Below are 42652 nucleotides of genomic sequence, written 5' to 3' on the forward strand. Positions count from 1 at the left end.
ACTTTCGGGACACCACGCGTCCCGAAAGTGGCTTTCGCGACATCCGACAGCGCCGGGATGCGGGTCGAGAGAAAGCCAGGCGATGACCACGCCTGGCTTCTCTCAAAGCGTGAAGTAGGCCTCTTCCTCCTGCGCGAAGTGAAGCGTGAGAATCGCGTCGAGGCCGTAGAGGGTCGCCCTGAGGTCGTCGACCTGGTCCGGCCGGATGCCGTCCGGCGCCTCGTCGAGGTGCCTGCGCAGCCGGCGGGCCAGCCGCTCGATCTCGGCGTGCTCGCGGCTCATCGTGGCCGTGCTGTCCGGGCCTCCCAGCACTTCGGCCACCGCCGGATACAGCTGTTCCTCCTCGGCGCGTTCGTGCGGCAGAAGCCGTTCCGTGAGCAACTCGCCGGCGTGCCGGACCGCCTCATCGGCGTCCGGCCCCGCGCCTTCGGCCAGTGCGTCCGCTGCCAGGCGCACCGCGGAGCGGACCGGCAGCAAGGTTTCGTGCTCGCCGGCGAATCGCCGGACCAATCCTTCCGGCGCACGACGGCGAGACGCTCGCGGAGCCAGAAGAGCACGGAGCGAATTCCCGATGACGGCGATGTCGATCCCCTCCTGCACCAAGGCCCCCAGCACGGGTGCCAACCACCCGCCCGCCGCCGCGAGCATGGCGAGCACGGACAAGCCGGTGCCGATCCCGGCGCTCTCGACAGCGAGCCGTCTCGCCCGTCGCGCGATGTCCACCGCGTCGGCGAGCCGGTCGATGCGGTCGTCCAGGATCACCGCGTCGGCGGCCTGGACCGCGGCCGTCGAACCGCGGGAGCCCAGAGCGACGCCGACACCCGCGGCCGCGAGGGCGGGAGCGTCGTTGACCCCGTCCCCGACCATGGCGGTGACCGCGCGTTCGTTCTCCTCGCGTACGAACGCGATCTTGTCCCCCGGAGAACATTCCGCGTGCAGGTCGTCGAGGCCGAGCAGCGCGGCCACCTCCTCCGCGTTCCCGACGCGATCGCCGGTGAGCAGGACGATCCGGGTCAGTCCCGCCGCCCGCAGGCGGCGCAACGTCCGGGCCGCGTCCGGCCGGAGCCGGTCCCGTACCAGCAGCGCGGCGACCGGCTTCTCGTCCTCCTCGACCCAGATCACCGAGGCCAGGTCGAGCCTTCCCCGTCGTTCCACGCCAAGCGCCCAGCCGGGAAGCAGACTCGCCGACCGCCTGCCCACGCGGACGCTTTTCCCGTCCACCGTCCCCTCAACCCCGCGTCCCGGTGTCTCGGACACGACCTCGGCGGGCGGTACCTCGAGTCCAGCGGTCTTCGCCGCCCGCAGGACACATCCGGCGAGCACATGCGGCGAGTACTGCTCGACCGCCGCGGCGATACCGAGAACGCGATCGGCCGAGTCGTCCGGAGCGCAGACCACGGCGGTGATCTCCGGGCGGCCCTCGGTCACGGTGCCGGTCTTGTCCATCGCGAGGGTGCGGACCCGGCCGAGCAGTTCCAATGCGGCGCCGTCCTTGACGACCACGCCCGACCGCGCCATCCGGGACATTCCGCCGGTCACCGCGACCGGTACGGCCAAGAGCAGCGGGCAGGGCGTGGCGGTGACGAGCACCGCGACCGCGCGTGCCGGATCCGCGGTGAACGCCCAGGCGAGTGCGGCGATGACGAGTGCCGTCGGCAGAAACCAGACCGCCACCCGATCCGCCAGCCGCGCGATCGGCGCGGTACCCGAAGCGGCCTGCTCCGCGAGCCGGACGACTCCGGCGTAGGTGCTGGCGTCAGCGGTCGCGGAGGCCACCACCTCGACGGCGGAGCCGGCGTTGACGACGCCGCTACGGACCTCTTCCCCCGAACGATCGGCGGGCTCCGCTTCTCCGGTCAGGGCGGACTCGTCGAAGATCCCTTCACCACGGACCAGGCCGTCGACCGGAACGACCTCGCCGGGCAGGACCACGACCACGTCGCCCGGTAGCAAGGAGGCGGCCGGAACCACCTCGACCAGGTCGCCCCGGCGAACATGGGCCGAGGTCGGCGCCCGCGCCAGCAGCGCCGAGAGGTCGCGTCCGGCACGACGGCGCGCGGCCGCTTCGAGTACCCGGCCGGTCGCGACCATCGCCGCGATGATCGCCCCGGCGAGGTACTCCCCGACCGCGACAGTGCCACCGAGCGCGAGCACCGCGAGCACGTCGGCTCCCCACCTGCCCGCCCGCAGGTCGGCGAGCACCCAGAGCGTCGCCGGTACGAACATCACCACGGTGGCGCCCGCCCACAGCACCGAAGCCGTCACCGGGCTCCCGATGCGGGCGATACCGCCCGCGGCGAGCAGCGCCAGTACTCCGGTCAAGAGAAGCGTTTCGAGAGACGGAGGCCATCGGGGCTTCGTCATCCGGTCGCCCTGTTCGCCTCGTCGTCCCAACGGAAACGGACCTCGTCGACTACCTCGACGACGCCGGCGATCCGGCGTACCAGTGCCGACAGCAGGACAGCCTGGCTCCGTCGTTCGACCTCACCTCGCAGCGTCACGACGCCGTTTTCCACCTCTACCCGCACCTCACCCCGCGCCGGACGCCGGACCTGTTCCGTGACGTCCCGCAGGACCTCGTCCCGGATCTCCGCGTCCGTCCGGACGAAGGCGCGCACGAGGTCGGCCCGGCTGACGATCCCGGTCAGCGTCCCGTCGCGGTCGACCACCGGCAGTCGCTTGACCCGATGGCCCACCATCAACCGGGCCGCCTCCGCGACCGGACGGTCGGCTTCGACGGTGACCGCGGGAGTGCTCATCACGTCCCCCGCCGTACGTCCGTCCGCTTTGGACCGGATGCCCGGCACCCTCGGCCGCGAGGCGGCGATCGACTCGACCTGTCTGAGCAACAGGTCGGCCTCCGAGACGACGCCGACGACCGCGCGGTCGTCATCCACGACAGGGACGGCGCTGATCCCCTGGCCCGCGAGGATTCCGGCGATCTCCGCGATCGGGGTGCCCTTCCGCACCGAGCGGACCTCCCGGGTCATGACGTCGCGGACGGCCGTTCCACTCATGACGGACGCTCTTCGTCCTCTTCGGACGGTTCCTCACGCTTCCGCGCGCGATAGGACTCCGCGGCGAAGTATCTCCGCATCGCCGCCTCCGCCAGCTCACCCGAAGAACGGGACGGACCGGATCCGGCGGCGATCGCGTCCCGTGCTTCCTTGGCCGCGCGCGCGTTCTCGACGTCGTTCATGTTCTGCTTCCTTTCTTGGTGTGCTGCGGAATTTCGATATCCGCGCGGACGACGGCGACCGGGCACCGGGCCCGGCCTGCCAGGCCTTGGCTCACCGAGCCGAGCAGCATCCCGGCGAATCCGCTCCGGCCACGGGTTCCGACCACGATCAGGCCCGCTCGTTCTCCGTAATCCCGGAGGGTCTTGCCCGCTCGTCCCCGGACCACCACACAGCCGAAAGGAACGTCCGGATACTCGTGTGCCACCGAAGACACCTCGGCGGCCAAGGCACGTCGCGCGGAGTCGTGGACGACTCTCGATCCGCCGAGGCGCCACACGCCTGGCTGGACGGCGCCCAGCTCGCTCCACGTCCTGAGTGCGGTCACCGAGGTTCTCAGCTCCGACGCCTCCTGGAAAGCGAATCGCACGGCGGCCGCCGAGGCGGGCCAGCCGTCGACACCGACCAGTACCGGACCAGGACACGTGTCGCCATCGTGGACGATCACGAGCGGACATCGTCCGTGGTTCGCCAGCGCGAGTCCTGAAGACCCGAGTAAGAACCTTCCGACACTTCCGAATCCGCGAGAACCGAGGACCACGAGAGTGGCCTGGCGAGATTCCTCGACGAGCACCTTCCCCGGGTCGCCCTCCACGACCTCCGTCGTGATGTCCAGGCCGGGCACGGCCGCGGCGGCGGTCTTCCCTGCGACACTCAAGCGCCGGACCGCGGTCTCCAGCATGGCTTCACGCACCTCCGCCGCGGTGACCTCCAGGGTGGGGTAGTCACGTCCGGCCGATTCGTACGCGGACACGAGCCGCAGGGGAAGCCCGCGACGCTGGGCTTCCCCTGCGGCCCATCTCGCCGCTTCCACCGCTGACCGCGAACCGTCGATCCCGGCCACCACCGGATTCGGCCGACCGTCGTCGGATCTTCCAGTCATCTTCCGACCGCCTTCCACGAAGCGCTACAGCCAAGCTTGCCTTCGCCGTGCCGGCACGGTCAGTGCCCGCCGCCCCGATGTGCCGGGCCGTTGGCCCGCCGACCGCGGGACGTTCGGCCCTGACGCCGGGTGTGGGTTCGGACGACCCTTTGTCTTTTCCGGAGAGGAGACCTCGCGATGCGCGGTGCGGGAATTCGGCTTCACGAAGACGGGTGGTCCGCGACGGCGGGCCACCCCACTCTGCTCGACGCCTTCGCACCATGTCCGGACTTCGTTCTCGCGGAGACCGCACGGGTCGAAGTTCCAGCCGACGCGCTGTACCGGGCGATCGGCGAGCTCCGGGCCGCGGACGTGCGTTCGCCGTTGGTGCGGACGCTCGTCCGCGCGCGAGGCCTCCCCCAGACGCTCCGCGGGCACGGGCACCCTCCCGATCTCGGCGAGACCATGCTCGGCGAACGATGCGCCTTTCTCGGCGAGCGGCCAGGAGAAGAGATGGTCCTGGGCGCGGCGGGCCGGTTCTGGACCGCCGTTCCCGAGTGGTACGAGGTCACGGCGGACTCATTCCGGGAGTTCGCCCATCCCCACAGCGGTACGATCGCCATGGGGTTCTCCGTGACGCCGAGCGAGGGCACGGGCTGCCGGTCGACCATCGAGACCAGGATCACCGTCACCGACCCGGCCGCCCGGCACGCCATAGCGCTCTACTGGCACGCGATCAGGCCCGCTGCCTGGCTCACCACCCGTGCGCTGCTCGACACCCTCGCCGCACGCGCCGTCGCACTCACCGGTTCGTGAGCGCGACGGCGTCGTTCACCGCGTGGTCCAGCGCGGTGACCAGCAGTCCGGGGTCGGGTACGAGCGACCGATCGGTCCCGAAACCGAACCGGACGAAACCCGCGTAGCTGAACACACAGACCGTGACGGCTTGCTTCCCGCTGCACGGTGCCCAGCCCACGATTCCTTCGACGAGAGCCCCGGCGAGTTCGCCCGGCCGGCGTGGTCCCGGGACATTGGTCAGCACACCTACCGCCTTGGCCGCGAAGAACCGCGTCAAGGGTTCCGAGACGACGTCCGGTGCCCTGCCCGCCAGCCACTGGACGCCGAACGTGAGGACCGGCTCCAGTGACTCGCGAATGCTCGAGACACGACGGTGGACGTCATCCAACCGCTCGCGGAAGTTTCTTCTGCACAGAGGGAAACCTGCCAGTATCAGCGCGAAATCGTTGCCGAGATCCCGAGGCAGCGCACCATCGAAGTCCGAACGGCTCACCGGGATGAGCCACTTCATCTCCTCCGCGCCTCTTCCCGCAGCCGATTCTCGGGCGTACCGATCGAAAGCGGCCATGATCAGGGCGACGCACACGTCGTTCACGCTCGTTCCGGTGGCATGCCCCACGGCGGCGAGGAGATCCAACGGCACGGCGTCTCCCCACGCGGCGGTCTTCTCCGGCCCAGGTTCTCCCGACCAGAGTGCGCCGGACGCGGCGGGAGCCAGAAGGCCGAGCGCACCGTCGACGGTGTTCCGCGCGGTGAACCCCTGCCCCATCAGCCACCTCACCGCGGCGGCCGGACGGGACGGCAGCGCAGACGTCACGACCTCCGCGACCGCGCCGGTCAAACCCGCGACGGCGCTCAGGCCGAACAACGGCCAGCCCAGAGTCACACGCGCGATCGGTCCCTCCAGTCGCTCACCGAACCCGTTGAGTGCTTTCACCACCTTCGCCGCGGCCCTCGAAGGCGCGCGGGAAAAGTCGATTCCACGCGGCCCCACCCCACCGACTCTCGACGGCCTTTCGTCCCCGTCCACCGCGTCGAACAGTCCGAAAAGGACCTGGACCAGCCGGATACCGTCCGCCATGGCATGGTGCGAGCACAGGACGACCGCCGACCCCGAGCCGTAACCCCGAAGGAGTTCCATCGTCCACAAAGGATGATCCGGATCGAGGAGCCGTCCTCTTCGCGCCGCGACCAGATCCTGCAGGACCTCCCTGGTCCCGGGCGCGGGCAGCTCGCTCACTGTCAGATGCCGGTCCAGGCTGAACTCCAGGTCGTCCTCCCAAAACCACGTACCACCGTCGAGGACCGGACGTCGGGTGAACACCGGATAGCGTCCGATCAGCCGGTCCGCGACCACGCGCTTGAGGCGCTCGGGGTCCACTTCGGTCGACGTCCACAGCACGGCCGTGATGAGCATCGGGTTGGCGGGCCCGTCCAGCTTCAGCCACAATCTGTCCTGCGCGCTGATCGGGCGGCGGTCACCGGTCACGACCAGTGCTGCACGGCGATGGCCTCCTGCACGGCCGCGAGCCGGGCGCGCTCCGCCTCGTCCGCGGCGTTCTGCTCCGCCTCCGTCACGACAACCGCGTCCGGGCCGGGAAAGACCGTGGACACATGGTCGTCCTGGGGCCAGCGCACGACATAGGGCGGCGATCCGTCCGGATTGCGGACCTCGATGATCAGGCCACGCTGGTCCGGCTTCCCGACAGCCGGCCCTTTGATGACCAGCCAATCTCCTCGCTGCGCACGCATGGGGTTTCCGCCTTCCGCTGTGGCCGGCACGATTCTTTCGGTTGCTCGTCCTTCACCGTCCTCCGAGCGGAGTCGATGGTGGAGGGCCGAAGGTCCTCACGTGTCAGAGCCTGTTGGCGAAGCGGCCGGATGCGTGATCCTGACCTGGCCAAGGGTGTCCCGAACCCCACTTGGGGTAACTCGGGTGCCCCGAATGTGGCTTTCGCGACATGACTGCCGGCCGGTCGCCGAGGAACGCTCACCCGGCCGGCGGACAAGCCGAAACGCCACTCACGTTTGCCGTACCCCCTCGATGGCGCCACGAGTCCGCCTTCTTTCGAAAAGCAGCAAGAACGGCAGAGTGAACAGCAGCGAGCCTGCCACCGCGATCGGCCGTTGCAGCCACCAGATCGGGTCGGGCAGCCGGTCATCGGAGACGCCGTTCCCGAAGACGAAGTAGACGCAGGCCTTCGCCAGCGCCATCCCGGTGGTGTGGAAGAGGAACAACGGCAACGCGTACTGGTCGAGCAGACCGATGAAGCGGCGCCAGCGCGGCCTCGCGAGCCGTCGTTCGAAGAACGGGCGGGTCACCTCGGCGAATCCGCTCTGGAACGTCAGCAGCGCGACGATCACGAACGTCGGTGGCCCCATGTTCGACAACCGGTCCCCCGGCACGCCTACCATCGAACCCGGGTACAGACCGGAGAACACCAAGCCCGCGAGAGCGAACAGGCCGGTCCAGAGCAACGCATGCCCCCACCGCCGCGGTGCGTCGACGAGCCGTCGATAAAAGAATCCGGCCTGATGGGCGAGCCCCCAGACCGCGATCATGTTCACCCAGCCCGCCTGTTCCACGCCGTACCGGAAGCGCACCACGTCGGCTCCCAGCGCGACACCACCCAGCCAGACCAAGACCACGACGTCGAACTTCCGGTGCAGCCACAGACTCAACGGCAGCAGCATCAGGAGAACGACGTACACCGCGAGGAACCACAACGGGCTGATGATCAACAGCGCCGCACCGCGAATCCAGCGTAGATTGAACACCGACGCAGCGGTCACGCCGAACGCGGTCCAGATCAGTACCAGGGCTCCGGCCGGCGCGACGAGACGCCTGATCTGGTGCAGAACGTAGCGCCCGAGCGGATCCCCGCGAGCCCGCGCCCGTTGCCAGGACACCAGATGCACGTATCCCCCGACATAGAAGAACATCGGCATCACCTGGAGAAGCCAGGTGAAGATCCACAGACCGGAGAAGAACCCGAGCGGGCTCGTCGGCATCGGCCCGTCCGGTGCCCATCGCAGAATGGTGAACGCCCAGTGCCAGACGACCACGACGATCAGGCTCACCGAACGCAACCAGTCGACATACGGCTCTCTCGCCGGGTTCTCGCCGTCATCGGCTCGGTCCTGCTGCTCGCGGCCGCCACGGTGCTCGCGAACCGGGTGCTGCCCGGATGGGCGTATCCCGTGTGCGGTGTCGTGACGGCGGCCGCGCTGATCGCCGTCGCCAGGTTCTCCGGGCTCAGGCTCACGTCGATCGGGCTCGGCAAGCACACCCTCGGCCGCGCCGCCGCCATCGGCCTCGTGGGGGCCGGGCTGGTCGGCCTCGTGTTCGCGGTGGCGCTGGCCGTTCCCGGGCTCCGGACCTTCTTCGAGGACGGCAGGGTCGGGACCCCGGGCATCGGTCAGCTGTTGTGGCTCGCCCTGCTCCGTATTCCCCTCGGCACTGTTCTTCTCGAGGAAGTGGCGTTCCGCGGCGTTCTCCCCGCACTGCTCGGTGCCGGTGAGCGCTGGCGCTGGACACCGATTCTCGGCGCCGCCACCCTGTTCGGCCTGTGGCATCTGCTGCCCTCGCTCGCCTTGATCCGGAACGCCGCGGTCAACGCCACCGTCGGCGGTCTCCCGCTTCCGTTGATCTCCGTGCTGGCGATGGTCGCGGCGGCCGGGGCCGGGGTCTTCCTGTATTGGTGGCGGCACTGGGGAAAGGGCGTCCTGGCGCCCGCGCTCCTGCACTGCGCGACCAATTCGGGTGGCCTGATCATCGCCTGGTGGGTGGTTTCGCACCCGTGAGGTCATCCGGCGGCGGTCTCCAGAAGTCGCGCCCCGAGCCGGATACCCCAGGCTTCGGCACGTTCCTGCTCACCGTCGGACAGGATCGTGGCGTTCTTGCCGACGTCCACGAAGAAGCTCTCCGGCGGCAGCAACGGAACGCCGCGACGCTTCAGCAGCAGCTTCCGCGCGCCGAGCGCCGCGGAACCGGTGAGCCACCGAGCCCGGCGGATCCTCGTGTCGAAGACCGCGACGGGGACTCGCCGCGACGCGGTCGGGAGAGCGCTCAACCACTCCCGCAAGCCGGTCGCCGAACGAACTCCACCCTCGACTTCCTGCCGCGCGCTCTTGCGTGTCCCGGGGCGGGTCATGCCGTGGGCATGGGTGGGGCCTCCGACGACGAGCAGGCCGAGGCCGTCCCACTGGGCCGGTGCGTCGTCGACGTTGACGACGTCGACCTCGCACGAGGAAGCCAGTCCCTTGCCGATCGCCCTGGCGACGATCTCGGTGTTGCCGAACATCGATTCGAACACCACGAGTACCTGCATCACGACTCTCCTTGACTGATCGGCGAAAGTTCGTTCGAGACACGGGTGACGGCGATCGCGGCCAGCGCCACCCCGGCGGCGAGCAGCAGCGCGCCGGCCACAAGCAGGGCCCAGGACAGCCAGCCGAGGATCGGAAGGCTCGCACCCGCCTCCGCGCGCACGTCCACCCCGGCCGAGCCGTCGGCGTTCATCACCACGACGGTCCAGTCACCGGCCTGGTCCGGCCACGTGATCGTCTGCGTACCGGGACCGACCGCCGAAACCGTCCAGATACCCGTCTCCCAAGGGAGCACCGGCGACTTCGCGGAACGATGGACGGTCAGCGCGCCGGAGGCCAGGTCGGTGACCGTCGCGTAGTCGGTTCCGTCCAGGTATCTTTCCGCCGCCGAGGCCGGTGCGACGCCCACGAAAACGTCCTTCGCACCGAGAGGGGTCACGCGTACGCGGATATCGCCGAGCGCCCGGGCGGCGGGTATGTCACCGGCGGTGGTGGCGACGAAGGTGAATCGCTCACTCGCCAAGGCGGAGGTATCGGTGCTGTAGGTTCCCGAGGCCGTCAGGTATCCGTCGGCGTCGCGTTCGGCCCGGTCCAGCCACAGGGAGGCGGCGCCTCCGCTGATCAGACCGGTCGAGACGACGGCGAGCAGCACACCGGCCACGATCGACACGACGCGCCCCGGGGTCCACCCCGCCGGACGCGGGCGAGGCCGTGCCGATTCCGAGGAGCCGGGGAACGGAGAGCCGGGTTCGGTACCGCCGGAGTCCAGCCGGAACGGCGGGTACTCGTCGGTCATGAGTGCGGCGTACGCGCCCACCCGGATGACCCATCGGTCCATGCCGATCACGAAATCGAAGATCGGCTTCGGATACTCGCCCCGCACCAGCAGGATGACGCCCGCGATGAGCACCAGGATGCCGATCAGTCCGCCCGCTCCCCACTGGAAGCCAGTGTCGGAGCTGTACCACAGCCAGAGCCCGCCGCCGGCGAAGAGGCCGACGACGAGGTAGTGCGGAAGGGCGAGCAGCCACCACTTCACCAGTACGAGACCGCGGGACAACCGTTCCGGGTAGTCGATCTCGAGCCGCGCGGGATAACCGGGATCGTCGGCCAGGGTGAACGGCGGATAGCGATCCGTGCCCAGCGCGGCGTAGGCGTAGTAATGCACCCGCCACGTCCAGCGGAGAACGCCGACAGTGAATTCGAAGATCGCCCGCGGATACCGCCCGGTGACCAGGATGGCGAAGAACGCGACCGCCGTCAGCGGGACGAACGCGAGCCACAGCACCGCCAGCACGAGATAGTGCGGGATCGCGAGCAACCATTTCACCAGCCACAGCCAGCGGGACAGGCCGGGATCGAGCGAAGCCTCGACGCGGACAGGGGAACTCATGGGACGCCTCCTTGCGGGGAGCGGACCTTTTCGACGATCCCGCGCGGCCGCACGGGCGAACAGGAACGAACGGCCCGGCGAACCGGGCCCTCCGGCCCTCCACGGCCCGCGGCGTCCGGAGAACCATGAGACGCAGCCCCTTAACCCCCTGAGCAGAGGCAGGTTTCCGATGGACCACGGCCTTCCCGACGACTACACCGTCGAAACCGCGGTGGCCCTGGCCTGCCGCGCCCCTTCGGTGCACAACTCCCAGCCCTGGCAATGGCGCGTCGGAGATCGCACCGTTCACCTCTACGCCGACCGGACCCGGCAGCTGCCCGGGACCGACCCCGACGGGCGGGACCTGTTGCTCAGCTGCGGCGCGGCGCTGCACCATCTCCGGGTCGGCTTCGCCGCCTTGGGCTGGCGGGCCGAGGTGCACCGGTTACCCAATCCGGCGGAGCCGGACCACCTGGCGTCCGTCGAACTGCATCGGCACGAGCCCACCCAAGAGGACATCACGCTCGCCGCCGCCATCCCCCGGCGCCGGACCGACCGGCGCAGGCACAGCTCCTGGACCGTGCCCGCCGGGCACCTCGAGACCCTCGCCCGGCACGCGGCCGACGAAGGAGCCATCCTGCGTCCCGCCGTCGACGCCGCCCGCTACCACCTCGCCCGCGCCGTCTCCGAAGCCGCCGAGGCCCACGCGGCCGACCCGGCGTACCGCACCGAACTCGCCGCCTGGAGTGGCAGGCTCACCGCTCCCGACGGCGTCCCGTCGGCGAACGCACCCGCACAGGACGACACCCCCGGCGCCCTGCCCGCGCGTGCGTTCGCCGACCCCCGGCTCGGCCAGCCCGAAGGCTCGGCCGGTGAAGCGGACGAGACCGTGCTCCTCGTGCTCAGCACGGCTTCGGACGACGCCATGTCGCGGCTCCGCGCGGGTGAAGCCACCAGCGCGGTCCTGCTCGCCGCGACCAGCCTGGGCCTGGCCACTTCTCCGCTCACCGAACCGCTGGAAGTCGCGGGAACCAGGGTGCAGGTGCGAGACCTGGTCACCGGCGGCACTTTCCCGCAGATGGTGCTGCGGACCGGCTGGGCGCCGGTCAACGCCGACCCGCTCACCGCGACCCCGCGCCGGAACCTCGACGAGGTGCTCGCGCCCCTCGGGACGCCGGTGACCGGCGGCGTGCGCTACCAGAGCCACTGAATCGAAAGGGAGCGATCATGCCTTACTGGCACTACTCCAACGGCGGCTGGGTCAGCATGCTGCTGATGCTGATCACCGTGCTCATCCTGGTCGGCGGCCTCATCACCGTCTCGGTGATCCTGTTGCGCCGCACCACCAAGACCTCGACCGGCCACGACGACGCGGTCAAGATCCTGAACGAACGCTTCGCACGCGGGGAGATCGACAAGGACGAGTTCGAGACACGGCGTGCCGTGCTTCGCGGGTGACCGGACCCGCGCACGAAAGGACCTGTGATGTCACGGACGGCCAAACCCGGTCCGCCCTCCGACCCGATCCCACCCGCGGCCCCTCCCGAACCCCCGGGCTGGCGCCGCTGGGTGGTCCCCGCGGTCTTCCTGGTGATGCTGCTCCTGTTCTTCCTGCCTCATCTGTTGACCGCCGAGACACCCTCCTTCGGCTACACGGATTTCCTGTCCAAAGTAGACACCGGGCAGGTGGAGAAGATCACCGTCGACGACGAAGGGGCGATCAAGGGAAACCTCCGTGACGGGACGGCCTTCACGACACAGCTTCCCGTCGCGCTCGCCGACGACCAGGTGCTGCCGAAGCTGAAGGAGAAAGGCGTCCAGGTCACCGGCGCGCAGGGTGGGACGTCGGCCGTGCTGTCCTTCGTCGGCAGCCTGGTGCCGTTGCTCCTTCTGGTGGGTTTCCTGGTCTGGATGGGCAAAGGAGCGCAGCGCTCCCTCGCCGGGGCCGGCGGTTTCGGGCGGTCGAAAGCGAAGATCATCGAGGCGCAGCGGCCCACCACCCGGTTCGCGGACGTCGCGGGATACGAAGGGGTCAAACAGGAGGTCAGCGAGATCGTCGACTTCCTCCGTGACCCGGACCGCTACGCGGCGGCGGGCGCGAAAGGGCCACGAGGGGTCATCATGGTCGGACCGCCGGGCACCGGGAAGACCCTGCTGGCCCGCGCAGTCGCGGGTGAAGCCAGTGTGCCGTTCCTGTCGGTCACCGGTTCCGAGTTCGTGGAGATGTTCGTCGGCGTCGGGGCCTCGCGGGTCCGAGACCTGTTCACCGAGGCCAGAACCCGGGCGCCGTCGATCATCTTCATCGACGAGATCGACGCCGTCGGCAGCCGCCGGGGCGTCGGCGGTACGGGCGGCCACGATGAACGCGAACAGACCCTGAATCAGCTTCTGGCCGAAATGGACGGTTTCGATCAGAGCAGCGGGATCGTCGTGCTCGCCGCGACCAACCGGCCGGAATCCCTTGACCACGCGCTGTTGCGGCCCGGCCGGTTCGACCGGCAGGTCACCGTCCCGTTGCCGAACCAGGACGAACGCGCGGCCATCCTCGCCGTCCACGTACACGGCAAGCATCTCGGTCCTGACGTCGACCTCCGGCGCGTCGCCCGCGGAACGCCCGGGTTCTCCGGCGCGGATCTCGCGAATCTGGTCAACGAGGGAGCGATCAACGCCGTCCGCGACGGGCGGACGACCATCACGGCGGCCGATCTCGACTCCGCCCGTGACCGGGTTCTGCTCGGCCGCCGCGAAACGTCCAACGCCCTGCTGCCCGAAGAGCGGCACGCCGTGGCCGTCCACGAATCCGGTCACGCGCTGATCGCCGCGTTGTGCGAGCACGCCGATCCGGTCGCGAAGGTCACCATCCTTCCGGCGGGGATGGCACTGGGCGCCACCGAGCAGCTTCCCGAAGCCGAACGGCATCTCTACAGCGAGGCCTACCTCACCGACCTGCTGGCCGTGCGTCTTGGCGGCCGTGCCGCCGAACTGGTGGTGTTCCGCCAGGGTTCCACCGGCGCCGCCGACGATCTCGCCGGCGCCACCGCGCTCGCGGTGAAGATGGTGACGGAGTTCGGCCTGTCCACCGCGCTCGGCCCGGTCGCCTATCCGGCCGCACACAACCGGTTCCTCGCCGAGGATCCCGCCGAGCGACGGCAGGGCGGTTTCTCCGAAAGGACACAGCAGGTGATCGACCGGGAGGTCGCGCGGCTGCTGCGCGCGGCCGAAGACCGGGCCGTCGGCACCCTGCGCGGGCACCGGAAAGCGCTGGACCTGCTGACCGCCGCACTGATGAGCGAAGAGACAGTCGACGGGAGCGTCGTCCTCGACGTGCTGCGGCAGGAAGCCGAAGCCGGCGATCTCGCGTCCTGACCGATCCGGGAGGCACCGATGGACCATCTGAGCCCGCTCGACGCGGCGTTCCTGGAACTGGAGGACGGGGACTCCAACGCGTCCCTTTCCATCGCGTCGGTGGCGGTGCTCGAAGGCCCGCCGCCGTCGCACGCGGACTTCGTCCGGTCGATCACCGCCCGGTTGCCACTGATCCCCCGCTACCGGCAGAAGATCCACCGGGTGCCACTCGATCTCGGTCCACCGGTGTGGGTCGACGACGACCGGTTCGACGCGGCCCGGCACTTCCACCGGATCTCGGTTCCTCCCCCAGGTGGGGAGAAGGAGCTGTGCGAACTGGTCGCCCTGCTGATGGGGGAACGCCTCGACCGGGATCATCCGCTCTGGGAGTTCTGGGTCATGGAGGGGCTTTCCGGCGGCCGCTGGGCGGTGCTGTCGAAACTGCACCACTGCGTCGCGGACGGCGTCACGGGTAACGAGCTGCTGAAGGTCCTTTTCACGGACGCACCACCGGACGCCGTCTCAGCCGAACCGGTCCCCGATCTCGGCAGCGTGGACCTGCTCAAGGATGCCGCACGCAGGCTTCTGCTGACCCCTGTCGCCCAGCTTCGCTCGGTGGCCGGACTGGTGTTCTCCCCTTCCAAGGCGGTGCGCGGTATCGCGGACGCCGTCTCGGGCTTGACGGCGTTCGCCTCCGCGCTCATCCCGGCCGCGAGGTCGTCGCTCTCCGGCCCCATCGGACCCGACCGCCGCTACGAGGTCGCGCACACCTCCCTCGACGACGTCCACGACGTCTGCCGTGCCTTCGAGGTCACCGTCAACGACGTGGCGCTGGCGGCCGTCACAGGCGCGTTCCGTGCTCTGCTGCGCCGGAGAGGCGAGAACCCGGTCCCGGACGCGATGCGCGCCCTCGTGCCGGTCTCCGTCCGCGGCGACCACGGCACCGTCGACAACGAAGTCTCGCTGATGCTGCCCCTGCTCCCCGTCGACGTCCCCGACCCCGTGGGACGGCTGGTCGCCGTCCATCGGCGTTCGGCCGCGTTGAAGGCGAGCAAGGAGGCGGAAGCCGGCGCCGCTTTGACCGGTGTCGCGGCCTCCGCGCCGTTCGCCCCCATGGCGTGGGCCGTCCGGCTCGCCGCCGGGCTCCCGCAGCACAACGTGGTCTCGGTGGTCACCAACGTCCCCGGCCCCCGGACACCACTGCGGTTGCTCGGACGCGAGGTGGCGGACCTCTACCCGTACGTCCCGGTCGCCTTGCGGCTCCGGACCGGTGTGGCCGTGTTCTCGTATCGCGACAAACTCAACTTCGGGATCACCCTGGACTTCGCGAGTGCGCCGGACGCCGGTTTCCTCGCCAAGGCCATCGAAAACGAGCTCTCGGCCTTGGCGAGGATCGCGCACCGGTCACGGCCGGGCGCGGACGGCCTTGTGGACGGTGTCGGCGAGCAACACGACCGGCACGGTGGCGAAGGCCAGCACCCAGCCGAGCGGGCTCGGCACGGTTCCGCCGAGAAGCCCGGGCAACGGCGGCATGAGCAGGAACGCGGCCAGCATCGCGAGTTCGAAGACGATCGCGAACCACAGCAACGGATTTCCCCGCAAACCGATCCTGCCGATCCAGCGTGACTCGCTCCGGCAGGCGAAGGCGTTCGCGAGCTGGCCGAGCACGATCGCGGAGAACGCGGTCCCGGACGCGGTCGCGAGCAGCGCGGTGCCGGGCGTCTCGCCGAACCACCAGCCACCGGCGAGCAGCACCACGAGGAACGCCGCCATGGCCGCCAGTGCCTCGGCGGGACCGAGCACCCCGAAAGCACGACGCGCCAGCCTGCCGTCGATCAGGGAACCGCCCTTCGCGGGCCCCTCCATCGTGCGCCGGTTCGGCGGCTCCGCGCCGAGCGCGACCGCCGGGAGGAGGTCGGTGCCGATGTCGAGCGCCAGGACCTGAAGGACGGTGATGGCCAGCGGGATCTGCCCGCCCGCGAGCGCCCACACGACGAACGGCGTGAGCTCGGCGACGTTGTCGGTCAGGTGATAGGTGAGGAAGCGCCGGATGTTCACGAACGTCGCGCGCCCGAGTTCCACGGCGGCCACGATGGTGCCGAAGTGATCGTCGAGGAGGACCAGGTCGGCCGCTTCCCTGGCGACGTCGCTGCCCGAAGCGCCCATGGCGACACCGATGTCGGCCGTACGCAAGGCCGGCCCGTCGTTGACGCCGTCGCCGGTCATCGCCACGACATGTCCTCGCGCCTGGAGGGCCTTCGCGATCCGGAGCTTCTCCTCCGGGGCGACCCTCGCGACCACCACGCCGTCGACGTCGAGCAGCCTGCCGAGTTCCTCGTCGTCGGCGGGCAGGTCCTTGCCTTCCAGGACGAGCCGGTCCGGTCCGAGCAGACCGACTTCCTCGGCGATCGCCGCGGCCGTTCCCGGATGGTCGCCGGTCACCATCGCCAGCCGGATCCCGGCGCGGCGGCAGGACGCGATCGCGGCGCCGACGTCGGGCCGGGGCGGGTCCTCCAGTCCGACGAGGCCGAGCAGCGTCAGCCCGCCTTCTTCCTCCTTTGAGGACGGTTCGGCGTGGTGCGCCACCGCGAGCACCCGCAGTCCTGCCCGGCTGAACGCGGCGATGGCTTCGTCCGCGCCGGAAACCTCCCCGCACAGGGGCAGGACGGTGTCCGGTGCGCCCGAGACGTGGAGGCCGCCGGCGTCCGCGACCGACGACCGGCGCCGACGCGGATCGAACGGCCGCCGCCGGACCGGCGGCGGAGAGGCACCGACTCCGGCTCGTGCGGCGAGGACGTGCAGCGCCACCTCCATCGGATCGCCCACCGGCCGCCACCCGTTCGCCTCTTCGACGGCGTGCGCGTCCGGTGAGCACCGCGCCGCCGAGTCCGCGAGCGTCGCCGCGGCTCGCACCGCGGCCGGAGTGCCGGTCAGCTCGCCGACCGGCAGGTACCCCGTACCGTCGACCTTGACGGTCCCGGACGGGGTCCACACCCGGACGACGGACATCTCGTTGCGGGTCAGCGTGCCGGTCTTGTCGGTGCAGATGAAGGTGGTCGCCCCCAGCGTCTCGACGGATTCGAGCCGGCGTACCAGGGCGTGGCGGCCCGCCATCTTCTGCGCCGCTCGCGCCAGCGACAGCGTCACGGTCGGCAGCAGCCCTTCCGGGACGAGCGCGACCGTCACACCGATCGCGAGCAGGAAGCTTTCCGTTCCCGCGCGGCCGAGGCCGAGGGCGGCGGCGAAGAACACGCAGCCGACCGCGACCGCGATCAGCGCCACGATCCGCACCACACGGTGCAATTGCGCGGCCAGAGGGCTCTTGGGCCGCACGGCGTTCGCGGTCACCGCGGAGATCCCGGCGAGCCGGGAGCGGGGGCCCGTGGCCGTCACGATCGCGACGCCGTGCCCTTCGGTGACATACGTCCCGGCGAAGACGGATCCGCCCACCTCCGGCCGCACGGGTCTGCTCTCGCCGGTCAGCATCGACTCATCCACCGACAGCGACCCGCGTTCGGCGAGCCGTCCGTCCGCGCACACCCGGTCGCCCGCCTCGAGCAGGACCACGTCTCCCACGACCAGCTCCGCCGCGTCCACCACGACCGCGCGCCCGTCCCGGCGCACCGTCGCGCGGACCGGCAGCAGATCCCGCAACCGTTCGGCGGCCCGATCGGCGCGGTACTCCTGCGCGAACGAGAACGCGCCGTTGAGCAGGACGACCACGGCGATCGCGATCGACAGCGCCGGCATTCCGGCGAGCAGAGCCAGACCGGCGGCAGCCCACAGCATGAGCGCGAAGAAGTGGACCATCTGCCCGGCCAGCGTCAGCAGCGGATTCCGCTGTTTCGCGGCGGGCAAGGTGTTCGGCCCGTCCCGGCGAAGCGCCGTCGCCGCTTCGGCGGCGGTGAGGCCGGCCGTTTCCCGGGCCACGACGGAACCGGTCACCGGTCCGCTGTTTCGCGGGCCACGATCACCGGGCACAGCGCGTAGGACATCACCGCTTGGCTCGTCGAACCGAGCAGCATTCCGGCGACCCCGCCGCGGCCGCGGCTGCCCACGACCAGCAGTTGCGCCCGGTCCGCGCGCTTGAGCAGTTCGTCCGCCGGACGGCCACGCACGACCTCTCGGTGGACGCGCACGTCGGGGTACTTCTCCCGCCAGCCCGCGAGGCGTTCGGCGAGCACCTCGTTCGCGCTCTCCTCGATCTCGGACCGCTCCAAGCTCCAGTGCGTCTCCTCGAACACCACCGAGAGGAAGACGTCGTCCCAGCAGTGCAGAGCGACCAGCTCCGTCTGCCGCCACGAAGCTTCCTCGAAGGCGAGCGCGAGAGCGGCTTCGCTGGTCCTCGTCCCGTCGATCCCGACGACGACCGGTCCGTCCTCCGGTGTGTCGGCTTCCGCGATGTGGGGGCGGATCAGCGCGACGGGGCACGCCGCACGTGCCGCCAGCGCGATGGACACCGATCCGACCAGCACCCGGCCCAAGGGACGCAGACCTTCGGTCCCCAGCACGAGCAGGTCCGCGTTCTCGGCCGCGTCCTTCAGCGCTTGCACCGGGCGCTCGTGCCGCAGGTCGAGCGTGACGTGGACGTCCGGAGCGATCTCCCTGGCGGTATCACGGGCCTCCCGCAGGAGGCGATGCCCGCGCATCCTGATCATCCCGGAGAGATCCTCCCTGGTCGGCATCGGCCGCGGGTGACTCAGTGACTCGTCGTCGATCGCGTGCACCAGCGTCAGTTCCGCGTGGCGGCGGTGCGCCTGCTCCGCCGCCCAGCGGACGGCCCTGATCGCGGACTCCGAGCCGTCGACACCGACGACGACCCGATGCCCTGAATTCTCCGGCATGGCGGTTCACCCCATCCTGATTTCGGCAACTGCCTTGGACGTTAGGAACTGACCCGCGAAGAAGGCAGCGGCGTTCGTAACCAGGAGACGGGACCTTCGGCCTATCAGTCCATTGTGGAGGGAGGAGACGGCAGCCGCACCACCGCGTCCGCGAGCCCATCCGTGATCACCCGCCGCGCCCCCGCCGAGTCGAGCAGGTCGGCGACCGGCCGGTTGTCGGCGAGATAGGTGGCCGTGAACTCGCTGAACCCGTGCCGCGACGCCACTTCCGCCAGCTTCGCGACCAAAGCCGATGCCAGCCCGGCCCGGCGCCAACCAGGCTTCACCACGACCGCGATTTCGGCGACGCCGGGCCGGGTCGTCGCCTCGTACCTCGCGATCGCCACACCCTTCCCCGTCTCGTCGCGTGCGACCAACGCGTAACGCCGATCGAAGTCGAGCTCGGTCAGGTGCGCCAGCAAGCGCGGTGTCACCTTCGGAGGCGGGCCGCAGAACCGGCGGTACAACGTCTCCCGATCCGCCTCGGCGAGCGCCTCGCCGAGTTCCTCGGAGTCGGCGGGGCTCAGACGGGTCACGAAGACGGTCCGGCCATCGCGCAGGCGCACCGGCTGTCCGTCCATCGGCTCAGCGTAGAGCCGCCGGCTCTCGCTGCGACAAGGCCGAAGAGGCCGTGGCACCGGGGACCAACGTCCCTCGTCCTCCGCCCGGCGGTCGAAAGCCCTCAGCGTTCGTGTCGCGAAAGCCACTTTCGGGACATCACACGCCTCGAAAGTGGCTTTCGCGACACCGGGGCCTCGCCACAGGCGCAGCCGTCAGATCAGCACCCGCTCCCGATCACGAGGAACGACAGCCTGCCAATCCCGTTCGGCGCGCAGCCGTTCGGCGACCGCCTCCGAGGCGTCGGGTTCACCGTGCACGAGGTAGGTGGTCTTCGGTGGCGTTCCCGCGGTGGCCCACCGCACCAGCTCGTCCGCGTCGGCATGGGCGCTGAAGGCGTCGAGCTGGGCCACGTCGGCGCGAACCGTTGTGTAGCGGCCGTGGATCTTGATCTGCCTGGCGCCGTTCGCGAGGCTGCGAGCGCGGGTGCCGGGGGCGGCGTAGCCGACTATGAGCACGGTGTGCCGGTAGTCGGGGAGCATGTGCTCCAGGTGATGCAGTACCCGGCCTCCGCTCGCCATCCCCGACGCGGAGATGATGATCGAAGGCATCCTCGGCGCGTTGACCCGCATGGACTCCTCCACGGTCCGCAGCTCGGTCAACGAAGGCGGGGTCAGCGGATCGTGCCCGGCCAGTTCGGGCCGGATCTCCGGCCAGCGGTCGCGGAACGCCTCGCGGTACACCCGCAACGCCGCCAACGCCATCGGGCTGTCCACGTACACCGGCAGGTCGGGGATGGACCGCGACCGCATCAGTTTCGCGAGCGCGGCCAGGACCACTTCGGTCCGGTCGACGGCGAACGCCGGGATGAGCACGCTGCCACCACGTCCGGCGGTCCGCCTGACCACGTCGGCGAGCTGGTCCATGGCACCGGCGTCGTGGTGGACGCGGGAACCGTAGGTCGATTCGAGTACCAGCGCGTCGCAGGAGGGGCGCGGCGACGGCGGCCGCAGAAGACTGTGCGCCGGGCGGCCGAGATCGCCGCTGAACACGACGTCACGTTCCTCGGAGCGCAGGTGAGCCCATGCGGAGCCGAGAATGTGACCGGCTTGCCCGAACCGCAGCGTCATGTCCTTGCCCACCGTGACTTCGTCGCCGTAGTCGAGTTTTTCGAGAAGGCCGATCGCTTTCCGCGCGTCGCCCGCGTCATAGAGCGGCATGGCGGGCCGGTGTTTCGACCAGCCGTACTTGTTGGCGTGCGCGGCCTCCTCGGTCATGAGATGGGCGCTGTCCTCCAGCACGATCGGCACGAGAGCAGCGGTGCCCGGTGTCGCGTAGACCGGTCCGCGCCAGCCCGACCGCACCAGGACCGGCAGATACCCGCAGTGGTCCAGATGCGCGTGGGTGATCACCACGGCGTCGACATCGGTCAACGCCCGAGGCAGCGGCGTCCAGTTCCGGCGGCGCAGATCGGCGAGGCCCTGGAAGAGGCCGCAGTCGACCAGGACGCGGGAGCCGGGCGTTTCCAGCAGGTACTTGCTGCCGGTGACGGTTCCGGCTCCGCCATGGAAGGTCAGCGCGATGGTCACGATGGCACCTTTTCTCGTGAGGAGCTCAGAATCCGTTTCCGAGGACTTCGTCGACGGCACGTCGGGGGCTCGGCGTCACCAGCCCGGTGGGATAGCCGAACCGCATGACGGCCTGTGGAAAACCGGGAAGTTCCAGATCTTCGGTCAAGGCCGAGCGGACTTCGGGCAGGTGCAAGGGCTGGGTCAGGACCGAACCGGCCAGGCCGTCGTCGACCGCCTCGAGCCAGGTGTCCTGGAGCGCGTGTCCCGCGTGCAAGTGGTCGAACCGGCCGTCATCGACGGTGAGGAAGACGAGCAAGGTCTCACCGGCGAGGCGACGCTGAAGGACTCGGCGATCGGGCAGCGCCGTCCCTGGACGGACCAGTCCCGCCCAGGGGAGCGATCCGGCGGGAAGCGTGCTCGCGGCCAGTCCGACGCCATGGCGGTGGTACTGCTCGTCGTGGATGGTCCAGAGGGCCAGTTCGCGCTGGTACGCCAGATCGTGCTGATAAGCCTCGGCGGCGAATTCGAGCAGGTCGGCGACTCGGGAGAGTTCCAGCTCGTCGTGGATGAGCCTGGCTTCGACGCCGCTCTCGGCCGCGGCGGCGATCAGGTCGCCGATCTTCTCCCGCGAGACTCTCCGTCCGGAGAAGGGGTGGCGGTAGCTTCCTCGCCGGGCTATCGCCGAGTAGCGGTGCAGGTCGACGTCGGACGGCGCCGAGCGCCCCGTGGTCTCGATCGCGGCGACGATGTCCGGCTCACCGGCCTCCGGGAACATCCGGGTGGCCGGGTCGTAGCCGAGCACCCGGACCGCCAGCTCGACATTGGCGAGGGCGGCGCCGCACGAGATGAGCCGGTCACGGCCCCGGGGGTCGTGTTCGGGCAACGCCAGGTCGCGGCGCTCACGCAGGAGAAGCCGGTCTCCGTCGAGGTCCAGTCGCCACGGCTGGGTGTTGTGCACGGAGGGCGCCCGCAGCAACGTCCTCGCCAGTACCTCGGTCTCGGCCCTCGTCCACCCGTTCGCCATGTGCCCCGTCCTCGGTCGTCACTCGATCGGCTTCCACGGTGCCCCTGTCTCGCGAGGAGCAGCAGGTACCGACGGCACCGATCACCGGGACCAAATACCCGGGAGGGTGGCCGCTAGGGCCCAAGGTCCCGGTTCGTTGGGACGTCTAGGTGGCTGTCACAGCCGGAGTACGCGGGTACCGTCGGTGGAGAAGCCGGGACCCCGCAGGAGGAACGAAAGATGGCGACCAAGGTGTTCCTCGTGGACGACCACGAGATCGTCCGGCGAGGGCTGGCGGATCTGCTCGGGAACGAACCCGACATCGAAATCGCCGGCGAAGCCGCCTCCGTCTCCGAAGCACTCGCCCGCATCCCGCAAAGCGACGCGGACATCGCGGTGCTCGATGTGCGGCTCCCCGACGGAACCGGCATCGAACTCTGCCGGGATCTGCTGTCCACCGAGCCGGACCTACGCTGCCTGATGCTCACCTCGTACGCCGACGACGAGGCGCTGTTCACCGCCATCATGGCCGGCGCGTCCGGGTTCGTCCTCAAGCAGGTCCTCGGGAACGACCTGGTTTCGGCGATCCGCACCATCGCGAGTGGTGGCTCGCTGCTCGACAGCCGGACCACCGCCGCGCTGATGAACCGCATCCGGCGCGAACGCGACCAGAACGATCCGACCGCCACCCTCTCCGAGCAGGAACGAACCGTGTTCGATCTGATCGGCGAAGGGCTGACCAACCGCGAGATCGGTGAGCGGATGTTCCTCGCCGAAAAGACCGTGAAGAACTACGTATCCCGGATCCTCGCCAAGCTCGGCATCCAGCGCCGGACTCAGGCCGCGGTCCTCGCGACCGAACTCAAGCGGACCGCGACGCCCCCGGTGTTCGGCGACCGCTAGGGACGGCCCGAGTGGTCGTGAGTGGCAATGATCGTTCTAACCCTCTTTACCACTCACGACCTCCTGCACCGCAGGACACTAGGTCAGCGGAACGCGCCAGAGCACTCTGGCACCGCCACCGTCACGGTCTCCGAATTCGGCTTCGCCGCCGCACCGCTCCGCCCGGTCGGCGAGGTTCGCCAGCCCACTTCGCCGTCCCGCCTGCGGTATCCCGATGCCGTTGTCGGCGACCTCGATGATCAGCTCGCGGTCGGCCTCGACGCTGATCGTGATCTCGTCGGCGCCGGAATGCCGGACGGCGTTGCTCAGCGCCTCGCGGACCACCGCCTCGGCATGCTCGTGCAGGGTCTGCGGCACGAGCGTGTCGACCGCCCCGGCGATCCGGACGGACGGGGTGAGCGTGCTCTCGGTCGTCAACTCCGTGACGGCGTCGAGCAGCCGGCGGCGCAGGCTCTTCGAGGCGTCCGAGCCCGAGGTGTGCAGGTCGAAGATCGACGTCCTGATCTCACGGACCGTGCGATCCAGTTGCTCCACCGCCTGCGTGACCCTGTCCCGCGCGAACACGTCCGGCACCCGGGGCACGATGCTCTGCAGGCTCATCCCGGTGGCGAACATCCGCTGGATGACGTGATCGTGCAGATCCTGCGCGATCCGGTCCCGATCGGCGAGCACATCCAACAGCCGCTGGTTGCGCTGCTTCTCGCCGAACTCCAGCGCGACCGCGGCCTGATCGGCGAAAGACGACAGCATCGGGAGCTGATCGGCCTTGTACTGCGGGGAACCCTTGTCCCGTCCCGCGACGAGCACCCCTCCGACGCCGGAAGTGCTGTTCAACGGGATCACCGCGGCCGGCCCGAGCCCCTCCAAAACGGGCTCGGCCTGCTGGCGGGAGACCGTACCCAGGTCGGGGACGAGACTGGGCTGACCGGAACCGAGCACCTGGTCGATGGCCGGATGCCCGCCGGCCATCGACGTACCCTCCAGCACGGTCATCCGCTCCCCCGCGGAGACGCTCACCGTCAGCGGTTGCCCGGTCTCAGTGGCGAGCAGGATCAGCACCTGGTCGGCCGCGGCGAGTTCGCGAACCCTGGTGGCGATCAGGTTCAGCGTGTCGGTGACCGAGGCTCCGCCCAGGAGTTCCCCGTTGACCTCCGCGACTGCTTCGAGCCACCGCTCCCGCGTCCGGGAGCGTTCGAACAGCCGGGCGTTGTCGATGGCGACACCGGCCGCCGCGGCCAAGGCCTGCAGGACGACCTCGTCATCGGCGGTGAATTCGGCGGCACCCCGCTTTTCCGTCAGGTACAGGTTGCCGAAGACCTCGTCCCGGACGCGGACCGGGACACCGAGGAAGCTGTGCATCGGCGGATGGTTCGCCGGGAACCCCACCGAGGCGGGATGCAGGGTCAGATCCGGGACCCGGACGGGATGGGGCTCCGCGATGAGCAACCCGAGCAGACCCCGGCCTTCGGGCAAGTGGCCCATATGGGAGCGGGTCTCCGCGTCGATCCCCTCGTAGACGAACTCCGAGAGCCCGTCCTCGTCACCGAGCACGCCGAGCGCGCCGTAGCGGGCGTCGACCAGCTCGACCGCCGCCTGCACGATGCGCTGCAGGGTCGAGTCGAGCTCCAGCCCGGTGGCCACGGCCAGGACAGCGTCGAGCAGGCCCTGGAGCCGGTCTCGGGTCTTGACGATCTCCGACAGCCGCTCTTGGACCTCGTGCAGCAGTTCGTCGAGCCGAAGCCCGGTCAAGACCGCCGCGCTCGGTGGCGTCTCGTCGGCCGAACCTCGATCCGGAGGCATCAGATTGCTCCTCATGGGTCGGCATGACGACACGTCTCAGTCGTCCGATCGGCTCCAGCGTTTCACCACTGGCCGCTCCTGCCAAGTCGCGCGGCCGTCAGAACGGGAGATGATCGTCCAGATGCCACACGATCTCACTGGGTCGGCGGCGGGCAGCGTGCCGAACCGGCCCGTCCGGATAGCCGAGCCGCATGATGAGCTGGGGGTGCCCCGGCAGGTTCAGTTCCGTGGTCATCCGCTTCCGAACGGCTTCCTCGTGCAGCAGCTGGGTCAGCACCGATGCGGCCAGCCCTCCGTCGACGGCCGCGAGCCACGAGCGCTGCATGGCCACGCCCGTCGCGACGTGGCCGGCACGATCGTCCTCCTTCGCCCAGAAGATCAAGATGTTCTCCGCGGCCAGTCTCCGCGCGAGGGTCCGGGCGTCCGGGATCAGGCTGGTCCGGCGGACCAGCCCCGCCCACGGAAGGCCCGCCTTGTCGTAGCCGGGCCGGACCAGACCGTCACCGACACCGTCGGGCCGCCACTCCCCTGTCCACTCCTCGAGTTCTCGCTGGAGTCCCTCGCGGCTCTGAATCGTTCGAGCAGCCTGTTCGAGCAATACCGAGAGGACGTCTTTGTCACCGGCGCGCAGAACCCGGCAGCCGACACCACGCGGCGGCCGTCCGATGACCGGTGCGAGCAGCGAGGGCGCGACCGGGATCTCGGCGAACGGACGACGGTGGCTCCGCCTGCGCGAGATGGCGGCATACGCGTGCAGGTCGCTGTCGGAAGGCGGTTCGCGGCCGGAGGGCGTGACGACAGCGACCAGTGCCCCCTGTCCGGCGAACATCTCCACCTCGGTGGACCACCCCAGCACCCGGACGGCCAACACGAGGTTCTCCAGGGCCGCGCCGCAGGAAATGAGCCGGTCGCGACCGGTGGGGTCCTGCTCGGGAAGAAAGAGATCGGTCCGCTCGCTCAGTTCCGCGCGCAGCTCGGGCAGGGCGAGCGACCACGGCTGGATGTTGTGCACGGACGGCGCGCGGAGGACGGCCCGCGCCAGGACCTCGATCTCGCCGTCGGACCACATTCGCTCATCGCGGGGGTTCGGCATACGCCTTCTTCCTCTCACGGAACGCGTCGACGACGCTGGGCAATGTCGGGTACAGCGAGCCCGGACCGATGAGCCCGAGAAGGCCGGCGGCTTCGAGATCTTCGCGCAGCTCCTGTTTCACCCTGGCGAGCGCGAACGTGATCCCGCGTCGTCGCAGCTCCTCGCAGAGCCCGCGCAAGGCGTCGGCCGCGGTGATGTCGAGTTCGACGTTGGCTTCGGCGTTGAGGACGAACCACTCGACCTCCGTCCCGTCGTCCAGTGCGGCGAGGGCCCGCCGCCGGAAGTCGTCGGCGTTGGCGAAACACAAGGGCGCGTCGTAGCGATAGATCACCAGGCCCGGCTCGGTCGTCGCGTGCGGATAGTCGCCGACATCGTGCATGCCGGGTACGCCCGGAACGAACCCGAGTACCGCACCGTGCGGCCGCGCCAGCCTGCGCAGCAGATCCAAAATGGACAATCCGACGGCGGCAAGCACCCCGTACAGGACACCCATCGCGACGACGGCGAGCAAGGTCGACACCGCCAAGATGAACTCGCTCCGGCGGAACCGTGCGATGCGCCGGAATTCCCGGGGATCGATCAGCTTCAACGCCGCGTAGACGACTATCGCCGCCAAGGCCGTCTTGGGGAAGCCGGCCAGCAACGGTCCCGCGAAAAGAATCGTCAGCACGACGGTCGCGAGCGCGGCAAGGGAGTACAGCTGGGTCCGGGCACCCATCGCGGAGGCCAGAGCGGTTCGGCTGCCGCTCGAACTGACCGGGAACCCGTGCAGAAGTCCCGACGAGAGATTCGACGCGGCCAGCGCCCGCAACTCGCGAGTGGAATCGACCTGTTCGCCTTGCCTGCCCGCGAAAGCGCGAGCCGTCAGAACATTGTCGGAGAAGCCGACGAGGGCGATCCCCAGCGCGGGCAGCAGCAGGTTCACCAGATCCGCACCGTTCACCACGGGGACCCCGGGCACCGGCAGTGCGTCCGGGACCGGCCCGATCACCCTGATCCCCTTCTCCGTCAAGGAAAAGACAGTGACGACGGCGGTCGCCACCAGGATGACGGCCAACGGCCCGGGAAAGCGTGGAAGCCAGTGCTGCACCGCCAGCAGGCCGGCCAGCACGAGACCACCGAGGATCAAGGTCGGCCAGTGCGGGTGCGCGATGTTCACGAGGAACGAGCCGAATTCCGCGAGCATCCCCTCGCCCGTGACGGGGACGCCGGTCAGCTTGCCCAGCTGGCTCACGATCATCAGCACCGCGATCCCGGCCATGTAGCCGGTCAGTACCGGTTTCGACAGCAGTTCCGCCAGCACGCCGAGCCGGGCCATGCCTCCCAGCAGGCATAAGCTGCCGACCACGAGCGCGAGCATCGCCGCGAGCGCTCCGTAGCGGGCGGGATCCCCCGCGGCGAGCGGGCCGAGCGCGACGGCAGTCATCAAGGCGGTCGTCGATTCCGGACCCACCGAAAGCAGCTTTGACGAGCCCAGTGCCGCGTAGGCCGCCAAGGGACCGATCACGGCCCACAGCCCGGCCTCCGGGGGCAGCCCCGCGACCTCCGCGTACGCCATCACCTGCGGCACCAGATACGCGGCGACCGTCACCCCCGCCAGCAGATCACCCCGTAGCCAAGAACGCCGATAACGTACGAAGAAATGCTTCATCGATGCCTCCGGCGAACCGCCGAGTACAGCGAAGGCGGCAAGCGGGCGAACAACTTCCCCTCCTGGGGCAGGGAGCTTTCCTCGTCGAGGAAGCGCAGTACCGGCTCCGCCGACGATCGGTCGAACAAGGCCGCGAAGACCCGTTCGAGCTGAGCCGGGTCCCGTGCCACGACGTCGAGGAGCGTGGCGTCGAACAGCAGGTGCCGCGCCTTGGGCTTGGGCAGGTCGAAGGGATGTCCTTGGCACGCCAAGGACTCCGCGATCGCGGCGCTGTCGGCCTGGATGCGCTGGAAGGCGTAGCCGGTCGACGCCTTGACCAGCCCGGCTTTCGTCCCGATGGCGAGGATCGAGCCGCGCCTGCGGTCGACGGCCGAAGCGGACAGCGGCAAGGAAGCCGATTCCTCACGGGTGACCGCGTATTCCCGCACACCGAGAATCGTGGTGAGGTACTCGCGCAAAGCGGTTCGTTGTTCCTTGGGACGCGCCACCCCTCGTGTGTGTGGCGGCGCGAAGGACGTGTACTCGACCAAGGCTGCCCGCGGACCTCGCGGCAAGACGTAGACGAAGCTCGCGGCGCGGTTCTGGGAGGTACGGAAGTCGAAGAAGGTGGGTACGGCCGAGTCGAACGCCGGTTCGGCCGTGCGCACGTGCCAGCCGCGGAAGATCAGCCAGCCGTCCACGCGGGCCGGGCCAGGCCGGTGAACGCTGTCGAAGACCCAGTCGGCGCTCAGTGCTTCACCGTCCACAATGGCTTCCGCGCCGTGACCCGCCTGCCGGATGTCGGTGATCCGGCCGCGGCGGAAGACGACGTCACCGCGTCTCGCCGCGGCCTTGCCGACCGCCGCCGCCAGATCGTCGCCACGGACGAAGCGGTACTTGTACCGACCGAGACCGACGACCCGGCTACGCCCGGCCGCGTGCACGTGGAACCTGTCGAACGTACGCGAAACCGCTTCATCGAGGAGTCCTGGCCCGGCGGACCAGGACGCCCAGCCCGCGGTCGCGAGCGGCCGGCGACCGTCGTCCACGACGACGATCGGCCCCAAGGGTTCCGACCGCGCCACCAGATGGGCGGCGAGGCTGAGGCCGCTGAGTCCTCCGCCGGCGATGAGGATCGTCATCGATCGAGTGAACGGCTCCACGGGCCCGCGCGCCAGTGACCAGAGGCGCACCCGAGGTCCCGGGAATCCGGGACCAACGGCACCGGACCGCGTATCCGCCGGCCGCTTAGCGTTGCCGTGCAGGGCTGTTGCGAGCGGAAAGAGCCGATGATGAACCGAACCCTCCGGCTGACCGGGCCGATCGTCGTCGGCGCCGACGGATCCGCCGGCGCCCGTGCCGCCGCCACGTGGGGTGTGCAGGCCGCCGACCGGCACGAGACGTCCCTGGAACTGTGGCACGCGCTCGGGATACCGGACTACTACCTCGGCAGCGTTCCGCCGTCGGACGAACTCCTGCGCAAGGTCAAGAACCGCGGAGAGACGATCCTTCATGAAGCTGCGGACACCGTGGGGCGCGCGTACGGCCCCGTCGTCCGGACTCACCTCTCCGACGACTCCGCGGCCCCAGCGCTGATCGAGGCCTCCGGCATCGCCCGCCTGATCGTCCTCGGTGCCACCGAGCACAACCGCTTCACCGCGCTGTTCGGCGGATCGGTGACGACCACGCTCGCCGGGCACTCGCACTGCCCCGTCGTGTCGGTACGGGGCCACACTTGGGATCTGCCCACGGCGTGGAGACAACCCGTCGTGGTCGGCGTCGACGGAAGCCCCGCCGCCGGAACCGCGATCGCCGCCGCCTTCGACGAGGCTTGCGCCCGGGGAGCCGATCTGGTCGCCGTGCACGCCTGGGAGGACGTCTCGGCCTCCCGCTCCTTCGGTGACCCCGCGGGCAACTACGGCTGGGACGCCTTCACGGAATCCGCTCGGCGAATGCTCGCCGAGCAGGTGTCGAAGTTCCGCGACGGCTATCCCGACGTCGAGGTGCACCAGGTGGTCGTGCACGACGAACCTCGCCAGGAACTGCTGCGCTGGAGCGGCAAAGCGCAGCTGATCGTGGTCGGCGACCGGGGCCGCGGCGGGTTCCGCGGTCTCCTGCTCGGCTCGACCGCGCAAAGCCTGATCCACCACGCCGCCTGCCCGGTGCTGATCGCCCGCACCGTGGCTTCCTGACAGCGAAGGAGCGCCCCATGTGCACCACCGTTTCCGAAGTCATGACCACCGACCCGATCACGGTCGCACCCGACACCGGCTACAAGCAGATCTCCGCGTTGCTGGCGAAGCAGCGGATCAGCGCGGTGCCCGTCGTGGACCACTCCGGCACACCGGTCGGCGTGGTCTCCGAGGCCGATCTCCTGGCTCGGCTCCGCGGACCACGGCCCGTCTTGCTCGCCGGTCACCACGCCAGGGACGAGTCGCGCAAAGCGAAGGCCTTGCTCGCCAAGGACCTGATGACCGCGCCCGTGGTGACGATCGAAGCCGGCGCCTCACTTTCCGCCGCTGCCGTCAGACTGATCAAAAAGGACGTACGACGGCTGTTCGTCGTCGCGAACGGGAAACTCGTCGGTGTCGTTTCGCGCCGGGATCTGCTGTCCATGTTCCGGCGTCCCGACGAGGAGATCCGTGGCGAAATCGAACGCGACATCCTCGCCGGCACTCTGTGGGTGGCACCCGGACAGGCGTCCGTCACGGTCGCCGACGGCGTGGTGACGCTTCTCGGCAGGCTGGACAACCGCGGCGCGGTCGAACGCGCGGGCGCCCTGTCGAGCGAAGTCCCCGGCGTGGTCGATGTCCGGAACCGGCTCGACTTCGTCTGGGACGACGACGTCATCCGGCCCGCTTCTCTCGGCATCTGAACCGCGGGACCTTCGGCCCGCTCTCGAAGGAATCGAGGCGGACCTAAGGGCCGCTTCGCCCGGGGCGTCCGCCTCTCCTGTGTCTCGGACAAGCCGAGCACGATGTGAGTACAGGCAGCAACCCGCGGATCGGAAGCGAGGACCCTCCCATGTCGGCCACGAACAACCAACAGGAACCGACTCCCCTCGCCCGCTATGCGGACCTCAAGGACCGACGGCTCGCGCTCACGCTGTCGCGTGAAGACCTCGAGGAAGAGCACGACCGTGATCCCCTGGAGCGGATCACCTGCCGGACCCATCGCCGCTGGCTGCACCAGTGCGTGTCCTCGCCGCTGCACGTCATCATCGTGACCGGCCACCGCTGGTGCCGCGCCTGCTCTCTAGCGCTTTCCGTCGCGGTCGACGAACTCGCCGGAGACGTCACCTTCTCCTGTCCGGGCTGTGGGCGGGCGGCGCCGACCAGGGCCACCCGTCAGCTGATCCGAGCATGCCGGGCGAGTCTTGCCGCGGCGCATGACGATGGCCTCGTGTACCCGGGCCTTTCGGCCCCAGAGCCGCGTGCCGTGTCGTAACACACTCGAATCGACCTTGAACCACCGATCAGAGGAGAGTTCCATGACCACCACCGAAAGCGGGCATCGACGCAGCGTTCCCGCCGAACATCCGGAAGTCCATGATGGACGGTCACGGGGTGCCGCGAGTCTCGCCGTGCTCCGCGTCGCCACCGGTTTGCTTTTCCTGTGGGCGTTCTTCGACAAGACCTTCGGTCTCGGTTATGCCACTGCTTCCGGCAACGCCTGGGTCAACGGCGGTTCGCCGACGAAGGGCTTCTTGAGCCGGGTCGACGTCGGCCCGTTCGCCGAAACTCTCCGCTCCTGGGGCGGCACCTGGTGGGCGGACTGGTTGTTCATGGCGGGCCTGCTCGGCATCGGGCTCGCGGTCACCGTGGGCGTGGGACTGCGGCTCTCCGCCGTCACCGGCAGCGTGATGATGCTGCTGATGTGGATCGCCGAGTGGCCGCCCGCCCGGACGAACGGCGCGGGCGAGCCGACCATGTCGACCAACCCGATCATCGAATACCACGTGATCTACGCGCTGGTGCTCATCGCGCTGGCCGCGACGGCCGCCGGGAACACCTGGGGGCTGGGAAAGCAGTGGCGGCGGCTGTCCTTCGTGGACCGTAACCACTGGCTTCGATGACCTCTCCGAACACCCGTCCCGGCACCGTCGACCCGGTGCCGGGACTTCGTTCGCTCACAGCCGGCGAAGATGGTGATCGGTCCATGGCCGCTGCCGGACGAGGATCCGGACGGCGCCCGCGGTGGCCCCGTCGCGCGACACGAGTACCGGGTCGAGGTCCACGTCGACGACCTCCGGCACCAGCTCCATGATCCGGTCGGTCCGCAGGAGCAACTCCGAGAGCGCGGCACGGTCGAGGGCGTTGCTCCCACCGAACAACGCCTTGCTCGCCCGCAGGCTGCCGACCAGAGAGTCGGCGGTGGTAGTGCTGAGCGGCCCGAGAGCGGTTGACCGGTCGTCGAGCAAGGCGCCATCGATACCGCCGAGCCCCAGGACGACGACCGGTCCGAACACGTCGTCGGCCTGGCCGCGGATCAGCAGCTCGCGATCACCGAACCGGCGCCTGGTCACCCGGATCCCGAAACAGGCGAGCAGATCCTCACTGTCCTTCCGGGACAGCCACCCACCGTCCGGATGCGCGGCGAGGTACTCACCCACCAGCCGGGTCGCCGTCGCGAGATCGATACCGGCGAGATCAGGCCTGCCACCCTCCCCTGCCTCGAGCCAGCGGCTTCGCTCGGACAACTTCGCCAAGACGGCCGCAGCTTCCTCGACATCGGCGTAGCAGGGAATCCCGCGGTGCGGGGCGACCGACTCCAGCTGGCCGAGCCGCACGGCGAGGACGGTCTTGTTCTCCGGCACCGCGACCAGCCCGGCCAGCGGATCGCCGACACCGGTGGGTACGCCGGCGGCGATCACCGCGTCCACTCCTTCGTCGGCCAAGACCTCGGCGACACAAGAGGCGAAGGTGTCGGCCGTGACGGCGGCGCTCGTGTCGAGCGGGTTGCCCACGCTCGCGTGCTCGGGCAACAGCCGCCGGAGCGCGTCCTGAGTCCGCCGGTTCAGTTCGGGCAGGAGCAGGCCATTGCGAACGCAGGCCTCCGCACCCAGGACCGCGGCACCGCCCGCGTTGCTCACGACGACCACCCGTGAACCGGATGGCAACGGCTGCCACGAGAGCGCGGCGAGCAGTCCGAGGACTTCGGTCACCGTGTCGACGACAAGGACACCCGCCTGGCCGAACAACGCGAGTTTGGTCGCGGCCGGAACCGCTCGCGCGGCCGTGTGCGCCGCCGCGGCCCGCTGCGCCGCCGCGGTGGCGGCCCCGCGGATCGCCACGACCGGCTTCTCCCTGGCGAGAGCCCGCGCCAGCCTGCTGAACTTCCTCGGATTGCCGAAGGATTCCAAGTACAGCACGGCGATGTCGGTTTCCCCGTCACCGCGCCACCACCGCAGGAGATCATTGCCGCTCACGTCGTACTTGTCGCCGGTGGAGACCAAAGTGGACAGACCGAGCCCCAGCCCGGCCAGCGCGTCCATCAGCGCGATCCCGAAACCGCCGGACTGGGTCACCACCCCGACGCGGCCTCGCCGAACTGCCCGGAGAGCGAACGTGGTGTCGAGACAGGCCGACGGAGAGGTGTTAGCCACGCCGAAGCAATTGGGGCCGACCAGGCGAATCCCGTACCTGGCGACAAGTTCGCGGACACGGTGCTCCAGCGGTGTCCCGGTCAGTCCCGCCGTGACGAGCACGATCGATCGCACGCCGGCGCGCCCGCAGTCTTCGACGACGTCGGGGACCGACTCCGCGCGGACACAGATCACCGCCTGTTCGACCACGGCGTTCAGGGAAGATACCGAAGGGACACAGGGGACGCCGAGGATCTCCGTGGCGTTCGGGTTCACGGCGTATGCGTCTCCGGTATAGCCGGCGCCAAGAAGGTTACGCAGGATCGCCCTGCCCACCGAGTCTTCACGCCTGCCCGCCCCCACGACGGCCACCGAGGCCGGGGCCAGCACCGTCCGGAGGCTCGCCACATCGGCGAGCCGTTCCCGCTCCTCGATCCGCTCCAGGTACCGGTCGGGCTCGCCGAGTTCGATCTCGACGTCGAGCTCCGGCCCTCCCCGTCCGATGACGTACGGGAGGCCGAGGTCGGAGAACACCTTGATCATCCGGGTGTTCTCCGCGAGCACCAGGGCGACGAAACGGTGGATGCCCTGTGCCAAGGCCAAGGACACGAGATGTTCGAGCAGCAGAGTGCCGACCCCGTGTGCCTGGGCCGCGTGGTCGACGACCAGCGCGACTTCGGCCGCGTCGTCCGCGGAGCCCGGGCGGTAGTGGGCGATCCCGATGAGTTCGTCCCCTCGGAACGCTCCGATACCCGGACCTTCGATCGCCAACCGGCTCAGCAGATCCAACCTCCCAGGATGGGCGGTGAAGAAGCGCAGATAGCGGTCGCGCTCGTCCAGCCGCTGGTGCAGGTTCAGGACGGCGTCGAAGTCCTCCGCACGCAACCGGCGGACGGTGACCATGTCGCCGTCCGCCAGCAGGGCGCTCGTCCCGGTCGTCACGTCGACGCCGGATTCCGGGTGTCCAGTACGACGGCGACCACGCCCGGCACCGTGCGGGCGAGCGCGTCGAGCACCCGCCGTTCGGCTTCGTCCCGGAACTCACCGGCGATGCTCACGTAGCCGCCGTCGACCTTGACCGTCCACTTCGGACGATGTCCGGCGTAGTCACTGATCAGGCCGTGCACCTGTGCGGCGATCGCGTCGTCGGGCCGGACGAGCGGACGGAGCAGATCACGCCTGCTCACCACACCGACCAGGACGCCCTCCTCGACGACCGGCAGGCACCGCAGCCGGTCGGCCAGCATCCGCCTGCCCACCTCCGCGACCTCGGTCGACGGCGAGATCACCTCCACCGGGGTGGACATCAACGCACCGACCGTGATCCCGTCACCGCCTGCCCGGATTCCCCGCAGCGCGTCGAATTCGGTGAAGGTCCCCAGGACCCGGCCTTCGTCGTCGACGACCGGCAGGCCGGCGAAACCCTTCTCGGTCAGCACCGCCACCGCCTCGCGAAGTGATGTCGCGGGAGTGGTCGCCACCGCCGGACTGGACATGATCTCCGAAGCACGCATCGGATCCTCCTTGTATTCGTTCGTCAAACGCGGTTCCGCAGGAACGCCCCGCACGCGTCGAAGAGGTCTTCCGGCGGGCTAGCCGTGACCCGGTGTTCGAAACCTGGTGGGACGACGGGGACGCCCGTGCCGCCCGTCGTGGTCATCACGACCGGGACCCGCGCCCGGAGTGCGCACACCACACCGAATTCGCGTGCGGTCAGGCCGGCCTCGGTACCGCGGACGTCGACGGCGAGATCCGGCCGATCCTCCTCGTCCAGCGGGCAGGTCCCGCCGGACGCGAGAGCCCGGCACACTCCGGACCGGACATGGCACGAGCTGACCCGGCAGCCCAGGTCCCGCAGCGCGGCCGCGACCTCACGCGACTCGTCGAAGCCCGCCTCTGTCAGCAGGATTCTCATCTTCTTCTCCGTTCAGGCGGTGGGCCGGTCTTGGGCCATCCGTTGCCATTCGCGCGCCCACTCGGCGGCACGGCCGCGGGCGAGCGCCGCCCGGCACATCAGGAAGATCCCCGTGACCAAAGTGAGCCAGCCCACCCACAGCCCCGCGCCGACACCGATGCCACGGCTGAGGGCGTCATCGGCGGTGGCGGGCGCGTCGACGGGATGCCCGCTCGCGTCGAGCCAGATCCGCACTTCGTTCCCGGTCGCCAACCCGGCGTCGACGGTCACCACGCCTTCACGGATCAGCCCACCGGGCGCGGTCCATCGGGCGGTCGCTTCGACCTTCTCGTCCATGGGCACTCCGTCGAGGCGCACTTGGACGGGCGGAGCGTCGGCGAGCAGTACGGCGGTCGCCTCCTGACGGTTCGCCACCTGCTCCGCCGCCCGTTCCCTACCTTCGGCGTAGGCCGCTGAACCCGCGGCCGCGGCGAAGGGGATCGCCAGCAGCGCCAGCAGGACGGCACCGATCACCAGCGCGGCTTCGAGCCGGTCCGACCACCGGACGAGCGGATTTCGCGTGTACCAGAGTCCGGGCAGCGCTCTCATGGCTTTCTCCTGTGTCCGGGTTTGCTCAGAGGATCGGGCCGGGCTCGTACGCAACAGAGGTCAGCAGCCGGCCGAGCCTGCTTTCCGGAGCCGTGGCGGGCGGCGGGATCACCACCACCGGGCAGGTCGCGTGCCGCAGCGCCGTCTTGCACACCGAGCCGACCAGCAGTTCACGGAGCTTGCCCGTGCCGTGGCTGCCCAGCACGAGCAGCGAAGCGCCTTTCGATCGCTCCACGAGCGTTTCGCCGGGGTCTCCCTGCGGAACGTCATAGGTGACATCGAGCCCCTCGTGAGCATCGAGGACTTTGGCGGTCGCGGCTTTCAGCGCCTTCAAATGGACGTCTCTCGCCTCCGCCACGGTCCGGCCGGCCGACGCGTCGTCCAGCATCTCGTCGTGGACCCAAACGGTGACCACCCGCAAGGCCGCGCCCTGCCTGACCGCCTGATCGGCCGCCCAGCGCACCGCCGCGGCAGAACCCGCCGAACCGTCCATGCCGACGACGATCCGGTTCTCCGTCGCACTGTCAGTCATGACGTTCTTCCCTTCTGTGCCGGTGTTCTCCGAGGTTCTTCGACCACGACGACCGCCTGGGGGAAGCCGGGAACACCGTCGATGCCGACGAGCGCCCCACGGAGCGCGGGCGCATCGAAAGGCTCGGTGAACGCGGTGGCGTCCAGGCCGTACTCGGTGGCCGCGAGCAACAACCGCTGTGCGGCCACGCCTGCCCGGACGAGCTGTTCCCGGCTTTCCGTCACGGTGGCGACGAGGAAGGCGACCCAGGAGGCTTCCGGAGTCGCTTTCCTCCTGATCTGCCCGCCTACCTTGGGCAGCTGACGGACCTGAGAAGGCGTGAGCACCCGGACCCGGATGCCGTCGCCCTCGTTCGCCTCGGCGATCTCCCGCCCCCACGCCGCCACCGAGGACGGAGCCGGCCTGGTCGGTCGCCCGGGCAGTGCGGCGAAACGGGCGAAATCGTCCGCCGCGGGGCGGATCCGCCGCAGCGATCTGAGCCTGGCGACCCGGTCCAGGGCGAGCACATCACAGGTCAGATCGATGACCGGCGACCAGCCCAGAATTGTGATCGCACAGTCGAGATTCGCCACCACCGCCCCGCAGACGATCAATCGCGCACGCCCACCCCGGTCCCGTACTCCGAGCAGGTTCGTGACTCGTTCGTACAAGTCGAGTGAGTCGTCATGGACCGACAGCGTCCACACATCGTCGATCCATCGCCTCGCTACCTGGCGCGCGGCCGCCACGAGGATCCGTTTCTCCTCAGTCGACCAGACATGCGCCGGGATCCCGGTGAGAGAAGCAGTCATGGCTGCTCCTCCTCGCTCCGGTCGCGGGTGACCGCTTCGATCGGGCGCCGTGGCGTCTTCACGCCCGGACAGCCGTAACCGAGCCTGAACACGGTCTGGGGGTGACCGGCGCCACCGAGCAGGTCACGCAGTTCGTCACGGATGGCGGGGATCTCGATCGGCTGGGAAGAGAACGAGGCGCTCAGCCCGGCGTCCGTGGCGGTGAGCAGGACCCGCTGCATCGCGCATCCCGCGCGGACCTGGGAGATCGGCGCGTCGTTCGGCATCGTCAGCACCGCGACGAGCGGGTCCTGCTCGAAGACGCGAGGAGCGCCGTCCTCGTTGACGTACCGCCCCGGGAGCAGCCCACCCGCGGAGCGAGGCCCGCCCGCGGAGGCGGGAACACCGTCGTCCTCACTGGTTTGCCTGGTCCATGCCTGGAGTTCTCGCTGGAAAGCCGCGTCAAGGTGCTGGATGTGGTCGGCGCGGCGAATGAGCCCCGCGGTCGCCTCCAGCAGCCCGGCCTCGTCGAGCAGGACCAGCCGCGCTCCCTCCTCACGGGCCGCCTCGCGCACGGCGGTCCGCAGGCGGAGCGGCACCGGCTCGTCCGTGAAGGGGCGGCGGTTGCTGTAGCGCCGCGGAATCGCCGCGGCGAGATGGCGTTCGGTCGTGGTGGGACGGTGACGGGGACCCAGCGTGACCCGCGCCAGCAAGGAAGGCCTCGCCCGTTCGGGCGCCAGCTCGACTTCGCTGATTCGGCCCGCGGCGGCGATGGCGAGCCGCAGGTTCAGCAACGCCGCGCCACAGGCCAATCGCGCCTCCCGCGCTTCCGGATCGCAGGCACCGAGAATCCGGCTTTCGTCGAGCACCACGTCGATCGTGTCCGGCCCCAGCTCGAAGATCCACGGCTGGGTGTTGTGCGGCGACGGCGCGCGCACCGCGGCGCGCAGCGCGTCCGCGACGACGGGCGAACGAGTGAGGACCATCCTGCTACACCTGCCTTTCGACGATCTCAGCGTCTCGCGTGGTGGACGGGGACGGCAGTGGCCGTGGGCCCGGTGTTCCGGGACCTTCGGCACCGTTAGTGGGGCGCGAACTCGCGCCATTCCTCCTGCCACCGCGCCCATCGGGCCCGGTCGAGCAGGAACCGGCCGCAGCGCTGGCCTGCCAGCACGACTATGGTGAAGGCGAGCCAAAGGCCCACTCCCGTGCCGACACCGAGAAGACGGGCGTCGAGGACGGTGGTGGGCGCGTCGACCGCGTTCCCGGCCCCGTCGAGCCAGACCGGCACCTTCGTGCCGGCCAGGGTCCCTCGCGTCGCTTGGACATCGCCGACTCGGGTGCCCCCGTCACGCGTGACCCAAGTGGCCTCCGCGGGCGAGGTGTCTTGCACGGCACCCGCCCGGCCCCCGATGGCGATGGGCGCGCCGTCTTCGAGAAGGGTCGCTTCCGTGCGGTATCTGGTGGCCTGCTCGGTCGCCGCCTGTTCGGAACGGGCCGCGAAGACACCGGAAGCCACCGCAGCGGCGACCGGCAGGGCGACGACCACGAGAACAATCGCGAGAAGCACCGTGAACGCCTCGATGCGGTCTTCGCGGCGAGCAAGCGGGTTTCGCCCTGGACGCACCAGACGCCAGGCGCGCGACCAGTGAGACGACGTGTTCATGACCTGGACCTCCGCTGCGGATCGCCGGGAATGTGCCGTAACCATCACGCGGCGATACCGCCCCGCAGGAGAGGCGACGGTCCCGCCCAGCCGGGACCTCCAGCCGTATTCCCGGACCACCCGCCGGATCGAGACTGGCTGCATGCGAGTACGTGATGTCATGACCACCCCGGTGGTCGCGGTGACCCCGGCGGCCACGATCGGCGAAGCGATCGCCGTGCTGACCGGCAAGGGAATCACCTCGCTACCGGTCGTCGGCGACACCGGCGAACTGCTCGGAGTGCTGCTCGAAGAGGACCTGCTCCGGGCGCGTTACCTTCCCGACGGTGACCCGGACAGCGGCGTCATGCTCAGCGGTCACACCAAAGTGAGCACGCTGATGCGGCGGCACGCGGCCGGTGCCCATCCCGATGGCGATCTGACCGAACTGACGGCGAAGATGCTGGAGCGACGGCTCCGGTCCGTCCCGGTCCTCGAACACGGCCACGTGATCGGCGTCATCACCTGGCAGGACCTGCTCCGTGCCGGGCCATCCGCACAAAGGAATGAGCCATGAACACGAATCCCGGCAACACCCGCCACCTGCTCGTCGGCGCCGACGGCTCTGCCGAAAGCGAAGAAGCGATCCGATGGGCCATCACCGAAGCCGCCGCCGTCGGTGACGACGTCGAAGTCCTGATGGTTCTTCCGAGGGAAGAACTCCTTCCCGGCACATCGTTCGCCCTCCAGCCCCACGGCAGGGTTCCGGTGCGGAAGAACTACTCGCTCGACGACGCGGTCGCCCGGATCCAGAGCGAGCTTCAAGCGGACGTCGAGGTGAAAACCTCGCTCAGGCAAGGAAATCCGACGTCGGAACTGCTCGCGGCGGCACACGAAGCAGACCTTCTCGTGCTGGGCACTGGGACGAAGAGCGCGGTCGGGAGGCTCGTCTTCGGCAGTGTTTCCACGGCGTGCGTCAGGCACGCGACGTGTCCCATCGTGCTGGTGTCGCCGCAGGCGATCCACCGGTTCAGCCCGACCGCTTCCTGAAATTCGACCGTGCTCGCATGCGAGCACGGTCCCGACGAATCGAGGCGTCCTGACATGATACGAAGACCCACGTCCACGGCAGCCGTACTGTCTTCGATCGCGCTCTGCCTCGCCGCATCGGCGGGGCCCGTCTTCGCCAGCGAAACTGCCCCGACCGCGTCGGCGACTTCCCCAGGCGCAGAGACCACGGCTCCCGCAACGACATCCCCTCCGAAGACCACCCCGGCTACTCCGGTGAAGATCACGCCGACGTCGTCGCAACCCGCACCGGTTCCGTCGAAAACCACATCGACAGCGTCCCGGGCGACCACGACGAAACCGGCGGCTTCCACATCGTCGAGCACCCGGTCCAGCGCCCCGACGACGACAGCTCCGCGGCCCGCTGTGCCTGCTCTTCCGGACCTGCGACTGACGGTGTGGTTCGACGAATCCTCATACCTCTCCACTGAGCTGATCACGGTGCACGCCAGGGTCACCAACAGTGGGAAGGCGTCCGCGAGCCGGGTGATCGTGAGTTCCACCGGCAACCTGTCCACCACCTGGTGGACGCCGCTCTCCCCACCTGGCGTGCCGATCGAACCGGGGCAGACCGTGGTCGGGACCGCCGACGGCTACGTGACCACCACATCCGGCCCGGTGACCCTCACGGTCACAGCCACTCTGCTCGGTGACGAAGAGGACGCCGACCCGGCGGACAACACCGTCACCGCGTCCGTCCCGGTCACGCACCTCAGCGGCAGCTACCGCGGAACGGTCTACGGCGACCGCGACGGAAACGGGACGATGGATCCCGGCGAGGCGCTGGCCGGGGTCAAGGTGTACACCTCAGGTGGCACTCCGAACGTCGGCCGGAGCACGACCACCGATACCCAGGGACGTTTCGCCTTCCGCGATCTGCCGGCGGGCCGCTACTGGACATCGCTCGAGAGCGCCGAGTGGTATCTGGTGGGGCCGAACGTCGAAGTGGACGGTGTCGACGACCCCGACGTGGTGGTCCGCGGCACGGCTTCGGCCGCCAAATGGCTGTCCGTGTCGATGGCGTTCACCCGGGAGACGTACCGAAAGAACGACGTCGCGCACTTGACTGTGACGCTGGCCAACAAGGGCCCGGCGGTGATCACGAACGCGACCGCCCATTGCTGGACCTCCGGTTCAGCCGAACTCGCGACCGGGGAGCTGTCTCCCGGCGGGCCGGGTGTAACTGTCCCGGCCAGAGCCAAGCGAGTCCACGTCATGACGGTCCGGATCACGGACGAGGCCGCTGCCGTAGGCCACCTGCGCGTCACGTGTGCCATCGGTGCGCCGCCGTTCCTCAACGGACCACCGGCTGTCAGGGCGACGGCGAGGATCCCTGGCGGCATGGCCCCGCGTGTCGACGGCTATTTGGGGCGTTTTCTGTGGAAGCCACAACTCGGCCTCCCCTACAGCGATCCTCTGCCCGGGGTGAAGGTCTACCTGCGGAACCAGGCCACCGGTGCTGTCGTCGCCCGGGCGGTGACCGGCAGCAGCGGTGGCTTCACATTCCGGAACGTGCCGGCCGGTCTGTACGACTTCGGGATCGTGGGACCGTGGACGATGGTGTATTCCGATCCGGAGTTCGTCGTCCGTGACGGAGAGAACGGACCCGGCGACAATCCCTATCGCCACCTCTACTTCGTCGTCCCCGGCCCGTACCAGCCCGATCCGGACCCCGTGCCGCCGTCCAAGAGCCCGCAGGTCGCCATGCCCGGCCCAGGGCCGACGCAGCCCCGGCTCTCGGCCCCGCACACGCCCGCGCCCGGCTTGGCCACCACAGGCGTGGGGGTCACCTGGCTCGCGTTGGGCGGCATGGTCACGATGATGGCGGGCGCGGCGCTGGTACTCGGCGCGCACCGCCGCCGATTCCGGTAGGACCGAAGTCCGTGAAGGCCTCCTTGAGAGACCCTGGGTCTCTCAAGGAGGCCTTCACGGACTTGTCATACGTGTTCCACCGAGAGCACCGCCTCGGCGTCCCGTGCCAGTTCGACGTCCTCACCTGTTCCCATGGCGAAGACGGTCACCGGGGCGCCGTCCGGGCTGAGCACCCGGTCGCCGTCACCGAGACAGCGAACCGGATCGACGGTGATCCCGAAGACGCCCAGCCGCGCGGCCAGTCGCGCGATCAGCTCGGGTTGATGCTCGGTGACCCCACCGGTGAACACGACGCCGTCGATCCGGTCGAGGCTCGCCGCCATCGCGCCGATCTCGCGGCGGATCCGGTGCAGATAGACGGCGACGGCCGAAGTCGCTTCGGGATCACCCGCCGCTTCGCGTGCCAGGACGGCTCGAAGGTCCCCGTCCGTCCCGCTCATCCCGGCGAGACCGGACCGGTGATACAGCGCGTCTTCCATCTCGTCGACCGACATCGGCGCGGTTCGCATGACGTGCAGCACCAGACCGGGATCCACCGAACCGGACCTCGTCGCCATCGCCGGCCCTTCCAGCGGAGTGAAGCCCATACTCGTGTCCATGCTCCGGCCACCGCGGATCGCGGTCACCGAAACACCGGCACCGAGGTGGCAGCACAGGAGCCGTGGCTCGCCGTCGCTCAACAGTTCCGCCACCCGGCGTGCCGCGTGACGACAGGAAAGGCCGTGGAAACCGTAGCGACGCAAGCGCCCTTGACTGGTCCATTCCCTTGGTAGCGCGTACCTCGACGCTTCTCCGGGAAGGTAGGAATGGAAGGCCGTGTCGAACGACGCGACCAGGGGCAGGCCAGGGCGCAGCCGGAATACCTCCCGTGCGAGGCGGACGGCCTGCGGCTGGTGAAGCGGCGCGAACGGGTTGAGCTTTTCGAGCGCGTCCACGACTTCCTGGGTGAGCCGGACCGGACCGGTCCTGGAGCCCCCGTGCACGAACCTGATCGCCACTGTGTCCACTGTGGACCACCGATCGAGAGCCTGCCGCGCGGCGCCGGGGGCGTCGTCCAGGCCGATGGCGGCCCATCCGACCGGCGTGCCGTCGACCACCAAGGACGATTTGAGACTCGAAGAGCCGGGATTCAATGTCAGGACACGCATGAAGACTCCTTCGGGCACAGGGCCGGGGGGGGGCGCGCCGGGGGGGGGGCGCCCCCCCCCCCCCGGCAGGGGGGCCCCAGACCCCCACCAACAAGTAGGGCGTGTGGCGCGGCGGGTGGGGGGCCGCGGAGGTATAAAAAAAAAAAA

General features: G+C 69.5%; 40 protein-coding genes and 1 pseudogene. 14 read left to right on the top strand and 27 right to left on the bottom strand.

All coding sequences use genetic code 11. From position 1 onward, the window contains the following. Nucleotides 1-102 precede the first annotated feature (102 nt). Genes ACFWIW_RS24175 through ACFWIW_RS24190 form a run of 4 tightly spaced genes read right to left on the bottom strand, consistent with a single transcriptional unit; the run spans nt 103 to nt 4119 of the window. Complete coding sequence (locus ACFWIW_RS24175; protein ID WP_378370504.1) at nt 103-2364, bottom strand: heavy metal translocating P-type ATPase; 2262 nt, start codon at nt 2362-2364, stop codon at nt 103-105. Beyond that, a complete protein-coding gene (locus ACFWIW_RS24180) occupies nt 2361-3017 on the bottom strand; it encodes a CBS domain-containing protein (RefSeq protein ID WP_378370505.1) in 657 nt (218 codons plus the stop codon). The genes ACFWIW_RS24175 and ACFWIW_RS24180 overlap by 4 nt, the downstream gene beginning before the upstream one ends. Further along, nucleotides 3014-3199: a hypothetical protein gene (locus tag ACFWIW_RS24185; RefSeq protein ID WP_378370506.1), complete on the bottom strand. Its 186-nt coding sequence runs from the start codon at nt 3197-3199 to the stop codon at nt 3014-3016. Before ACFWIW_RS24185 ends, ACFWIW_RS24180 begins: the two co-directional genes overlap by 4 nt. Then, nucleotides 3196-4119: a universal stress protein gene (locus tag ACFWIW_RS24190; RefSeq protein ID WP_378370507.1), complete on the bottom strand. Its 924-nt coding sequence runs from the start codon at nt 4117-4119 to the stop codon at nt 3196-3198. Before ACFWIW_RS24190 ends, ACFWIW_RS24185 begins: the two co-directional genes overlap by 4 nt. Before the next feature lie 177 nt (nt 4120-4296). Between ACFWIW_RS24190 and ACFWIW_RS24195 the strand changes: the two genes are divergently transcribed. Then, a complete protein-coding gene (locus tag ACFWIW_RS24195) occupies nt 4297-4914 on the top strand; it encodes a hypothetical protein (RefSeq protein WP_378370508.1) in 618 nt (205 codons plus the stop codon). Here the strand turns inward: ACFWIW_RS24195 and ACFWIW_RS24200 are convergent. From ACFWIW_RS24200 to ACFWIW_RS24210, 3 genes are all read right to left on the bottom strand, one after another. Next, nucleotides 4901-6385, bottom strand: coding sequence for a WS/DGAT domain-containing protein (locus ACFWIW_RS24200; protein ID WP_378370509.1), 1485 nt, complete (start codon nt 6383-6385; stop codon nt 4901-4903). The genes ACFWIW_RS24195 and ACFWIW_RS24200 overlap by 14 nt on opposite strands. Next, complete coding sequence (locus tag ACFWIW_RS24205) at nt 6382-6648, bottom strand: DUF1918 domain-containing protein (RefSeq protein WP_378370510.1); 267 nt, start codon at nt 6646-6648, stop codon at nt 6382-6384. The genes ACFWIW_RS24200 and ACFWIW_RS24205 overlap by 4 nt, the downstream gene beginning before the upstream one ends. A gap of 270 nt (nt 6649-6918) precedes the next feature. Next, on the bottom strand, nt 6919-7977 hold the full coding sequence (locus ACFWIW_RS24210) for an acyltransferase family protein (protein ID WP_378370511.1): 1059 nt from the start codon (nt 7975-7977) through the stop codon (nt 6919-6921). Here ACFWIW_RS24210 and ACFWIW_RS24215 point away from each other — a divergent pair. Continuing rightward, nucleotides 7948-8700, top strand: coding sequence for a CPBP family intramembrane glutamic endopeptidase (locus ACFWIW_RS24215; protein WP_378370512.1), 753 nt, complete (start codon nt 7948-7950; stop codon nt 8698-8700). The genes ACFWIW_RS24210 and ACFWIW_RS24215 overlap by 30 nt on opposite strands. Nucleotides 8701-8702: 2 nt before the next feature. On the opposite strand, the gene ACFWIW_RS24220 is transcribed toward ACFWIW_RS24215, so the two are convergent. Both ACFWIW_RS24220 and ACFWIW_RS24225 read right to left on the bottom strand, forming a co-directional pair. Continuing rightward, entirely contained in the window at nt 8703-9227 is a 525-nt protein-coding gene (locus ACFWIW_RS24220; protein ID WP_378370513.1) for a flavodoxin family protein, read from the bottom strand. Then, nucleotides 9227-10618, bottom strand: coding sequence for a DUF4389 domain-containing protein (locus tag ACFWIW_RS24225; protein WP_378370514.1), 1392 nt, complete (start codon nt 10616-10618; stop codon nt 9227-9229). The genes ACFWIW_RS24220 and ACFWIW_RS24225 overlap by 1 nt, the downstream gene beginning before the upstream one ends. 169 nt (nt 10619-10787) lie before the next feature. Between ACFWIW_RS24225 and ACFWIW_RS24230 the strand changes: the two genes are divergently transcribed. The 4 genes and pseudogenes from ACFWIW_RS24230 to ACFWIW_RS24245 form a co-directional block, all read left to right on the top strand. Further along, nucleotides 10788-11807: an Acg family FMN-binding oxidoreductase gene (locus ACFWIW_RS24230; RefSeq protein ID WP_378370515.1), complete on the top strand. Its 1020-nt coding sequence runs from the start codon at nt 10788-10790 to the stop codon at nt 11805-11807. Between the two features lie 17 nt (nt 11808-11824). Then, the gene (locus tag ACFWIW_RS24235; RefSeq protein WP_378370516.1) at nt 11825-12055 is read left to right on the top strand and encodes an SHOCT domain-containing protein; all 231 of its coding nucleotides are present in this window, start codon (nt 11825-11827) and stop codon (nt 12053-12055) included. Nucleotides 12056-12082: 27 nt separating this feature from the next. Then, nucleotides 12083-13963, top strand: coding sequence for an ATP-dependent zinc metalloprotease FtsH (ftsH, locus tag ACFWIW_RS24240; RefSeq protein WP_378370517.1), 1881 nt, complete (start codon nt 12083-12085; stop codon nt 13961-13963). Nucleotides 13964-13981: 18 nt separating this feature from the next. Further along, nucleotides 13982-15325, top strand: a pseudogene (locus ACFWIW_RS24245) (wax ester/triacylglycerol synthase family O-acyltransferase); the annotation flags it as partial. Nucleotides 15326-15346: 21 nt separating this feature from the next. Here the strand turns inward: ACFWIW_RS24245 and ACFWIW_RS24250 are convergent. The 5 genes from ACFWIW_RS24250 to ACFWIW_RS24270 form a co-directional block, all read right to left on the bottom strand. After that, nucleotides 15347-17887 (bottom strand): cation-translocating P-type ATPase, encoded by a 2541-nt coding sequence (locus tag ACFWIW_RS24250; protein WP_378370518.1) that lies wholly within the window; start codon nt 17885-17887, stop codon nt 15347-15349. Next, nucleotides 17884-18786, bottom strand: coding sequence for a universal stress protein (locus tag ACFWIW_RS24255; RefSeq protein ID WP_378370519.1), 903 nt, complete (start codon nt 18784-18786; stop codon nt 17884-17886). Before ACFWIW_RS24255 ends, ACFWIW_RS24250 begins: the two co-directional genes overlap by 4 nt. Before the next feature lie 104 nt (nt 18787-18890). Further along, a complete protein-coding gene (locus tag ACFWIW_RS24260) occupies nt 18891-19406 on the bottom strand; it encodes a GNAT family N-acetyltransferase (protein WP_378370520.1) in 516 nt (171 codons plus the stop codon). 192 nt (nt 19407-19598) lie between these two features. Beyond that, the gene (locus ACFWIW_RS24265) at nt 19599-20972 is read right to left on the bottom strand and encodes an MBL fold metallo-hydrolase RNA specificity domain-containing protein (RefSeq protein ID WP_378370521.1); all 1374 of its coding nucleotides are present in this window, start codon (nt 20970-20972) and stop codon (nt 19599-19601) included. A gap of 25 nt (nt 20973-20997) precedes the next feature. Beyond that, nucleotides 20998-21978, bottom strand: coding sequence for an Acg family FMN-binding oxidoreductase (locus ACFWIW_RS24270; RefSeq protein WP_378370522.1), 981 nt, complete (start codon nt 21976-21978; stop codon nt 20998-21000). 219 nt (nt 21979-22197) lie between these two features. Here ACFWIW_RS24270 and ACFWIW_RS24275 point away from each other — a divergent pair, with 219 nt between their 5' ends. Then, a complete protein-coding gene (locus ACFWIW_RS24275; protein WP_378370523.1) occupies nt 22198-22860 on the top strand; it encodes a response regulator in 663 nt (220 codons plus the stop codon). Nucleotides 22861-22938: 78 nt separating this feature from the next. Here the strand turns inward: ACFWIW_RS24275 and ACFWIW_RS24280 are convergent, their stop codons facing one another. The 4 genes from ACFWIW_RS24280 to ACFWIW_RS24295 all read right to left on the bottom strand — a co-directional run bounded on the left by ACFWIW_RS24280 (nt 22939) and on the right by ACFWIW_RS24295 (nt 28525). Beyond that, nucleotides 22939-24660 carry a GAF domain-containing protein gene (locus ACFWIW_RS24280; protein WP_378370524.1) on the bottom strand — a complete coding sequence of 574 codons (1722 nt, stop codon included), beginning with the start codon at nt 24658-24660 and terminating at the stop codon, nt 22939-22941. 97 nt (nt 24661-24757) lie between these two features. Then, entirely contained in the window at nt 24758-25753 is a 996-nt protein-coding gene (locus ACFWIW_RS24285; protein WP_378370525.1) for an Acg family FMN-binding oxidoreductase, read from the bottom strand. Beyond that, the gene (locus tag ACFWIW_RS24290) at nt 25734-27404 is read right to left on the bottom strand and encodes a SulP family inorganic anion transporter (RefSeq protein ID WP_378370526.1); all 1671 of its coding nucleotides are present in this window, start codon (nt 27402-27404) and stop codon (nt 25734-25736) included. Before ACFWIW_RS24290 ends, ACFWIW_RS24285 begins: the two co-directional genes overlap by 20 nt. Continuing rightward, complete coding sequence (locus tag ACFWIW_RS24295; RefSeq protein ID WP_378370527.1) at nt 27401-28525, bottom strand: lycopene cyclase family protein; 1125 nt, start codon at nt 28523-28525, stop codon at nt 27401-27403. The genes ACFWIW_RS24290 and ACFWIW_RS24295 overlap by 4 nt, the downstream gene beginning before the upstream one ends. Nucleotides 28526-28675: 150 nt before the next feature. Here ACFWIW_RS24295 and ACFWIW_RS24300 point away from each other — a divergent pair, with 150 nt between their 5' ends. The 4 genes from ACFWIW_RS24300 to ACFWIW_RS24315 all read left to right on the top strand — a co-directional run bounded on the left by ACFWIW_RS24300 (nt 28676) and on the right by ACFWIW_RS24315 (nt 31458). Next, a complete protein-coding gene (locus tag ACFWIW_RS24300; RefSeq protein WP_378370528.1) occupies nt 28676-29575 on the top strand; it encodes a universal stress protein in 900 nt (299 codons plus the stop codon). Nucleotides 29576-29592: 17 nt separating this feature from the next. Beyond that, a complete protein-coding gene (locus ACFWIW_RS24305) occupies nt 29593-30258 on the top strand; it encodes a CBS domain-containing protein (RefSeq protein ID WP_378370529.1) in 666 nt (221 codons plus the stop codon). A 149-nt stretch (nt 30259-30407) separates the two neighbouring features. Continuing rightward, a complete protein-coding gene (locus ACFWIW_RS24310) occupies nt 30408-30830 on the top strand; it encodes a hypothetical protein (protein ID WP_378370530.1) in 423 nt (140 codons plus the stop codon). Between the two features lie 43 nt (nt 30831-30873). Then, a complete protein-coding gene (locus ACFWIW_RS24315) occupies nt 30874-31458 on the top strand; it encodes a hypothetical protein (RefSeq protein ID WP_378370531.1) in 585 nt (194 codons plus the stop codon). Between the two features lie 54 nt (nt 31459-31512). On the opposite strand, the gene ACFWIW_RS24320 is transcribed toward ACFWIW_RS24315, so the two are convergent. From ACFWIW_RS24320 to ACFWIW_RS24355, 8 genes are all read right to left on the bottom strand, one after another. Then, entirely contained in the window at nt 31513-33909 is a 2397-nt protein-coding gene (locus ACFWIW_RS24320; RefSeq protein ID WP_378370532.1) for a GNAT family N-acetyltransferase, read from the bottom strand. Continuing rightward, complete coding sequence (locus ACFWIW_RS24325) at nt 33906-34481, bottom strand: CBS domain-containing protein (protein ID WP_378370533.1); 576 nt, start codon at nt 34479-34481, stop codon at nt 33906-33908. The genes ACFWIW_RS24320 and ACFWIW_RS24325 overlap by 4 nt, the downstream gene beginning before the upstream one ends. 23 nt (nt 34482-34504) lie before the next feature. Beyond that, nucleotides 34505-34882 (bottom strand): hypothetical protein, encoded by a 378-nt coding sequence (locus ACFWIW_RS24330; protein WP_378370534.1) that lies wholly within the window; start codon nt 34880-34882, stop codon nt 34505-34507. Between the two features lie 12 nt (nt 34883-34894). Next, a complete protein-coding gene (locus tag ACFWIW_RS24335) occupies nt 34895-35470 on the bottom strand; it encodes a hypothetical protein (RefSeq protein WP_378370535.1) in 576 nt (191 codons plus the stop codon). A gap of 25 nt (nt 35471-35495) precedes the next feature. Next, a complete protein-coding gene (locus ACFWIW_RS24340; protein ID WP_378370536.1) occupies nt 35496-36002 on the bottom strand; it encodes a universal stress protein in 507 nt (168 codons plus the stop codon). Beyond that, nucleotides 35999-36793, bottom strand: coding sequence for a hypothetical protein (locus ACFWIW_RS24345; protein ID WP_378370537.1), 795 nt, complete (start codon nt 36791-36793; stop codon nt 35999-36001). The genes ACFWIW_RS24340 and ACFWIW_RS24345 overlap by 4 nt, the downstream gene beginning before the upstream one ends. After that, a complete protein-coding gene (locus ACFWIW_RS24350; protein WP_378370538.1) occupies nt 36790-37758 on the bottom strand; it encodes an Acg family FMN-binding oxidoreductase in 969 nt (322 codons plus the stop codon). Before ACFWIW_RS24350 ends, ACFWIW_RS24345 begins: the two co-directional genes overlap by 4 nt. Nucleotides 37759-37853: 95 nt before the next feature. Then, complete coding sequence (locus ACFWIW_RS24355) at nt 37854-38438, bottom strand: hypothetical protein (protein ID WP_378370539.1); 585 nt, start codon at nt 38436-38438, stop codon at nt 37854-37856. A gap of 142 nt (nt 38439-38580) precedes the next feature. Here ACFWIW_RS24355 and ACFWIW_RS24360 point away from each other — a divergent pair, with 142 nt between their 5' ends. The 3 genes from ACFWIW_RS24360 (at nt 38581) to ACFWIW_RS24370 (ending at nt 41357) form a co-directional block, all read left to right on the top strand. Beyond that, complete coding sequence (locus ACFWIW_RS24360) at nt 38581-38994, top strand: HPP family protein (protein WP_378370540.1); 414 nt, start codon at nt 38581-38583, stop codon at nt 38992-38994. After that, complete coding sequence (locus tag ACFWIW_RS24365; RefSeq protein ID WP_378370541.1) at nt 38991-39467, top strand: universal stress protein; 477 nt, start codon at nt 38991-38993, stop codon at nt 39465-39467. The genes ACFWIW_RS24360 and ACFWIW_RS24365 overlap by 4 nt, the downstream gene beginning before the upstream one ends. A 384-nt stretch (nt 39468-39851) precedes the next feature. Continuing rightward, on the top strand, nt 39852-41357 hold the full coding sequence (locus ACFWIW_RS24370) for an SdrD B-like domain-containing protein (RefSeq protein WP_378370542.1): 1506 nt from the start codon (nt 39852-39854) through the stop codon (nt 41355-41357). A gap of 65 nt (nt 41358-41422) precedes the next feature. On the opposite strand, the gene ACFWIW_RS24375 is transcribed toward ACFWIW_RS24370, so the two are convergent. Further along, nucleotides 41423-42505, bottom strand: coding sequence for an acetate/propionate family kinase (locus ACFWIW_RS24375; RefSeq protein ID WP_378370543.1), 1083 nt, complete (start codon nt 42503-42505; stop codon nt 41423-41425). Nucleotides 42506-42652 lie beyond the last annotated feature (147 nt).

This window comes from Amycolatopsis sp. NPDC058340, assembly GCF_042723975.1.
GTDB lineage: Bacteria > Actinomycetota > Actinomycetes > Mycobacteriales > Pseudonocardiaceae > Amycolatopsis.

Bases quoted from the DNA above. Each gene is read 5' to 3' on its own strand.
- ACFWIW_RS24175 (WP_378370504.1), bottom strand. From the start codon at position 2,364: ATGACGAAGCCCCGATGGCCTCCGTCTCTCGAAACGCTTCTCTTGACC.
- ACFWIW_RS24180 (WP_378370505.1), bottom strand. From the start codon at position 3,017: ATGAGTGGAACGGCCGTCCGCGACGTCATGACCCGGGAGGTCCGCTCG.
- ACFWIW_RS24185 (WP_378370506.1), bottom strand. From the start codon at position 3,199: ATGAACGACGTCGAGAACGCGCGCGCGGCCAAGGAAGCACGGGACGCG.
- ACFWIW_RS24190 (WP_378370507.1), bottom strand. From the start codon at position 4,119: ATGACTGGAAGATCCGACGACGGTCGGCCGAATCCGGTGGTGGCCGGG.
- ACFWIW_RS24195 (WP_378370508.1), top strand. From the start codon at position 4,297: ATGCGCGGTGCGGGAATTCGGCTTCACGAAGACGGGTGGTCCGCGACG.
- ACFWIW_RS24205 (WP_378370510.1), bottom strand. From the start codon at position 6,648: ATGCGTGCGCAGCGAGGAGATTGGCTGGTCATCAAAGGGCCGGCTGTC.
- ACFWIW_RS24220 (WP_378370513.1), bottom strand. From the start codon at position 9,227: ATGCAGGTACTCGTGGTGTTCGAATCGATGTTCGGCAACACCGAGATC.
- ACFWIW_RS24225 (WP_378370514.1), bottom strand. From the start codon at position 10,618: ATGAGTTCCCCTGTCCGCGTCGAGGCTTCGCTCGATCCCGGCCTGTCC.
- ACFWIW_RS24230 (WP_378370515.1), top strand. From the start codon at position 10,788: ATGGACCACGGCCTTCCCGACGACTACACCGTCGAAACCGCGGTGGCC.
- ACFWIW_RS24235 (WP_378370516.1), top strand. From the start codon at position 11,825: ATGCCTTACTGGCACTACTCCAACGGCGGCTGGGTCAGCATGCTGCTG.
- ftsH (WP_378370517.1), top strand. From the start codon at position 12,083: ATGTCACGGACGGCCAAACCCGGTCCGCCCTCCGACCCGATCCCACCC.
- ACFWIW_RS24255 (WP_378370519.1), bottom strand. From the start codon at position 18,786: ATGCCGGAGAATTCAGGGCATCGGGTCGTCGTCGGTGTCGACGGCTCG.
- ACFWIW_RS24260 (WP_378370520.1), bottom strand. From the start codon at position 19,406: ATGGACGGACAGCCGGTGCGCCTGCGCGATGGCCGGACCGTCTTCGTG.
- ACFWIW_RS24270 (WP_378370522.1), bottom strand. From the start codon at position 21,978: ATGGCGAACGGGTGGACGAGGGCCGAGACCGAGGTACTGGCGAGGACG.
- ACFWIW_RS24275 (WP_378370523.1), top strand. From the start codon at position 22,198: ATGGCGACCAAGGTGTTCCTCGTGGACGACCACGAGATCGTCCGGCGA.
- ACFWIW_RS24280 (WP_378370524.1), bottom strand. From the start codon at position 24,660: ATGCCTCCGGATCGAGGTTCGGCCGACGAGACGCCACCGAGCGCGGCG.
- ACFWIW_RS24285 (WP_378370525.1), bottom strand. From the start codon at position 25,753: ATGCCGAACCCCCGCGATGAGCGAATGTGGTCCGACGGCGAGATCGAG.
- ACFWIW_RS24290 (WP_378370526.1), bottom strand. From the start codon at position 27,404: ATGAAGCATTTCTTCGTACGTTATCGGCGTTCTTGGCTACGGGGTGAT.
- ACFWIW_RS24295 (WP_378370527.1), bottom strand. From the start codon at position 28,525: ATGACGATCCTCATCGCCGGCGGAGGACTCAGCGGCCTCAGCCTCGCC.
- ACFWIW_RS24300 (WP_378370528.1), top strand. From the start codon at position 28,676: ATGAACCGAACCCTCCGGCTGACCGGGCCGATCGTCGTCGGCGCCGAC.
- ACFWIW_RS24305 (WP_378370529.1), top strand. From the start codon at position 29,593: ATGTGCACCACCGTTTCCGAAGTCATGACCACCGACCCGATCACGGTC.
- ACFWIW_RS24310 (WP_378370530.1), top strand. From the start codon at position 30,408: ATGTCGGCCACGAACAACCAACAGGAACCGACTCCCCTCGCCCGCTAT.
- ACFWIW_RS24315 (WP_378370531.1), top strand. From the start codon at position 30,874: ATGACCACCACCGAAAGCGGGCATCGACGCAGCGTTCCCGCCGAACAT.
- ACFWIW_RS24325 (WP_378370533.1), bottom strand. From the start codon at position 34,481: ATGCGTGCTTCGGAGATCATGTCCAGTCCGGCGGTGGCGACCACTCCC.
- ACFWIW_RS24330 (WP_378370534.1), bottom strand. From the start codon at position 34,882: ATGAGAATCCTGCTGACAGAGGCGGGCTTCGACGAGTCGCGTGAGGTC.
- ACFWIW_RS24335 (WP_378370535.1), bottom strand. From the start codon at position 35,470: ATGAGAGCGCTGCCCGGACTCTGGTACACGCGAAATCCGCTCGTCCGG.
- ACFWIW_RS24340 (WP_378370536.1), bottom strand. From the start codon at position 36,002: ATGACTGACAGTGCGACGGAGAACCGGATCGTCGTCGGCATGGACGGT.
- ACFWIW_RS24345 (WP_378370537.1), bottom strand. From the start codon at position 36,793: ATGACTGCTTCTCTCACCGGGATCCCGGCGCATGTCTGGTCGACTGAG.
- ACFWIW_RS24350 (WP_378370538.1), bottom strand. From the start codon at position 37,758: ATGGTCCTCACTCGTTCGCCCGTCGTCGCGGACGCGCTGCGCGCCGCG.
- ACFWIW_RS24355 (WP_378370539.1), bottom strand. From the start codon at position 38,438: ATGAACACGTCGTCTCACTGGTCGCGCGCCTGGCGTCTGGTGCGTCCA.
- ACFWIW_RS24360 (WP_378370540.1), top strand. From the start codon at position 38,581: ATGCGAGTACGTGATGTCATGACCACCCCGGTGGTCGCGGTGACCCCG.
- ACFWIW_RS24365 (WP_378370541.1), top strand. From the start codon at position 38,991: ATGAACACGAATCCCGGCAACACCCGCCACCTGCTCGTCGGCGCCGAC.
- ACFWIW_RS24375 (WP_378370543.1), bottom strand. From the start codon at position 42,505: ATGCGTGTCCTGACATTGAATCCCGGCTCTTCGAGTCTCAAATCGTCC.